This is a genomic window from Corynebacterium sp. LaCa54, from assembly GCF_046717495.1.
GTDB classification, from domain to species: Bacteria; Actinomycetota; Actinomycetes; order Mycobacteriales; family Mycobacteriaceae; genus Corynebacterium; species Corynebacterium kefirresidentii.
In genome coordinates this window covers 1,995,553-2,052,651 of the sequence record NZ_CP177115.1, presented here as the reverse complement: position 1 = coordinate 2,052,651, position 57,099 = coordinate 1,995,553, and the positions used below count along the sequence as shown (strand labels likewise).

At 57.5% G+C, this 57,099-nt stretch carries 50 protein-coding genes, 6 tRNA genes, 3 rRNA genes and 1 pseudogene (1 of these 60 only partly in view); 40 read left to right on the top strand and 20 right to left on the bottom strand.

Translation table 11 applies throughout. The annotated features are described in order from the left end of the window. Positions 1-33 precede the first annotated feature (33 nt). The gene (locus ACLI1M_RS09990; RefSeq protein ID WP_248100183.1) at positions 34-1,020 is read right to left on the bottom strand and encodes a tellurite resistance protein; all 987 of its coding nucleotides are present in this window, start codon (positions 1,018-1,020) and stop codon (positions 34-36) included. Between ACLI1M_RS09990 and ACLI1M_RS09985 the strand changes: the two genes are divergently transcribed. Continuing rightward, a complete protein-coding gene (locus ACLI1M_RS09985) occupies positions 1,019-2,110 on the top strand; it encodes a LysR family transcriptional regulator (protein WP_311201252.1) in 1,092 nt (363 codons plus the stop codon). The two genes, ACLI1M_RS09990 and ACLI1M_RS09985, sit on opposite strands and share 2 nt — an antisense overlap. A gap of 56 nt (positions 2,111-2,166) precedes the next feature. Here ACLI1M_RS09985 and ACLI1M_RS09980 read toward each other — a convergent pair whose 3' ends face one another. Together ACLI1M_RS09980 and ACLI1M_RS09975 are read right to left on the bottom strand one after the other, a co-directional pair. Beyond that, positions 2,167-3,327 (bottom strand): asparaginase, encoded by a 1,161-nt coding sequence (locus ACLI1M_RS09980; protein ID WP_248100185.1) that lies wholly within the window; start codon positions 3,325-3,327, stop codon positions 2,167-2,169. Positions 3,328-3,461: 134 nt separating this feature from the next. Continuing rightward, the gene (locus ACLI1M_RS09975; RefSeq protein WP_248100187.1) at positions 3,462-4,472 is read right to left on the bottom strand and encodes an acyl-CoA thioesterase; all 1,011 of its coding nucleotides are present in this window, start codon (positions 4,470-4,472) and stop codon (positions 3,462-3,464) included. Between the two features lie 33 nt (positions 4,473-4,505). Here ACLI1M_RS09975 and ACLI1M_RS09970 point away from each other — a divergent pair, with 33 nt between their 5' ends. The 3 genes from ACLI1M_RS09970 to purM are packed head-to-tail and all read left to right on the top strand — an operon-like array spanning position 4,506 to position 7,488. Continuing rightward, the gene (locus ACLI1M_RS09970; RefSeq protein WP_248100189.1) at positions 4,506-4,910 is read left to right on the top strand and encodes a sterol carrier family protein; all 405 of its coding nucleotides are present in this window, start codon (positions 4,506-4,508) and stop codon (positions 4,908-4,910) included. Positions 4,911-4,920: 10 nt separating this feature from the next. Beyond that, the gene (purF, locus tag ACLI1M_RS09965; protein ID WP_248100191.1) at positions 4,921-6,417 is read left to right on the top strand and encodes an amidophosphoribosyltransferase; all 1,497 of its coding nucleotides are present in this window, start codon (positions 4,921-4,923) and stop codon (positions 6,415-6,417) included. 18 nt (positions 6,418-6,435) lie between these two features. Further along, positions 6,436-7,488, top strand: coding sequence for a phosphoribosylformylglycinamidine cyclo-ligase (gene purM, locus ACLI1M_RS09960; protein WP_248100193.1), 1,053 nt, complete (start codon positions 6,436-6,438; stop codon positions 7,486-7,488). A gap of 86 nt (positions 7,489-7,574) precedes the next feature. On the opposite strand, the gene ACLI1M_RS09955 is transcribed toward purM, so the two are convergent. Then, the gene (locus tag ACLI1M_RS09955; protein ID WP_023019866.1) at positions 7,575-7,769 is read right to left on the bottom strand and encodes a DUF3073 domain-containing protein; all 195 of its coding nucleotides are present in this window, start codon (positions 7,767-7,769) and stop codon (positions 7,575-7,577) included. A 140-nt stretch (positions 7,770-7,909) separates the two neighbouring features. Continuing rightward, positions 7,910-8,974, bottom strand: a complete 1,065-nt coding sequence (locus ACLI1M_RS09950; RefSeq protein ID WP_248100195.1) for a YgfZ/GcvT domain-containing protein — start codon at positions 8,972-8,974, stop codon at positions 7,910-7,912. A gap of 30 nt (positions 8,975-9,004) precedes the next feature. Here ACLI1M_RS09950 and ACLI1M_RS09945 point away from each other — a divergent pair, with 30 nt between their 5' ends. Next, positions 9,005-9,868: an aminodeoxychorismate lyase gene (locus tag ACLI1M_RS09945; protein WP_248100197.1), complete on the top strand. Its 864-nt coding sequence runs from the start codon at positions 9,005-9,007 to the stop codon at positions 9,866-9,868. On the opposite strand, the gene ACLI1M_RS09940 is transcribed toward ACLI1M_RS09945, so the two are convergent. Further along, positions 9,865-10,560 (bottom strand): FABP family protein, encoded by a 696-nt coding sequence (locus ACLI1M_RS09940; RefSeq protein WP_248100198.1) that lies wholly within the window; start codon positions 10,558-10,560, stop codon positions 9,865-9,867. The genes ACLI1M_RS09945 and ACLI1M_RS09940 overlap by 4 nt on opposite strands. Positions 10,561-10,613: 53 nt before the next feature. Here ACLI1M_RS09940 and ACLI1M_RS09935 point away from each other — a divergent pair, with 53 nt between their 5' ends. Then, complete coding sequence (locus ACLI1M_RS09935) at positions 10,614-11,651, top strand: diacylglycerol/lipid kinase family protein (protein WP_248100200.1); 1,038 nt, start codon at positions 10,614-10,616, stop codon at positions 11,649-11,651. On the opposite strand, the gene ACLI1M_RS09930 is transcribed toward ACLI1M_RS09935, so the two are convergent. Beyond that, positions 11,635-12,462 (bottom strand): DUF2993 domain-containing protein, encoded by an 828-nt coding sequence (locus ACLI1M_RS09930; RefSeq protein WP_200288673.1) that lies wholly within the window; start codon positions 12,460-12,462, stop codon positions 11,635-11,637. The two genes, ACLI1M_RS09935 and ACLI1M_RS09930, sit on opposite strands and share 17 nt — an antisense overlap. 33 nt (positions 12,463-12,495) lie before the next feature. Between ACLI1M_RS09930 and mshD the strand changes: the two genes are divergently transcribed. The 5 genes from mshD to pstB all read left to right on the top strand — a co-directional run bounded on the left by mshD (position 12,496) and on the right by pstB (position 17,654). Beyond that, a complete protein-coding gene (gene mshD / locus ACLI1M_RS09925; protein WP_411706550.1) occupies positions 12,496-13,413 on the top strand; it encodes a mycothiol synthase in 918 nt (305 codons plus the stop codon). A gap of 214 nt (positions 13,414-13,627) precedes the next feature. Further along, positions 13,628-14,731, top strand: a complete 1,104-nt coding sequence (pstS, locus tag ACLI1M_RS09920; RefSeq protein WP_248100204.1) for a phosphate ABC transporter substrate-binding protein PstS — start codon at positions 13,628-13,630, stop codon at positions 14,729-14,731. A gap of 121 nt (positions 14,732-14,852) precedes the next feature. After that, positions 14,853-15,899, top strand: a complete 1,047-nt coding sequence (gene pstC / locus ACLI1M_RS09915) for a phosphate ABC transporter permease subunit PstC (protein ID WP_023019858.1) — start codon at positions 14,853-14,855, stop codon at positions 15,897-15,899. A gap of 14 nt (positions 15,900-15,913) precedes the next feature. Beyond that, complete coding sequence (gene pstA, locus ACLI1M_RS09910; protein ID WP_005325819.1) at positions 15,914-16,828, top strand: phosphate ABC transporter permease PstA; 915 nt, start codon at positions 15,914-15,916, stop codon at positions 16,826-16,828. Between the two features lie 52 nt (positions 16,829-16,880). Then, on the top strand, positions 16,881-17,654 hold the full coding sequence (gene pstB, locus ACLI1M_RS09905) for a phosphate ABC transporter ATP-binding protein PstB (protein ID WP_023019857.1): 774 nt from the start codon (positions 16,881-16,883) through the stop codon (positions 17,652-17,654). 69 nt (positions 17,655-17,723) lie between these two features. On the opposite strand, the gene phoU is transcribed toward pstB, so the two are convergent. Continuing rightward, complete coding sequence (phoU, locus tag ACLI1M_RS09900; RefSeq protein WP_248100205.1) at positions 17,724-18,452, bottom strand: phosphate signaling complex protein PhoU; 729 nt, start codon at positions 18,450-18,452, stop codon at positions 17,724-17,726. Between the two features lie 101 nt (positions 18,453-18,553). Continuing rightward, positions 18,554-19,700 (bottom strand): annotated as a pseudogene (gene dusB / locus ACLI1M_RS09895) (tRNA dihydrouridine synthase DusB). A gap of 191 nt (positions 19,701-19,891) precedes the next feature. Between dusB and ACLI1M_RS09890 the strand changes: the two are divergent. Together ACLI1M_RS09890 and ACLI1M_RS09885 are read left to right on the top strand one after the other, a co-directional pair. Further along, positions 19,892-21,394, top strand: a complete 1,503-nt coding sequence (locus tag ACLI1M_RS09890) for an acetyl-CoA hydrolase/transferase family protein (protein WP_248100209.1) — start codon at positions 19,892-19,894, stop codon at positions 21,392-21,394. Between the two features lie 108 nt (positions 21,395-21,502). Further along, positions 21,503-21,575, top strand: a tRNA-Lys gene (locus ACLI1M_RS09885). Positions 21,576-21,606: 31 nt separating this feature from the next. Here the strand turns inward: ACLI1M_RS09885 and ACLI1M_RS09880 are convergent. Next, a complete protein-coding gene (locus ACLI1M_RS09880) occupies positions 21,607-21,939 on the bottom strand; it encodes a metal-sensitive transcriptional regulator (protein ID WP_023019853.1) in 333 nt (110 codons plus the stop codon). An 82-nt stretch (positions 21,940-22,021) separates the two neighbouring features. Here ACLI1M_RS09880 and ACLI1M_RS09875 point away from each other — a divergent pair. From ACLI1M_RS09875 to ACLI1M_RS09850, 6 genes are all read left to right on the top strand, one after another. Next, positions 22,022-22,097, top strand: a tRNA-Glu gene (locus ACLI1M_RS09875). 35 nt (positions 22,098-22,132) lie between these two features. Then, positions 22,133-22,206 (top strand) — tRNA-Asp (locus ACLI1M_RS09870). An 85-nt stretch (positions 22,207-22,291) separates the two neighbouring features. Further along, positions 22,292-22,606 (top strand): DUF4288 domain-containing protein, encoded by a 315-nt coding sequence (locus ACLI1M_RS09865; protein ID WP_411706549.1) that lies wholly within the window; start codon positions 22,292-22,294, stop codon positions 22,604-22,606. A gap of 83 nt (positions 22,607-22,689) precedes the next feature. Further along, positions 22,690-22,763: transfer RNA gene (locus ACLI1M_RS09860), tRNA-Asp, on the top strand. Between the two features lie 19 nt (positions 22,764-22,782). Beyond that, positions 22,783-22,855 (top strand) — tRNA-Phe (locus ACLI1M_RS09855). A gap of 49 nt (positions 22,856-22,904) precedes the next feature. After that, a complete protein-coding gene (locus ACLI1M_RS09850; RefSeq protein WP_023019851.1) occupies positions 22,905-23,195 on the top strand; it encodes a GNAT family N-acetyltransferase in 291 nt (96 codons plus the stop codon). A gap of 40 nt (positions 23,196-23,235) precedes the next feature. Here the strand turns inward: ACLI1M_RS09850 and epsC are convergent, their stop codons facing one another. Both epsC and cysK read right to left on the bottom strand, forming a co-directional pair. Further along, positions 23,236-23,799, bottom strand: a complete 564-nt coding sequence (epsC, locus tag ACLI1M_RS09845; RefSeq protein WP_034655513.1) for a serine O-acetyltransferase EpsC — start codon at positions 23,797-23,799, stop codon at positions 23,236-23,238. A 70-nt stretch (positions 23,800-23,869) separates the two neighbouring features. Beyond that, complete coding sequence (gene cysK, locus ACLI1M_RS09840; RefSeq protein WP_023019849.1) at positions 23,870-24,805, bottom strand: cysteine synthase A; 936 nt, start codon at positions 24,803-24,805, stop codon at positions 23,870-23,872. A 265-nt stretch (positions 24,806-25,070) separates the two neighbouring features. On the opposite strand from cysK, the gene ramA reads away from it, so the two are divergent. The 8 genes from ramA (at position 25,071) to ACLI1M_RS09800 (ending at position 38,140) form a co-directional block, all read left to right on the top strand. Beyond that, positions 25,071-25,910 (top strand): acetate metabolism transcriptional regulator RamA, encoded by an 840-nt coding sequence (gene ramA, locus ACLI1M_RS09835; protein ID WP_005325834.1) that lies wholly within the window; start codon positions 25,071-25,073, stop codon positions 25,908-25,910. A gap of 21 nt (positions 25,911-25,931) precedes the next feature. After that, positions 25,932-27,200: a UDP-N-acetylglucosamine 1-carboxyvinyltransferase gene (gene murA, locus ACLI1M_RS09830; RefSeq protein ID WP_411706548.1), complete on the top strand. Its 1,269-nt coding sequence runs from the start codon at positions 25,932-25,934 to the stop codon at positions 27,198-27,200. Between the two features lie 603 nt (positions 27,201-27,803). Continuing rightward, a 16S ribosomal RNA gene (locus tag ACLI1M_RS09825) occupies positions 27,804-29,321 on the top strand. A 468-nt stretch (positions 29,322-29,789) separates the two neighbouring features. Then, positions 29,790-32,855: ribosomal RNA gene (locus tag ACLI1M_RS09820) — 23S ribosomal RNA — on the top strand. A gap of 137 nt (positions 32,856-32,992) precedes the next feature. Beyond that, a 5S ribosomal RNA gene (gene rrf, locus ACLI1M_RS09815) occupies positions 32,993-33,110 on the top strand. Together the 16S, 23S and 5S rRNA genes form the textbook arrangement of a ribosomal RNA operon. Positions 33,111-33,475: 365 nt before the next feature. Continuing rightward, positions 33,476-34,498: an HNH endonuclease signature motif containing protein gene (locus tag ACLI1M_RS09810; protein WP_411706547.1), complete on the top strand. Its 1,023-nt coding sequence runs from the start codon at positions 33,476-33,478 to the stop codon at positions 34,496-34,498. Between the two features lie 369 nt (positions 34,499-34,867). Next, complete coding sequence (locus ACLI1M_RS09805) at positions 34,868-35,596, top strand: ABC transporter ATP-binding protein (protein WP_200288678.1); 729 nt, start codon at positions 34,868-34,870, stop codon at positions 35,594-35,596. Then, complete coding sequence (locus ACLI1M_RS09800) at positions 35,597-38,140, top strand: ABC transporter permease (protein WP_316360573.1); 2,544 nt, start codon at positions 35,597-35,599, stop codon at positions 38,138-38,140. 54 nt (positions 38,141-38,194) lie between these two features. Here the strand turns inward: ACLI1M_RS09800 and ACLI1M_RS09795 are convergent, their stop codons facing one another. The 5 genes from ACLI1M_RS09795 to ACLI1M_RS09775 all read right to left on the bottom strand — a co-directional run bounded on the left by ACLI1M_RS09795 (position 38,195) and on the right by ACLI1M_RS09775 (position 43,845). After that, positions 38,195-40,504, bottom strand: coding sequence for a bifunctional lysylphosphatidylglycerol flippase/synthetase MprF (locus ACLI1M_RS09795; RefSeq protein WP_411706546.1), 2,310 nt, complete (start codon positions 40,502-40,504; stop codon positions 38,195-38,197). Then, positions 40,491-41,693 carry an alpha/beta hydrolase gene (locus tag ACLI1M_RS09790; RefSeq protein ID WP_411706545.1) on the bottom strand — a complete coding sequence of 401 codons (1,203 nt, stop codon included), beginning with the start codon at positions 41,691-41,693 and terminating at the stop codon, positions 40,491-40,493. Before ACLI1M_RS09790 ends, ACLI1M_RS09795 begins: the two co-directional genes overlap by 14 nt. Positions 41,694-41,754: 61 nt before the next feature. Then, the gene (locus ACLI1M_RS09785; RefSeq protein ID WP_239204891.1) at positions 41,755-42,114 is read right to left on the bottom strand and encodes a fluoride efflux transporter FluC; all 360 of its coding nucleotides are present in this window, start codon (positions 42,112-42,114) and stop codon (positions 41,755-41,757) included. Next, complete coding sequence (locus ACLI1M_RS09780; RefSeq protein ID WP_239207958.1) at positions 42,111-42,413, bottom strand: fluoride efflux transporter family protein; 303 nt, start codon at positions 42,411-42,413, stop codon at positions 42,111-42,113. Before ACLI1M_RS09780 ends, ACLI1M_RS09785 begins: the two co-directional genes overlap by 4 nt. Before the next feature lie 10 nt (positions 42,414-42,423). Beyond that, positions 42,424-43,845, bottom strand: coding sequence for an alanine/glycine:cation symporter family protein (locus ACLI1M_RS09775; RefSeq protein ID WP_248099384.1), 1,422 nt, complete (start codon positions 43,843-43,845; stop codon positions 42,424-42,426). 133 nt (positions 43,846-43,978) lie between these two features. Between ACLI1M_RS09775 and pgm the strand changes: the two genes are divergently transcribed. From pgm to ACLI1M_RS09755, 4 genes are all read left to right on the top strand, one after another. Beyond that, positions 43,979-45,595: a phosphoglucomutase (alpha-D-glucose-1,6-bisphosphate-dependent) gene (gene pgm / locus ACLI1M_RS09770; protein ID WP_248099387.1), complete on the top strand. Its 1,617-nt coding sequence runs from the start codon at positions 43,979-43,981 to the stop codon at positions 45,593-45,595. Between the two features lie 16 nt (positions 45,596-45,611). Beyond that, complete coding sequence (locus tag ACLI1M_RS09765; RefSeq protein WP_023020842.1) at positions 45,612-46,076, top strand: MauE/DoxX family redox-associated membrane protein; 465 nt, start codon at positions 45,612-45,614, stop codon at positions 46,074-46,076. A 54-nt stretch (positions 46,077-46,130) separates the two neighbouring features. Continuing rightward, a complete protein-coding gene (locus ACLI1M_RS09760; protein ID WP_248099389.1) occupies positions 46,131-46,862 on the top strand; it encodes a DsbA family protein in 732 nt (243 codons plus the stop codon). Positions 46,863-46,938: 76 nt separating this feature from the next. Further along, positions 46,939-47,011: transfer RNA gene (locus ACLI1M_RS09755), tRNA-Ala, on the top strand. A gap of 53 nt (positions 47,012-47,064) precedes the next feature. Here ACLI1M_RS09755 and ACLI1M_RS09750 read toward each other — a convergent pair. Then, positions 47,065-47,973 (bottom strand): NAD(P)/FAD-dependent oxidoreductase, encoded by a 909-nt coding sequence (locus ACLI1M_RS09750; protein ID WP_248099391.1) that lies wholly within the window; start codon positions 47,971-47,973, stop codon positions 47,065-47,067. 78 nt (positions 47,974-48,051) lie between these two features. Between ACLI1M_RS09750 and ACLI1M_RS09745 the strand changes: the two genes are divergently transcribed. Beyond that, positions 48,052-48,426, top strand: coding sequence for a DUF805 domain-containing protein (locus ACLI1M_RS09745; protein WP_239204903.1), 375 nt, complete (start codon positions 48,052-48,054; stop codon positions 48,424-48,426). A gap of 30 nt (positions 48,427-48,456) precedes the next feature. Continuing rightward, entirely contained in the window at positions 48,457-49,182 is a 726-nt protein-coding gene (locus ACLI1M_RS09740; protein WP_086588421.1) for a fructosamine kinase family protein, read from the top strand. On the opposite strand, the gene nadE is transcribed toward ACLI1M_RS09740, so the two are convergent. After that, positions 49,179-50,000 carry an ammonia-dependent NAD(+) synthetase gene (nadE, locus tag ACLI1M_RS09735; protein WP_248099393.1) on the bottom strand — a complete coding sequence of 274 codons (822 nt, stop codon included), beginning with the start codon at positions 49,998-50,000 and terminating at the stop codon, positions 49,179-49,181. The genes ACLI1M_RS09740 and nadE overlap by 4 nt on opposite strands. A 27-nt stretch (positions 50,001-50,027) precedes the next feature. Here nadE and ACLI1M_RS09730 point away from each other — a divergent pair, with 27 nt between their 5' ends. The 6 genes from ACLI1M_RS09730 (at position 50,028) to nrdE (ending at position 55,910) form a co-directional block, all read left to right on the top strand. Beyond that, entirely contained in the window at positions 50,028-51,383 is a 1,356-nt protein-coding gene (locus ACLI1M_RS09730; protein ID WP_248099395.1) for a sugar porter family MFS transporter, read from the top strand. Positions 51,384-51,503: 120 nt separating this feature from the next. After that, positions 51,504-51,626 carry a type B 50S ribosomal protein L36 gene (gene ykgO, locus ACLI1M_RS09725; RefSeq protein WP_003847162.1) on the top strand — a complete coding sequence of 41 codons (123 nt, stop codon included), beginning with the start codon at positions 51,504-51,506 and terminating at the stop codon, positions 51,624-51,626. 163 nt (positions 51,627-51,789) lie between these two features. Next, positions 51,790-52,695, top strand: a complete 906-nt coding sequence (locus tag ACLI1M_RS09720) for an esterase/lipase family protein (RefSeq protein WP_411706544.1) — start codon at positions 51,790-51,792, stop codon at positions 52,693-52,695. Between the two features lie 304 nt (positions 52,696-52,999). Then, positions 53,000-53,239, top strand: coding sequence for a glutaredoxin-like protein NrdH (gene nrdH / locus ACLI1M_RS09715; protein ID WP_023020850.1), 240 nt, complete (start codon positions 53,000-53,002; stop codon positions 53,237-53,239). Positions 53,240-53,261: 22 nt separating this feature from the next. Then, on the top strand, positions 53,262-53,693 hold the full coding sequence (gene nrdI, locus ACLI1M_RS09710) for a class Ib ribonucleoside-diphosphate reductase assembly flavoprotein NrdI (protein WP_023020851.1): 432 nt from the start codon (positions 53,262-53,264) through the stop codon (positions 53,691-53,693). A gap of 54 nt (positions 53,694-53,747) precedes the next feature. Continuing rightward, on the top strand, positions 53,748-55,910 hold the full coding sequence (gene nrdE / locus ACLI1M_RS09705; protein WP_086588426.1) for a class 1b ribonucleoside-diphosphate reductase subunit alpha: 2,163 nt from the start codon (positions 53,748-53,750) through the stop codon (positions 55,908-55,910). Positions 55,911-55,965: 55 nt separating this feature from the next. Here nrdE and ACLI1M_RS09700 read toward each other — a convergent pair whose 3' ends face one another. Beyond that, positions 55,966-56,661 (bottom strand): FadR/GntR family transcriptional regulator, encoded by a 696-nt coding sequence (locus tag ACLI1M_RS09700; RefSeq protein WP_284836077.1) that lies wholly within the window; start codon positions 56,659-56,661, stop codon positions 55,966-55,968. A gap of 142 nt (positions 56,662-56,803) precedes the next feature. On the opposite strand from ACLI1M_RS09700, the gene nrdF reads away from it, so the two are divergent. Continuing rightward, positions 56,804-57,099, top strand: partial view of a class 1b ribonucleoside-diphosphate reductase subunit beta gene (gene nrdF / locus ACLI1M_RS09695; protein WP_023020854.1) — the start only. Its footprint extends 694 nt past the window's final position; the window shows 296 of its 990 coding nt (coding positions 1-296); it begins with the start codon at positions 56,804-56,806; the stop codon falls past the right edge of the window.

The following is a 57,099-nucleotide window of genomic DNA, read 5'->3' as shown; positions in this document are numbered from 1 at the left end:
GGTATTCACCTAGAAGTCATGAGACTCGAAAACTCAGCGTGCTTTTGCCCAGCCGATCACGGCTGCGCCGATAGTAGCCCACATGACGTGGACAAGAAGCAGCACTAGAAGGGCGGCGCTGATGGTATCCATCCATCCCATGCCCAACGTCAGTGCCGCAGGTTGGGTGGACAAAGTATGACTACCAAGACAGCAGGTACCTACGGGAAATGTACTAGCCCACCACGTGGGGTTATAAGACATGGGGGTGCTTCCTAGGGCCGCTCCCCAGTGCTTGCTCATGGCGTAAATGGCCAGCGGGATGCCAAGCCCGAGCATCGCTACACCGTAGACCATTGCGCGGAAGTGCCATTGTTCACCTGCAAGCAATTGTGCTCCCGCGGTAGATTGGCCTACCAGCCCGAGCGGGATCCAAGCAGTGGCAGCGAAGCTGGTAGGAATTTTCGGAATGGTACGCAGGTAAACGAAGGCGAATGTAGGCAATCCTGTAAGCCAAGCCAATGCAAAACTGATTACGCCAATGCTGTGGACTATCGATCCCCACTCGCCGGCATGCGGTGCCAACTGAGCTGAGGAGGTAGCCGCAACCATGGGGGCAACCAGCGGTAGTCCCCAGGTGAAAGCGGGGGCTGACGGGCGATCGCAGATGAGAAACACGAGAAAACGGATGCACGTCACCGCGCCGAGAACCGTTCCTATTGCCCAGCACAAGGTATGAACCGACCAGGCATCATAAATGAGGGAGTAGGCGCTACCCAAAGAAAGTATGCCCATAGATACCATGCCCCAAGCAGGCATGTCGGCGGCGTAAAATCCCGGATTATGGTGCTTTAGAAACCCAAATACGAGTGATATAGCAAGAATTGTTACAACCCCAAGCATGGCTTTCGAGGGGGCCGAGCCTAATAGGGGAGTTACGTGTACGTCGATAAGAGTAGAAGAGATTCCGAGGCCCATAACGGCCCCGGCCCAGCCTGGGCCGAGCGGGGGAAGGTCTATCTCGTTCTGAATTTTTAACATGCGCTTGAGGCTAAGCTTTACGGCAGAATTGCGGGAGGGCGTTCATTCTGGACGGGGTTACAATGAAAATATGTACCCCTCGCGAATCGGTAGTAGTGATGACTTTTTACCAGTTCGGCGCGGATTTGTCCCCGATGCCCAGACAGTCGACGCCGTACTTGCTGTGGCACGGTATGGGGGTATGAATCAGGCCGCCATACACCTGAATGTCTCCCAACAGTCGGTGAGTAATCGCATTGCCAATTTTGAAAGGCATCTAAATCAACGCATTTTTTGGCGTGGAGCTGCGGGTAGTTTTACTACGGAAGTCGGCTCCCAGGTTGTCCGGGTACTCGAGGTGCTAGAGGGTGCCTTGAACGACTGCGCGCGTGGTCTTGAGAGAGCCATCGGTGAAGGCGTCACCGAGGAAATTAAATTGGTGGTCTCGCATACAGTCGCCGAGGTAGATTACCCGCGCTGGGCTGCGGCGTTTCAACGTGCTCACCCGAAAACTTTTCTGCGTATGCGCCAGCTCAATAGCCGGGAGGCCCAGCGCTACGTAGTACAGGGATTGGCGGAATTGGCCATTGTGGAAGGCAACTGGGTATCCCATGAATTGCAACAGCGTGTAGCCGGACACGATGAACTCGTTGTTGTCGTCCCCGCAGGCCATCACTGGGCTCGGGTGGATAACCGAAATGAAGCTGGGACTTCTACAGTTTCAGCACCATTGAAGGGGATGGCTGCAGTAACTAAGGAGGAGCTGCAGACTACTCCTTTGGTTCTGCGTGAGCAGGGAAGCGGCACGCGGGAGGTAGTAGAGGACATTCTGGGGTCACTCGCTCCTCCTGCAGGAGAATTTGGATCTCTGGGGGCGCAACGCGCTGCTATAGGTGCCTTAGGCGCTCCAGGGGTTATAGCCAGGCGAGCAGTGGAGTCGCAGTTGGCCACCGGTGAGTATATAGAGGTTCCGGTAGCTGAGATCAAGTTTGACCGGCCTCTACGTGTGGTGTGGAGCTCGCAGAACCGACTCCCAGAGCCGGCTCACCGGTTTCTTCGCTTCTTGGCGGACTATGCGGACGGGGACGAGGTCGAAACTAAGCGTGGCTGATGAAAACTCGTTCATTAATGTGGTGACTCCACCAGCCGGTGCTCCAAGGCGAGTGTTTATTCAGCGTGAGCGAAGAGATCCTCAGCATCGGTGCCGGTCGTAATCGCAGCGGCTAGCAGCATACGTGCTTGGGGCGCGCGCAGGGTGCCAGAGGAGATAACGCCGGCGTCGGCAAGCGTGGCACCGCCACCGGCTCCGCCGTAGATTCCCTCCACTGGGCCGTGGTCCACGCGGGTGGTGAGCACCACCGGAACCTTCTTGGCCGCGGCCTGAGCGGCCTGTGCTAGCTCGTCGCCGATATTGCCGGCGCCCATGCCCTCAATGACGATGCCTTCGGCGCCGCTGTCCAAGGAACGCTGGATGAGATCAGCCGGCGCACCGGGGTAGGCGGCGATAATATCGACGCGGGTATTGCCCAGTGGCTTAAACTTCAGAGCCTTCGGGCGCTGAGGCTGCTTCTCGCCATTGTTATTGGCAAAGCCATCGGCTTTGGACGTATCGGACTTGAAAGCGCCGCGGGCAGGAATGACCTGATCCGCAAAGGCGATAAACGTGCCGCGGCCCCTATTGGCGGGATCGGTGACGGTCTTCACCGCGAGCGCCAAGTTATCCGGGCCATCTGGATTCGGATCATCAAAGGGGCGCATTGCACCGGTTAAGGCCACCGGCTTCTCACTGTCTTGGAAGGTATCGACAGCGATGGCGGTCTCTTCCATGGAATCGGTGCCATGGGTTACCACAACACCATCGACGTCCTTGCGCTGCAGCTCCTTGTGTACGGCCGTGATAATGCTATCGGTATCGTCCAAGGTCATCGCGGAAGAATCCAGCTTAGCAATGTCTTTGACCTCTAACGTGAGTTTGTTGTTATCAAAGGTGCCAGAAAGCGGTTCCACCAACTTGGAGCCAGTAACGGTAGGCACCACCGCGCCAGTCTTATCGTGTGTGCTGGCGATAGTGCCGCCGGTAGAAAGGACCACCACGTGTCCCTCGGCGGTGGCGCGTGGGCCCTCGCTTTCCGTGGCGGAGGTTTCGGTTGCTTCTGTGGTCGCGGGCTCAGAACTGGTGGGGCTGTGCGAGGCGGAAGACTCGGGTGTGGTGGCCGAAGTTTCGTCCGCTGGGCGGTTATCCGGATTCTGGCAGGACGCCAAGAGGCAGGCCGAAGCTATCAGGGCAAGGCCGGTGCGTACCGACCGGCGCAAAGTTGGGGTGTGCATATTCCCTCGTTTCTGTGTGGATATAAGAGCAGACGGCAGGAAACCGTCGTCCGCGTATAAATCCATCTAAAGCATAAAGACGGGGTTGCCGCTGCCACTATGGACTTGCTAACACCGAAACGAGGGGAGAGCAGTTAATCGATGTGCTGATTTGTCGGCGCCACCACCAAAGGTTTTGGCGAGTACTTGGCGCGTAGCTCGCGCAGCACGGTGGCGTGCTCGGCCAAGCGCTTATCTTCCTCGGTACGCGGATGGAAGGGGCGGGCCACCTGTGGCTGACCATCATGATCGAGGGCGATATAGGCCACGGTGGCATGGATGGCGGTTTGCAAGTGCTCACGGCCGCCGCGGGGGTTGCCGGAGCGGACGTGGATGGACATCTGCATCGAGCGGGTATCGGTACGCATCATGCGGGCGTCGACCTCGATGAGGTCGCCGATGGAAATCGGGCGGTAGAAGCGGATGCCACCGGCATAGACAGCTACGGTGCGCTCGGCGGACCACTCCATGGTGCAGGCCGCACCGGCCTCATCGATCCATTGCATGGCGGTGCCGCCGTGGACCTTGCCGCCCCAGTTGACGTCGGTGGGCTTGGCTAGGAAGCGGTTGACCATGCGCGGGGCATCGGAAGGCCCGTCATAGGTTTGCTCTTCCATCTCCGCCTCGATGGCCTTGCGCAGCTCAATGCGGGACTTGGCTGCTTCTTCTACGCGGCACTGTTCATCGGTTTCCGGCACGAAGGGCGGCACCGGGGTGGACTTGCCAGTGGCAGGGTCCTTGGCTACGAAGATGACCAGGCAATCGCAGGCGCGAGTGAAGATGCCTTCGCGCGGGTCAGCCGAAAGCACCTCATTGACGATGTGCATGGAAGACCGGCCGGTCATGGCGATGCGCGAGCGTACCTCCACGATGTGCCCGGAGGGGATCGGCCGAGTGAAATGGATATGGCCCACGTATGCGGTCACGCAGTATTGGCCGGACCACTGCACGGCGCAGGCATAGGCGGCCTTATCAATCCATTCCAGGACGCGTCCGCCGCTGATGCCGGGGGCGCCGGCCATGGTGACGTCGGTTGGCGATGCCATAAAGCGCAGCGTCAGCGCCGGCGATTTCTGATTTTCCGCAACGGAAGGCGTAGGTGACATAAACAACAAGATAACAGTAGTTATGATGTAGCTATGAAAAAGCCCGTCGATCCCGCTGCCACCCGCGCGGCCGTCATGGCCATCAAAGACTGGATTGCCGCCCCGGCGGAGCATGATAAGCCAGGTAGGACCCTGCTTGCCGACGCCGTCCGGCGCACCGCTCGCACCCTCGAAGCCGACGCGCCGGGTCACTCCGTGGAGCTGCGCGTACCCCCATTTGTTGCGGTGCAATGCATTGAGGGACCCCGCCATACCCGCGGCACCCCACCCAATGTGGTGGAGACTGATCCGGAAACCTGGCTGCGCCTTGCCACCGGATTGGCGGACTGGGAGGAGGCCGTAAGTACTGGTCGCGTGGATGCTTCTGGCTCCCGCGCGGGCGAAATCGCGCAGTGGTTGCCGCTCATTCCGTTAGTTTCCGGCGGCGCGACAGGCTAAACTCAACGCCGTGGTAGAAGTACATACTCCTAGTATCACCAATCTTGACGATCACAATGAGCAGGAGCCCCGCGAAGAGTGCGGCGTCTACGGCGTTTGGGCTCCCGGGGAGGAAGTCTCCAAGCTAACCTACTTTGGGCTCTTCGCCCTGCAACACCGCGGCCAGGAGGCCGCCGGCATCGCGGTGGGCGATGATGACCGCATCGTCGTATTCAAAGACATGGGCCTGGTGGCCAATATCTTTGATGAATCCACCCTGTCTGCCCTGCAAGGAAACGTAGCGGTGGGGCACACGCGCTATTCCACCGCCGGCGGCAAGGAATGGTCCAACGTGCAGCCCATGTTTTCTACCTCCTCCACCGGGGTAGACATTGCCCTTGGGCACAACGGCAATCTGGTCAACTACCTGGAGCTGCGCGAGGAGGCCGTGCAACGCGGCCTCATCAAGCCGCACGAGGAATCCGTTTCTGACTCCATGTGCTTGTCCATGCTGCTTGCCGACGGCGTGGATGAAGACACCTCCGTCTTCGACTCCGCCCGCGATCTGCTCCCGCGCGTTAAGGGCGCTTTCTGCCTGACCTTTACCGATGGGCACACCATGTACGCCGCCCGCGACCCGCACGGCGTGCGCCCGCTTGTCCTTGGCCGCCTGGCCAAGGGCTGGGTCGTGGCCTCCGAAACCTGTGCGCTCGATATCTGCGGCGCCCAGTTCATCCGCGAGATTGAACCCGGTGAGCTCGTCGCCATCGATGAGGCTGGCATCCGATCCGTGAACTTCGCGCCGGCAAAGCGCCACGGTTGCGTCTTCGAATACGTCTACTTGGCCCGCCCGGATAGCGATATCAAGGGCCGTTCCGTCAACGCCTCCCGTGTGGATATTGGCCGCCGCTTGGCCCGCGAATACCCCGCGGAGGGCGCGGACCTCGTCATCCCAGTACCCGAATCCGGTAATCCAGCCGCCGTAGGCTATGCCCGCGAATCGGGAATCACCTTCGCCCACGGTTTGGTCAAAAACGCCTATGTAGGTCGCACCTTCATCCAGCCCACCCAGACCCTGCGCCAGCTGGGCATCCGCTTGAAGCTCAACCCGCTGCGCGAGGTCATCAACGGCAAGAAGCTCGTCGTGGTGGATGATTCCATCGTTCGCGGCAATACCCAGCGCGCTCTCATCCGCATGCTGCGCGAGGCCGGCGCCGCTGAGGTGCACGTGCGCATCGCCTCCCCGCCGGTGAAGTGGCCGTGCTTCTACGGCATTGACTTCGCCTCCCCAGGCGAGCTGATTGCCAATGCCAGCCCCTCCGACGATCCGGAAACCGTTTGCGCCACTATCTGCGACACCATCGGCGCCGATTCCCTGGGCTTTGTCTCCGTTGAGGAGATGGTGGCCGCCACCGAGCAGCCCCGGTCCGAGCTGTGCACCGCTTGCTTCACGGGCGAGTACCCGCTCGGCCTGCCCGCCGGAAACTCCAATGCAGACGCCGTGCGCACCTTGCTCGGCACCAAATAACAAAGGACTTTTGAAACCATGAGTGACAATACCTACGCCGCAGCCGGCGTCAGCATCGAAGAGGGCGACCGCGCCGTTGAGCTTTTCGCCCCGCACGCCAAGCGCGCCACCCGCCCCGAGGTCCTTGGCGGCCTCGGCGGCTTTGCCGGCCTGTTTAAGCTCGGCGATTATAAGGAGCCCATCTTGGCCGCGGGTTCCGATGGCGTTGGCACCAAGCTGGCCGTGGCCCAGGCCATGGACAAGCACGAGACCATCGGCATCGACTTGGTCGCCATGTGCGTCGATGATCTCGTCGTCTGCGGCGCGGAGCCGCTTTTCTTGCAGGACTATATTGCCGTGGGCAAGGTCGTGCCGGAAAAGGTGGCCGAGGTAGTCAAGGGCATCGCCGAGGGGTGTGTGCAGGCCGGTGCCGCGCTATTGGGCGGCGAGACCGCCGAACACCCCGGCATGATGGAAGAAAATGAATACGATGTCTCCGCCACCGCGGTGGGCGTCGTTGAGGCTGATGGCGTGCTCGGCCCCGATAAGGTCCGTGATGGCGACGTGCTCATCGCCATGGGGTCTTCCGGCTTGCACTCCAATGGCTACTCTTTGGCCCGCCACGTCCTTTTGGAGCAGGCTGGCATGCCTCTCGACGGCCACGTGGAGGAACTCGGCCGTCCCCTCGGAGAGGAACTGCTGGAGCCTACCCGCATCTACGCCAAGGACTGCCTGGCTTTGGCCAGTGAGTGCTCTGTATCCACCTTCTGCCACGTCACCGGCGGTGGGCTGGCCGGCAACCTCGAGCGCGTCATCCCGGAAGGCCTAGCCGCCGATATTAACCGCGCTTCGTGGACCCCGGGTCAGATTTTCAAGCTCATTTCCTCAGTGGGCAAGGTGGAGCTGGCTGAGATGGAGAAGACCTTCAATATGGGCGTGGGTATGATTGCCGTGGTCAACCCTGAAGACCGCGACCGCGCCCTAGCGATGCTTACTGCGCGCCACATCGATGCGTGGGAGCTGGGCACCGTTCGCTCCGCGTCTGGCGAAGAGCCGCGCGTGCTCATGCACGGCGAGCACCCAAATTTCTAAAAGTGTCTTGTCCCGCTAGGGGAGGGCATGAGGAAGGGCCCTAGGAAATCCTAGGGCCCTTGAACTATCCGGCGGCGAGCGGAAGATTAGCGTTCGTCGCGGTCGTCATCCCATTCATCGACGTAGTCGGCGTATGGGTCATCCTCTTCATAATCGCGGGAGTCACCCTCTTGCTGTGCGGCGAGTTCCCGTTGTAGGGACTCGATATCCATCTCGGGTGAGTTGTACTTGAGCTGGCGTGCAACTTTGGTCTGCTTTGCCTTTGCGCGTCCGCGTCCCATGTGCATGACCCCCTTGGGTTAGTAGGGCGCGCCAGGGATTCTTGGGCGCCCCATCGACTTGTCTATTGAGTATCTTCCTGTAAGACACAATAGCCTGTGTGACGAAAAAATTCCGCACCGCCCCCTAGCTAGTGGGAGATCTAACGTCCGCGCAGCCGGTTTACCGCCTCACGTCCGGCCTTGGGGCCCTCATCTTCGGGGATGGAAGAAGGATCGATAGAAGCCGCCGTATCGCCCACCTCTAGGGTGCCGGCGTCCAGCGCAGAGCGCTTCACGAGGCCTAGGGCAATGGGGCCAAAATCGCAGTCATCCACGATCGTGCCGATGCGGCCTACCTTACGTCCATTGAAAGTAATGTCATCGCCCACATTCGGCCGTTGCGGGGCTGAGCCGTCGAGGTGTAGCTGCACCAATAGGCGAGGAGAGCGGCCGAGGTTTTCCACGCGCGCTACCGTTTCCTGACCGCGGTAACAGCCCTTATTGAGGTGGACGTGGGCCGGATTATCTGCGCTACGGCTAATCCACTGCGGTACCTCGTGGGGGATGGATTTATTATCTAGATCCGCTGCCAGCTCCGGCTCACGGGCCCGCACACGCTCGGCGGTAAACGCCATAAGCCCGGCCAGTCGCGCGCCGGATTCCTCCAAGAGCTTCGTTGCCTCAACCAAGGATTCGCGCGGAACTCCCAGGTCAACGCGATTGATTCCGGTCCACTGAACCTGGCGGGAAAACTCCACCATGGGTGGTAGGGGAATATCGGTTTCACCCAGGAGGGTGAGGATGGCGATATCAGCCTCCTCTACGGTGACCTCGGACCAAAAGATCATCATGGTGAGGAACTTGAAAAGGGAGTCGAATTGGGCCGCGGGGACGTCGATAAGAAAGGCGTCTTCGGTGCGGACGATATCCATGTGGTGGAGGATATGTCCTTGGATGTCTAGGTCAAGGGCACCGGCGCTAAAGCCCACGGGGGCGGTATCCAGCTTTTGCGAAAGCAAATTATTAAGAAACTCGGCGGCGTCCTTGCCGCTGACACGGATGACGCGGCGTTGGGAACGGTCGATGACTATGGTGCCGCCATCGGCAGCTCGTTGCTCACCCAGCGGATTGCCATAGTGCCAGGCCACGCCTTGGGCATCGAGTACGGTTGCGTCCTGGTGCTCCGCGGCACCGGCGCGCTGCAAAAGAGGCGAAGAATAACTCACAACTACCGATGGTAGGGCATAATCAAAACTATGAAGTTCTCGCCGCGAAAAGAGCCGGTCATCTACGTTGTGGAGCCCTTTGGAGGGTCGGTACGCAGGCATATGCCCACGCTGCCTCTCGTCTACGCGGATGATGCCGCGGTCACCCGCGGCGATGGCATTTTTGAGTCCTTGCTCGTACGCGGAGGAAAAGCCGCTAACCTGCAGCGGCACGCGCAACGCTTCTGCGATTCGGCGCGCACCATGAATCTGCCGGAACCACCCATGGAGAAGTGGGAAGAAGCCACGCGCCTTGCAATTGCGGATTTCTGCGGGGATGAGACAGGGGATGCTAAATGCACCTGGACCTATACCCGCGGACGCGCCTCCACGGGGCGGCCGAGCGCTTGGGTCGTGGTGCAGCCCATCGAGGAGAAGGTCTTAGAACAGCGCGCGCACGGCGTAGCCGTCATGACCAGCCCGCGCCTGTGGCACGTAGCGGAGGAATTACCCGCCAAGACGCTCAACTATGCGGCCACGATGGCGATGCTGCGCATGGCGCGAGATAAGGGCTTTGAGGATCTCATCCTCACCGATCCGGACACCGGAGAAATCCTCGAGGGCGCAACCTCGACCGTGGTGGCCGTCAAGGGAGAGAAACTGCGCACCGCCGCCGGCCGCGGCATCCTTCCCGGAACCACGCAGGCGGCCCTTTTCGCCCACGCCACTAAAGAGGGCTATCGCTGCAAAGCCAAGCCGCTCACCGTGGAGTATCTGGAAAAGGCGGACTCAGTGTGGCTGGTGTCCTCGGTGCGCGTTGCCGCCCGAGTCACCCGGCTTAATGACAAAAAATTAAAGGCCCCGGATAACGTGGACGTTATCCGCGACCTTATTGATAAAGCGCTAGGGGACTAGCCAGCGATACGGGTGAGCTCCGCGGACATGTAGGGGCGCATTTCCCCATCAACCATGCGCTCGTCTACCCAGCCCAGGTTGTTATTGGGCATCAGGCCGTACATGCGCTTGCCCGGCCCCAGGTTTTTCGGTCCGGTTTCGGTGACCATGGTGGAGGCGGACTCCAGCTGCCATGCGCGGTCATTGAACGGCTCGCCGTAGAAGATTTCCACAATGCCGTTTGAAGAGGTGTAAGTGACCTCGATTTCATCCTTTTCAGAAATGCGCCAGAAGCCGGTCTCGCGCACGGAGGGGCCTTCCGGCTTGCCCTCGGTATCAATCTTCCAGGTACGGGAGCTAAACGTGAGGTAATTCTCGCCATCGTGGGCGATGACCAGCTGCTGGCCAAAGGTATATTCCTGGCCCTGCGTATCGTGTGCCTGGCCCTCGCCTTGCCAGACGCCCACGAGGGGGAGCAGTCCTAGCAGGCCGTCGTGCAGCGATGGGCCCTGGCGCAGGTTAGCGGTATCGTCCGGTACCGGGGTATCGCCCAGCTCGAGAGCGGGGATATTGCGGCTAGCGGCGTCTTTCCACTGCTCGGCGGCCTGGTTCACGGCATCGTTGCCGTTGAGCTTTCCCGGATCATTTTCCGGGTGGGAAGCCGCGGTGGTTTCGATGCTTTCGGGAGTGGTTTCATTTTTATTTTCGCTCATGGGCGTCCAGCCTAGTCGTGAACCCGCCTATTTAACTACTAGACTTGGGCCTCGTGCATGCATTGATGATCTCGAATCCCAACTCGACCTCACAAACCAACGCCCTTTTCCGCCAAATCGTTCCTTGCCTACAAGCGGTGGAGGGGCTGCGCCTGAAGGTGCAATTTACGCACCACCCCGGCCACGCCGAAGAGATGGTCAAGGGAATGACCAGGGATGACTATGACGTCATTATCGCTGTAGGCGGAGATGGGACCGTCAACGAGGTAGTCAACGGGCTCCTCGGCCCGGCCGATGGGCAGCGCCCCGACCCCCACTCCATCCCCGCGCTGGCCGTAATTCCTACCGGGTCTGCCAATGTTTTCGTGCGCGCTCTAGGTTTTCCCAATACTCCGGTGGAAGCCACTCACGTATTGGCGCGCATGCTGGAGCGCAACCTCCGTCGCACCATTTACCTGGGCACGTGGAACGATCGCTGGTTTGCCGTCAATGCCGGCTTCGGCTTGGATGCGGATGTTTTGGCGCGCGTGGACCGGGCGCGCGAGCAAGGATTTTCTGCCACTCCACTGCGCTATCTCAATGTTGCCATTCGGGCGTGGAGCCGCGCGCGGAAGAATCCACCGCATATTGCGGTTAAGGCCGAATCCAGCACCGGCGAGCAGCTGCGCAAAGACGATGTGCCGCTCATGTTTACCTCCAATACCAACCCGTGGACCTTCCTAGGCCCTCTGCCGGTTGTGACCAATCCGCGCAATTCTTTTGATGAGGGCCTTGCTCTTTTTGGCCTGGAGGAGTTTAGCGGACTTGGCGGCGTCGTCGGCCTGCTGCACCTCTTTGGTGCCGATAAACGTGGATGGCTCAATAAGCTGACCAGAGAAAAGACGGTGGCCTTCGATGATGCCATGCGCGTCGAACTGGTCTGCCGCGAACCGCAGCGCTTCCAGGCCGACGGGGAATCTGAGGGGCGCTTCGATGCCGTTACCTTAGCCTCCGTGAAGGAAGCCATCGAGGTATTCGCCCCGCAGGATAGGAGAGAAGTCCATAAGCGCACGATGAAGGAAGTGCTCCGGGACTTTATCCGCCTGCGCTAGCCTGCGGCGCAGGTCCCACCCGGTGCTTGGTGTCGGCGGCTTTCTTTTCTGCCTCTTCCACGGCCTTTTGCTCCGAGCCTTCAATCTCCAGAGGAGAGAGTTGGGCCAGCTGCACCTTGATATTGCGGCGCTGTATTTCGAAGGAGATGGTGCCGCCCTGCATTTTTACCGCGGTAGCCTGGGCCGGAAGCGGAAGCTGGCGAGTATCAAAGTTGAGGGAAAAGGCCTTTTGCAGGCGCTCGTCATCGGTGTCATAGACCTGCATGCGAAACTCCGGCCCGACTAAGCGGAGGGTGACTTTGGCGGTGGACTTGTGAGTATCGCCAGGCAGGGTGCCTGTCAGCTCAGCTTCCGCGGAGGTGCCACCGGAAGGGGAGATATCGTCTGGGTTGGCAATGGATAGATCGGTAATTCCCAGCAGGCGGCCCAACGCCACCCCGTCTAAGGAAATGCCGCGCGAGTAGGTAGAAACAGGCGCGCCCTCAATATCGCCGTTCATTACTTGTTCTGGGGTCACTGTAATATCGCGCAGTACGGTCGAAGCATTGACCATTCCCAGCTTGGGCACCTCCACGTCGAGCGCCTTGACCTCCAAATAGGGAATTTCCTTCGAGGCCGCAGCCCACACGTAGGGGGTGCCACCGATAAAGACATCTGGCGTATTTTCCAGCCGTGAATTGGCTTTTACGGCCTGTGCCACCTTGTGTTCCGTGTGCATAGCCACGCAGGCATCCGCCACCCAGGCCGCAATGAATACGCACACCACGAGGAGGATGTGTACGATGCGCCGGTCAATTCTTAGAACACTCACCCCTTCATTCTTACCTTACGTATTCTGGGGTCTATGACTAGCAATGCCTTTAGTATCACGGAAGAAAACCTGCCGGACTCCCCGGAGCTGGCGAGCCGCCTAGAAGAGCTTGCTGAGCAGGCCGAACGTGTGGATGGAATGGCGCCCCTTTCAGAGCAGTTCCTTAATGGCCTCACTGATTCCCGCCTGCAGCATCGCCACTTGGTGGCGTGGGTAGATAAGAAGCCGTGCGGCGTGGCTGGGCTGGATGGTTCCACCGCCGAGCTATTTATCGCCCCGGATTTCCGCGGACAGGGCTATGGGGCTTTGCTTTGCGACGCCGCCGCGGAAACCCCCAATCTCCAGGCCTGGGCCCACGGGAACCTGCCGGCCGCACAGGCCCTGGCACACTCCCGAGGTCTGCAGGTCACCCGTAAGCTAGTGGTTATGGGTATTGGGGGAGAAGAGCTCGCTGCTGTCGCCCGTCCCGAGGACGTGCCTTTGACGGCGCTCAATTACTCCGAGTCGGTAGCAAAATGGGGGCAGGAGTTTGTGGAGGAGCAGTGGCTCAAGGCAAATAATGAGGCTTTTTCCTGGCACCCTGAGCAAGGTGGCCGGGATATAGATCGCCTGCACCGCGGCATGGAGGCGGATTGGTTTGATCCCGCTGACCTGCTCTTCTTGTGGGATACGGCAGGAGATCCGGTCCTAGCCGGCTTCCACTGGACCAAATGGCATGCGGAGGAAGCCCCGGGATTCGGTGAGGTCTACGTGGTGGGCTTGGCTGCGGACTATCGCGGCAAGAAATTGGGTGGACCGCTGCTGCAGATTGGTCTGCGTCGCATGGTGGAAAAGGGCGCTCAGCGGGTAATTCTTTATGTGGAAGCGGACAATGATCCGGCGCTGAAAGCATATGAGCGCCTGGGCTTTAAAGTTGATGAAGAACACGTCGTATGGGGTGTATGTGATTAAAGTCATGGGGTGAGCCGTGTTTGTTCACTCAGCGTTCACCTATTGGCACCCTTTTGGTCAGATCCTGCGGATAGCTTTACACCTTGTGAGTTAACCGCACCTGCGCACCTGCATCTCGCCCCAGAAAGCGAAGCGGGATGCGGGAAATATCTCTCTAGGAGATGCGGTTTCCTCGGACAATCAATCTCTGATCTGCACCGGAAAGGGTTTTCCCGTGATTCGCAACTTCAAGCGCACCGCCGCAATCTTCGGCATCGTAGCCGCAACCTCTACCGCTCTCGTAGCTTGCTCTGAGGAGTCTGGCTCCTCCTCCGATTCCGCTGGCGGCGAGGACGTCTCCGGCGAGCTCGTCGGAGACGGCGCCTCCTCCCAGCAAAACGCAATGTCTTACTTCCAGACCGCGTTCTCTGAGGATCACCCAGACGCTTCCCTGTCCTACAACGCTTCCGGTTCCGGCGCCGGCGTTGAGGCCTTCACCAACGGCCAGGCTGACTTCGCTGGTTCTGACTCCGCCCTGAAGGAAGACGAGGGCGAGGTTGAGGCTGCCGCTAAGCGTTGCGACGGCAACGAGGCATGGCACCTGCCAACCACCATCGGCCCGGTTGCAATCGCCTACAACCTGGGTGACACCGAGATCAACCTTTCCACCAAGACCCTGGGCAAGATCTTCAAGGGCGAAATCAAGAAGTGGAACGACAAGGCTATCGCCGCTGACAACGAGGGCACCGACCTGCCGGACAAGGACATCACCGTCATCTTCCGTTCCGACGAGTCCGGTACCTCCGCAAACTTCCAGAAGTTCCTGAAGGCCGCTACGGGCGACTGGGACTCCGAGGGCAAGCAGTTCCCGGATACCGTTGGCGAGGGTGCGAACGGTTCCTCCGGCGTTGCTGACCAGGTTGCAAGCATCGACGGTGCTATCACCTACGTCGAGGCTGGCTTCGCAGACCAGAAGGAAGGCGAGGGCGTTAAGAAGGCCAAGATTGACTTCGGCCACGGCCCAGTTGAGCTCTCCACCGAGTCCGTCAACAAGGCTCTGGAAAACCTGGAGTTCAAGAAGACCGACTCCGAGCACAACATGGTTGTTGACTCTGAGGCACTGTTCTCCTCCGATAACGAGGGTGCATACCCGCTCATCCTGACCACCTACAACATCGTCTGCTCCAAGGGCTACGATGAGGAGACCTCCAAGCTGGTCAAGTCCTTCTTCACCACCGTCCTGGATCACCAGGACGACCAGCTGGCTGAGCAAGGCTTCATCCCGGTTGAGGGTGCTCACCTGGACAAGCTGAAGGCTGCTGTTGACGCTTTGCAGTAAGCGCTAAAGCTGTAAAAGCTTAATACCTCCCGCCCCCACTGCCGCACACGATTCGCGCTTTGGGGGCGCAGGTATGTAACGATATTTTCCATTTTCAACGCTGAAAAGGATTAACAGTCTCATGGCAGACAATAATCTCACCACGGCTCCAGAGCAGGCGGACGCGAATATCACCGCTGCCGAGCGAGTCTCCACCAGCGGACACGAAGAGGTAGCTACCACCAGCTCCAATAGCGGAGTAAAGCGCCCAGGCGATCGTGTCTTTGAGTTCCTGTCCACTGCTTCGGCAACACTTATTACCGTCATGATTGCGGCTATTGCCGCCTTCCTGCTGTGGCGTGCAGTTCCCGCCCTGGGAGTCAACGACGGCGGCATCTTGGGCTTCTTTACCTATGGTGGCCGTTGGGAGACCACCGATACTTCTGCGATGAAGTTCGGTATCCCGACCATGTTCGGTACCACCGTCCTTATCTCCGTCTTCGCCCTCCTGCTGGCTATGCCGGTGGCCCTGGCCATTGCCATCTTCCTGTCCAACTACGCGCCTGCCCGCTTGGTCAAACCTCTCGGCTTCCTGGTGGACATGCTCGCTGCGGTTCCTTCCATTGTTTATGGTCTGTGGGGCTGGCAGGTTCTCGGCCCAGCGCTATCCGGCTTCTATTCCTGGATGGAGTCTTGGGCCGGTGGCTTCTTCCTCTTCCATGTCTTCGATAACTCGCCCTCTTTTGCTACCGGCCGCAACTTGTTTACCGGTGGCATCGTGCTCGCCGTGATGATTCTGCCGATCATCGCGGCCACCGCCCGCGAGGTCTTCGTGCAGACCCCTCCAGGCCAGGTGGAATCCGCCCTGGCGCTGGGCGCTACCCGTTGGGAAGTTATCCGCATGACCGTGCTGCCATTCGGCATGTCCGGCTATATCGCAGGCTCCATGCTCGGCCTGGGCCGTGCGCTGGGTGAGACCATGGCGCTGTACATGGTCGTCTCCCCGCTGATTGACTTCCGCTTCTCGCTTTTCGATGGCGGCACGACCTTCGCCACGGCCATCGCCCTGGCATCCGCCGAGTTCGGTAACGAGATGCGCGCTGGTGCCTACATCGCCGCCGGCCTCATGCTGTTCTTGCTGACCTTCGTGGTCAACGCAATTGCCCGCGCCATCGTGAAGAAGAAGTAAGGAGGGGAGGATCAATGACTACGACAACTAATGCCAAGCCTGCCTCCCAAGGCGGCGCGACATTCCTGGACATCTCCGGCTCCCGCAAGATGACCAATAACATCGCCACTGCAGTGGTCTGGGGCGCAATGATTTTGGCTATGGTCCCGCTGGTGTGGGTTCTGTGGGAACTCATCGCCCGCGGTAGTGGGGTAATCCTCAACCCTGAGTGGTGGACCGCCTCCCAGCGCGGCATCATGAATAGCTCGGCTGGCGGCGGTGCTGCCCACGCAATCGTGGGTACTTTCGTGCAAACCATTTTGGCTTCCGTCATCTCCATTCCCATCGGCATCTTCACCGCTATTTACCTGGTGGAGTACTCCAAGGGTGGATGGCTTGGCCGCATCACTACCTTCATGGTGGACATCCTGTCCGGTGTGCCTTCCATCGTCGCAGCCCTGTTCATCTTCGCCATGTGGATTACCCTCTTCGGCTTCGGCCGCTCCGGCTTCGCCGTGGCGCTGTCCCTGGTACTGCTGATGATTCCGATTGTGGTGCGCAATACCGAAGAGATGCTGCGCGTGGTCCCAATGGACTTGCGTGAGGCGTCCTACGCGCTCGGTGTACCAAAATGGAAGACCATCGCCCGTATCGTTCTGCCTACCGCCCTGTCCGGCATTGTCACCGGCATCATGCTGGCGATTGCCCGCGTGATGGGTGAGTCCTCGCCGGTGCTGGTCTTGGTTGGTTCCTCCTCCGTCATCAATTGGGACGCTTTCAAGGGATCTCAGTCCTCGCTCCCGTTGATGATGCTGGATATGTACAAGGCCGGCGCTCAGCCAGCCGTGCTGGACAAGCTTTGGGGTGCAGCTTTGACGCTGGTTATCCTCATCGCCGTCCTCAATATTGCGGCCCGCATCGTGTCCGCAAAGTTCTCGGTTAAGAAGTAAAACGCCGTAACACTCGATTCCGCCATACACTTGCTAGAGGAGAAACTCCCAAATGTCTAAGCTCGCGCTCAATGACGTGAACATTTTCTACGGCGACTTCCACGCCGTGCAGAACGTGAATATGCAGATCCCGGCCCAGGCCGTGACCGCATTCATCGGCCCTTCCGGCTGCGGTAAGTCCACCGTGCTGCGCACCATCAACCGTATGCACGAGGTCATTCCCGGCGCCTCGGTAAAGGGTGAAATCCTGCTCGATGGCACCAATATCTACGGACCAAAGGTTGACCCAGTATCCGTACGCAACACCATCGGCATGGTCTTCCAGAAGGCTAACCCGTTCCCCACGATGTCCATTGAGGACAATGTCGTGGCTGGCCTCAAGCTTTCCGGTGAGAAGAACAAGAAGAAGCTCAAGGAAGTCGCGGAGAAGTCCCTGCGCGGCGCCAACCTGTGGGACGAGGTCAAGGACCGCCTGGACAAGCCGGGCGGCGGCCTTTCCGGTGGTCAGCAGCAGCGTCTGTGCATCGCCCGCGCCATCGCCGTGGAGCCAGAGGTGCTGCTCATGGACGAGCCTTGTTCCGCCCTAGACCCGATTTCCACCCTCGCCGTGGAGGACCTTATCCACGAGCTGAAGGAGAACTTCACCATCGTCATCGTGACCCACAATATGCAGCAGGCAGCCCGTGTGTCCGATAAGACCGGCTTCTTCTCCCTGGAAGCAACCGGCAAGCCGGGTCACCTGGTGGAGTTCGATGACACCACCAAGATCTTCGAGAATCCTTCCCAGAAGGAGACCGAGGATTATATCTCTGGCCGCTTTGGCTAAAGAGTAGAGAGATTGTCCGAGAAAACGGGCCGGTTCATTCGAACCGGCCCGTTTCTTAGTTTTTATTCCTTAGCGGCGGAACTGACGCTCCAGCTCGGCCATACGGGCCTCGAACTCCGCGTCCTTCTTGCTCTCTTCTAGCTTCTTGGCATAGTCGTGGGGCAGCAGCCCAGTGATCAAGTAGATAATGTGGCCGGCAACCGAAACGCAGTGGTCGGCATAGCGCTCGTAATAGCGCGTAATCTGCGAGGTCTCCACTGCCTCTCGGACGGATCCTTCCCACTCGCGCTGGGTCAGGAGGCGCAAAAGATGAGAGTTGATATCGTCCACGGCGTCGTCATCGGCGCGAAGGTTCACGGATAGATCCGCGTCGGGAGTAACGAGAATACTGTGCAGCACAGAACCCATCTCTTCAGTGAGACGGTACAGCTCCTCAAAGTAGCCCATGTAGTTCGCAGGCACCACGGGATCGGGGTGGCGGCGGCGTGCGGAATCCGCGATGTGTTGGGCAAGCTTTCCCATTCGGTAGAGGTCTTCCACGATATAGATGGAAGAGACAACTTGGCGGAGATCCTGCGCCATGGGGTTTTCTAATGCTAAAAGTTTTACGGCGCGCTCCGAGCATCGAGTGCGGATCTCATCGAGCTCCTCAGTCATAGTGAGAGCTTCTTCGGCAGATTCCAAAACGCCCTGGATTAGCGCCTGTGAGGCCTTATCCATGATGGTGCGCACGGTATCGCACATGACGATGAGGTCATGGGAGAAGTTGTCTAAGTGTTCCCTGTAGGCAGCACGCATGCCAGAAATAATAGCGAAAACTTTCCATTCCCGCGCAACTTAAGTGGAAGATAAATGCACGATACCTATATACCCCAGGGTGCTCTGATGCCCTAATAAGGTTAACCGCCGGAGTTCATAATATCTGCGGCGACGGGAACGCATTCATCCTCCGGATCGTCGAGCCAGCCATCTGGCAATGCCACCTTGGAAGGCGAACCTTGGCGGCCTCGGGCACCGTCGGCATCGGCAGCCAAGGCGTCGGAATCTGCCCATGGGCCAAGGAGCTTCTCGCAGTGCGTCGAGGGAATCCACCTTGGCCAAGCCCGCGCGTACTTGGCCGCCGACTGGGAAGCCGCGCAGGTACCAGCCAATGTGTTTGCGAATGTCGCGGGAAGCATTATCCTCGCCATCGTGCTCTGCGAGTAGCTCTGCGTGGCGGAGAATAACCTGGGTAACCTCACCCAGGGTGGGCTCAGCTGGGATGGACTCGCCGCGAAGGGCAGCGCCGAGCTCCGCAAAGAGCCACGGGCGGCCGAGGCAGCCGCGCCCGACCTGCACGCCGTCGCAACCGGTCTGTTCCATCATGCGGCGCGCATCCTCGGCGCGGAAGATATCGCCGTTGCCCAAAACCGGGACTCCAGTGTCTGCTAGGTGCTCTTTTAGTCGGGCGATCTCGTCCCACCGTGCTTCACCGGAATAGCGCTGGGCGGCGGTACGGCCATGCAAGGTAACGGCGGCGGCGCCGGATTCGACGGCGATGCGCCCCGCATCAAGATGCGTATGGTGTTCATCGTCAATGCCTACGCGCATCTTTACCGTTACTGGGATGTCGGTGCCCTCAGTAGCTTTGACGGCGGCGGAGACAATATTGCCAAAGAGGCGTCGCTTATAAGGCAAAGCGGATCCACCGCCGCGACGGGTCACCTTGGGAACCGGGCAGCCAAAGTTCATATCAATGTGGTCCGCCAAGTTCTCGTCCACGATCATCTTTGCTGCCTTGTAAGTATATTCCGGATCCACCGCATAAATCTGCAGTGATCGGGGATCCTCCTGCGGAGCAAAGGTTGTCATGTGCAGCGTCTTTTCATTGCGCTCTACTAGCGCGCGGGCGGTGACCATCTCACAGACGTAGAGGCCGGAAACCGTGCCAGTGCGCGCCAATTCCTGCTCGCGGCACAACGTGCGGAAAGCAACGTTGGTTACCCCCGCCATCGGGGCGAGGATGACGGGGGAGGAGAGATCGTAGTGTCCAATGCGCAAATTCACGCCCCAATTGTGCTAGTTGACGGGCCAAAATAGCAACTAGGGCCACAGTGGTGGCGTTCCTTATTTCCGTTTTATGGGGTGGGGGTCACACAAATGTGGTGGAAATCTTGCAAAGATTCGCTAATGTGGTCTGTGTAACTAATTAGGACGGCCGTTATTTTGGCTAGTCTCTCGATGAAGGAGGATTACCCTTGTCCGAAAGAATCGCGTATGCCCCGTTTCAGAAGCTCGTAGTTTCGGCAGAAGAGGCTGCTCAGCACGTAAACCACGGTGATCGCGTAGGCATTTCCGGCTTTACCGGCGCTGGCTACCCTAAGGGCCTGCCTACCGCCATTGCAGAAAAGGCCAAGGCCCTGCACGAAAAGGGCGAGGAATTTAAGATCGATGTCTTCTCTGGTGCCTCTACTGCTCCGGATTGCGATGGCGTCCTCGCGGAAGCTGAGGCGATTCGCTTCCGCTCTCCTTATAACTCCGATCCCACCTTGCGTAAGCAGTTCAATGACGGAACCGCGCTCTACCAGGACATTCACCTGTCTCACTCTGGCCAGCAAGTAGAGGAGGGGTTCTACGGTGATTTCCATGTAGCCATCATCGAGGCTGTGCGCATCACCGAGGAAGGCCACGTCGTCCCGTCCTCCGCCGTGGGCAATAACCTCGAATACATTGAGGCTGCGGATAAGATCATCATCGAGATTAATGAGTGGCAGTCCATCAACCTCGAGGGCATGCACGATATCTACCGCATCGAAAAGCTGCCGAACCGTCAGCCTATCCCTATCACCAAGCCGGGTGACCGCATCGGTACCACCTACATGGAGGTGCCGGAGGAGAAGGTGGTCGCAGTGGTCAAGACCGATGCCCCCGACCGCAACGCGCCGTTTAAGGAGCCGGACGAGATCTCGGAAAAGATCGCTGCAAACTTCATCGAGTTCCTTGAGGGTGAGGTGGCTGCCGGCCGCCTTGAGTATGACAAGTTCATCATGCAGTCCGGCGTGGGCAACGTGCCAAATGCCGTGATGGCTGGCCTCCTGGATTCCAAGTTTGAAAATATCCAGGCCTACACCGAGGTTATCCAGGATGGCATGCTTGATCTAATTGACGCCGGCAAGATGACCATGGCCTCTGCTACCTCCTTTGCCCTTTCCCCGGAGTATGCCGAGAAGATGAACGCGGAGGCAGAGCGCTACCGCAAGCACATCATTCTTCGCCCACAGCAGGTCTCCAATCACCCAGAGGTCATTCGCCGCGTTGGCCTGATTTCTTCCAATGGCATGATTGAGGCCGATATTTACGGCAATATCAACTCCACCAACGTCTCCGGCTCCCGAATCATGAACGGCACCGGTGGCTCGGGTGACTTCACCCGCAACGCCTATATCTCCACCTTCGTCTCGCCGTCCGTGGCCAAGGATGGCGCCATTTCCGCGCTGGTTCCTTTCGTGTCTCACACAGACCACACCGAGCACGACACCATGGTCATCATTACCGAGTATGGAGTAGCTGACCTGCGCGGACTGGCTCCGAAGGAGCGCGTGGAGAAGGTTATCTCTGTCGCTCACCCGGACTACCGTCCGCTGCTGGAGGACTACTTCAAGCGTGCCAAGGAAAACAAGTTCCAGCACACCCCGCACGATTTGAAGACCGCCTTCGACTTCCAGGTGAACTTCATGGAAAAGGGCGATATGCGCGGCTAATCTAACTGTGTCCTGGCGGGCGCTCAGCGGTGAGCTGGGCGCCTTTCGCTTGCCGACGCCCCCTAATTAGGACTTTGCAAATGTCGCAAGCTAAGATGTAACGACGTTGGGCCTTTAGCTCAGTTGGTAGAGCTACGGACTTTTAATCCGCAGGTCGTGGGTTCGATCCCCACAGGGCCCACAACGGGAGCCACCTTATCGGGTGGCTCCTTTTAGTTTTTCACCATCTTCTTGATAGCGCGCATAGCCTCTTCTAGCTTCTCCGTGGCCACTTCGCCGTCCTCGGCGGCAGCACCGGCCACGCAGTGCTCGATATGGTCTTCTAGGAGCGCGAGTGAGACATTTTCTAGCGCTGACTTCACGGCCGAAATCTGGGTAATAATGTCAATGCAATACTGGTCTTCCTCGATCATGCGATGGATGCCGCGTGTTTGGCCCTCAATACGTTTGAGCCGTGCGAGGTAGCGATCTTTACTTTGTGAATCTGCGTTATATCCGTGCACGTGCGGCTCGTGACAGGAGCACGTTTGATGCTGGTCAGACATGGTTCCTAATCTTTCTGGGGGAGCGATTTTGTAACTAGGTGAGGTCTCCAGTATATTTCTAGAAGTCGCCATAGCGCGACGGGCCCCCATCGTCTAGCGGCCTAGGACACTGCCCTTTCACGGCAGCGGCACGGGTTCGAATCCCGTTGGGGGTACCAACACGGAAGTGTTGGTACGAATTTAATATTCGATTGGCCTTGTGGCGCAGTTGGTTAGCGCGCCGCCCTGTCACGGCGGAGGTCGCGGGTTCAAGTCCCGTCAAGGTCGCAGAAAGAGCAGCAATCGTTTCTACGATTGCTGCTTTTTGTTTTGGTACGCTGGCGCTAACTAAGGAATTAGGAGAGTCAGCACTGTGGAACCATACGTAGGGATTGTCGTCTTTGAGCTCGTGTCGCAGGATTCGGAGCTTAGGAATTTCTACCGGGAAGACTTCTTCCTCGTCTACGCAGATTCTGAGGAGGAGGCGCACCGCAAGGTTGCTAACCGAGCTCACGAGCAAGAGTATGAAGAGCTGAAGTTGCGCCACATTGTAGATGTTGCTCCGGCCCTGTATGGCTATGTGGACCGAGATTGCGACCTTTACTCGCGACACTTTGCCGCACTGGAAGACTATGAGCGCTTTGAGATGAAATTAGGAGGAAGCGATCCCCTTCAGGCTCCCGAATAGTGTTATGACGTGCTGATTTGGTGAGTGTTGGGAGTCTTCTGTAAAGTAACTATCCGTGCCAGAGAGCACACATAATTTAAAATGGCCTTGTGGCGCAGTTGGTTAGCGCGCCGCCCTGTCACGGCGGAGGTCGCGGGTTCAAGTCCCGTCAAGGTCGCGGAAACCTTCGGGTTTCTGGCCAGATAGCTCAGTCGGTAGAGCACACGCCTGAAAAGTGTGGGGTCGCCAGTTCGATCCTGGCTCTGGCCACAATAATGGCTCCTCTTAAGAGGGGCCATTTTTGCTTTAGTATAGGTGCATGGAACACGCTATTGCACACCAGACCGATAAATCCCGTTACGTCCTCACCGTGGACGGTACTGAGGCGGGTGCTTGCTACTACGTAGACGCGGGCGATACCCGCGAGTTCAACCACACGGTCATCAAGGATGCTTTTCGCGGCCAAGGACTGTCTGCGCCGTTGATTAAGGCTGCGCTTGATGATGCCCGGGGCGTCGGCAAGCAAGTCATCGCTTCCTGCTCCGCCGTGGCGCACTTTATAGAAAAGAATCCCGAATACCGCGACCTGCTACGCCCAGAAGGCATATAAAAAGCGGCCCACAAGTGCCTGTGGGCCGCTGGGAGAGAATTTAGATGTAGTAGTCGGGGTCGACCAGTTTGATGCGCTCATTTGGATTGCGTGGGCGGTTCTTGGCCGGGATGCCCACCGCGATATGTTCGGCGGGCACGTCCTTCGTCACTACGGCATTGGCGCCAATGGCCGATCCCTCACCGATCGTGATGGGGCCGAGTACCTTAGCGCCTGCGCCGATGACTACATTGTCCTCGATGGTGGGGTGGCGCTTAGTCTGAGTGAGTACCTGGCCACCGAGGGTGACACCGTGGTAAAGCATGACGCCATCGCCAATCTCGGCGGTTTCACCGATGACGATGCCCATGCCGTGGTCAATAAAGAAGCGGCGACCGATAGTGGCGCCCGGGTGGATTTCCACGCCGGTAAAGAAGCGGTTAATTTGCGCTAATATGCGCGCGGGCCCGCGTAGGCCGCGCTTCCACATCCAGTGCGAAATGCGATGAGACCACACCGCGTGGAGGCCGGAGTACACTATTGCATTTTCGACGTCGCCGCGAGCGGCTGGATCGTGATCTCTTGCATTCGCTAAGTCTTCACGGATGTAGCTCATAATGTTCATGCTCACATAGTACTGGCATAAAAAAGGCACCCGCCAAGGTTGGCGGGTGCTTTTATTCATTCGAAGTGATTTAAGCCTCGCGGATGTCCTCGAAGAGGATGGTGGAGACGTAGCGCTCACCGAAGTCCGGCAGGACAACCACGATGGTCTTGCCCTCGAACTCTGGGCGCTCTGCCAGCTTCAAAGCTGCAGAGACGTTAGCGCCGGCGGAGATGCCCACCAGTAGGCCTTCCTGGGTGGCCAGGTCACGGGAGGCCTTGATGGACTCTTCGGTGGTGGCGGTAAAGACTTCGTCGAGAAGCTCGCGGTCAAGTACCTCAGGAACGAAGTTGGCGCCGATGCCCTGGATCTTGTGCGGGCCAGCGTGGCCTTCAGATAGGACAGGGGAGTCGGACGGCTCGACGGCGGCCAAGTGCAGGTCCGGATTCTTGGACTTGAGGAAGCGACCCACACCGGTAACGGTGCCGCCGGTGCCTACACCAGCAACGAAGGCATCAACCTTGCCCTCGGCGTCTTCCCAGATCTCCGGGCCGGTGGTCTCCTCGTGCATCTTCGGGTTTGCCTCGTTGGCGAACTGTGCAGCCAGGATAGCGTTGTCGTTCTCGGCGACGATTTCATTCGCCTTGTCGACGGCGCCCTGCATGCCCGCCGCGCCTGGGGTCAGTACAATCTCTGCGCCATAGGCGCGCAGCAGCACCTTGCGCTCGTTGGACATGGTCTCCGGCATGGTCAAGATGACCTTGTAGCCCAAAGTGGCGCCGGCCAGAGCTAGGGCAATGCCGGTATTGCCGGACGTGGCTTCCACGATGGTGCCGCCCGGCTTGAGCTGACCAGACTTCTCAGCGGCCTCAACGATGGCCTTGCCGATGCGGTCTTTCACGGAGTTAGCGGGGTTAAAAGATTCAACCTTGGCAAGCACGGTTGCACCCTTGCCCTCGGTAAGACGGTTTAGGCGGACCAGCGGGGTGCCGCCGATGGTTTCCATAATGTTGTTGTAGACAGCCATTGTATTGACTCCTTTGGGAATCGGATTTGGATTCAAATCGTGTACAACGCAAGGGTACACTACACAAGTAGACCGGTCAGTATATAAATTCTAGACCGGGCATTCGGGCATTCCATGTGGGATTACAACACCGGATAAGCCAGGGGCGATTTCGAATTACCCCCACATGCTGTCTATACTTCCACTCAGTTGCCCGCTGGCCCCCAAATTCCCGGGGGGAAGACGGGTACACCTGCTTGGTTACCCCCGACGAGGAAAGAGTCTCATGGAGTCGCATCGCCTCAAAGATGATGAAGAATCCGTACGCGCGGCGTTATCGTCCCTGAAAACCGCTACAGGTATTCCGGTGACGATGTATGCCACGCTGCTGCCAGACAATCGCTTGCAGATTACGCAGTGGGTGGGCCTACGTACCCCAGCGCTGCAGAATCTGATCATTGACTCAGGCGTTGGTGTGGGTGGGCGAGTGGTGAGCACTCGCCGCGCGGTAGGCGTCTCCGATTACACCCGTGCTACTACCATTTCGCACGAGAATGATCGCGTAATCCAAGACGAGGGCCTGCACTCCATCGTGGCTGTGCCCGTTACGGTCCAGCGCGAAATCCGCGGCGTCCTCTACGTGGGAGTGCATTCACCAGTTCGCCTGGGCGACAAGGTCATTGAAGAAGTGACGATGACCGCGCGCACTCTTGAGCAGGACCTAGCTGTAAATTCCGCGATGCGCCGCGCCGATGGGTCTAAAGGCGGAGCCGCCCGCGGCCACGTTATGAACGGTGCTGAGTGGGAACAGGTACGCTCCACCCACTCCAAGCTGCGCATGCTGGCTAACCGCGTGGAAGACGAGGAGCTGCGCAAGGAACTGGAGACGCTATGTGACCAGATGGTTTCTCCGGTGCGCGTGAAGCAATCCACCAAGCTCTCCGCCCGCGAGCTCGACGTTCTCTCTTGTGTGGCCCTGGGTCACACCAACGTGGAAGCGGCTGAGGAAATGGGAATCGGCGCAGAAACCGTGAAGTCTTATCTGCGCTCGGTAATGCGTAAACTCGGTGCGCACACCCGCTACGAGGCGGTCAATGCCGCCCGTCGCATCGGCGCGTTGCCTTAAGAACCGGTAGCGTAGGCAGTTGTGAAAGATCAGTTTATTGTTTCCGGCGGTGCCCGCTTAGAGGGCACCGTCAAAGTAGATGGCGCAAAAAATAGCGTCTTAAAGCTCATGGCCGCATCCTTGCTGGCGGAGGGTACTACGACGCTGACCAACTGCCCAGAAATTCTGGACGTCCCCCTCATGAAAAAGGTTCTCGAGGGGCTCGGCTGCGAGGTAGTAATCGAGGGCTCTGAAGTCCGGATTACTACTCCCGCGCAGCCCCAATCTAATGCGGATTTTGATGCGGTCCGCCAGTTCCGTGCTTCCGTTTGCGTGCTCGGGCCCCTGACCTCCCGCTGTGGTCACGCCAAGGTAGCGCTGCCCGGTGGTGACGCGATTGGTTCCCGTCCGCTCGATATGCACCAGACGGGCTTGGAAAAGCTGGGCGCGACCACCCGTATTGAGCACGGTGCCGTCGTGGCAGAAGCCACCCACCTACGTGGTGCGAATATTCGCCTTGATTTCCCGTCAGTGGGTGCAACCGAAAACATCCTCACCGCCGCGGTTCTCGCTGAGGGGGAAACCGTTCTGCATAATGCGGCCCGTGAGCCCGAAATCGTCGATCTGTGCACCATGCTTAAGTCCATGGGTGCCGATATCGAAGGTGAAGGAAGCTCGGTGGTGACTATCCGGGGCGTCGATAAGCTGCAGCCCACCCAGCACGAGGTTATCGGTGACCGCATCGTGGCAGGTACATGGGCATATGCCGCCGCCATGACTCAGGGGGACATCACGGTGGGCGGTATCTCGCCGCGCCACCTGCACCTGCCACTAGAAAAGCTGAAGTCCGCCGGCGTCGAACTGGAAACCTATGAGAACGGCTTCCGCGTACGCATGGATCAGCGCCCGCAAGCGGTGGACTACCAGACCCTGCCATTTCCAGGGTTCCCTACTGATTTGCAGCCTATGGCCATTGGCATCTCCGCCATTGCGGACGGAACGACGGTCATTACAGAGAATGTCTTTGAATCCCGCTTCCGCTTTGTAGATGAAATGCTGCGCCTGGGTGCCGACGCCCAGGTTGACGGACACCATGTAGTAGTCCGTGGCAAAGAGCGGCTGTCTTCTACTCACGTATGGAGCTCCGATATCCGCGCAGGTGCGGGCTTGGTGCTTTCTGCGTTGTGTGCGGATGAGACCACTACGGTTCACGATGTTTTCCATATCGACCGCGGATATCCCAACTTCGTAGAAAACCTGCAGCGCCTCGGCGCCACAATTGAAAGAACTCATGAAGAAGAGCTCTTTTAACGACGCCCCCGGCACACCGTTTTCCGTGATGTGCTGGGGATTTGTCATTGTGGGAGGGGTTGGACTACATTAATCCAAGTCGCCGGGAAGTAGCCGGGAGGTTACTTGATGGTGACATTTTGTACGGACTTGGTTCGATGATTTGATTTTGTTCTTTGAGTTGAGTAGGTTTGTACGGGCTGCCGATGAGAGGTTAACGGGAAGTTAATTTTCTGTTGGTTGGTGGTGATGTTTGAGAACTCAATAGTGTGCCAATGTACTTTTTATTTTTTGTGTGCATGGTTGTGTGTTGATTGGTTTGTCTGCCAGCAGGCTTAGTGGTTTGTTGGTTGGTGTGTGCCGGTTGGGTATGTGGAACACGTACCTTTTTGAATGCTGTTTGGTGTTTCGGCTGCATTGAGATGGATTGGTTGGCATGTGATTGTGTTTACCTTTTTGGTTTCCTCTTTTTGACCCCGTCGGGTTGAGGGGACTGTTTATTTTTTCTTTGTAGTAATTTTTTGGACGCCAGCATGAGCTGCATTTTGTGTGGTTTGTGGTGGTTTGTTCTTTTGTTGGGTTTCGGGCTTTTCACGGCCTGTTTCGGATTTGTTCTGAAATTTTTTTGTGGAGAGTTTGATCCTGGCTCAGGACGAACGCTGGCGGCGTGCTTAACACATGCAAGTCGAACGGAAAGGCCCTGCTTGCAGGGTACTCGAGTGGCGAACGGGTGAGTAACACGTGGGTGATCTGCCCTGCACTTCGGGATAAGCCTGGGAAACTGGGTCTAATACCGGATAGGAGCCATTTTTAGTGTGATGGTTGGAAAGTTTTTTCGGTGTAGGATGAGCTCGCGGCCTATCAGCTTGTTGGTGGGGTAATGGCCTACCAAGGCGGCGACGGGTAGCCGGCCTGAGAGGGTGGACGGCCACATTGGGACTGAGATACGGCCCAGACTCCTACGGGAGGCAGCAGTGGGGAATATTGCACAATGGGCGCAAGCCTGATGCAGCGACGCCGCGTGGGGGATGACGGCCTTCGGGTTGTAAACTCCTTTCGCTAGGGACGAAGCTTTTTGTGACGGTACCTAGATAAGAAGCACCGGCTAACTACGTGCCAGCAGCCGCGGTAATACGTAGGGTGCGAGCGTTGTCCGGAATTACTGGGCGTAAAGGGCTCGTAGGTGGTTTGTCGCGTCGTCTGTGAAATTCCGGGGCTTAACTCCGGGCGTGCAGGCGATACGGGCATAACTTGAGTACTGTAGGGGTAACTGGAATTCCTGGTGTAGCGGTGAAATGCGCAGATATCAGGAGGAACACCGATGGCGAAGGCAGGTTACTGGGCAGTTACTGACGCTGAGGAGCGAAAGCATGGGTAGCGAACAGGATTAGATACCCTGGTAGTCCATGCCGTAAACGGTGGGCGCTAGGTGTGAGGGTCTTTTCACGACTTTCGTGCCGTAGCTAACGCATTAAGCGCCCCGCCTGGGGAGTACGGCCGCAAGGCTAAAACTCAAAGGAATTGACGGGGGCCCGCACAAGCGGCGGAGCATGTGGATTAATTCGATGCAACGCGAAGAACCTTACCTGGGCTTGACATACACCGGATCGGGCTAGAGATAGTCTTTCCCTTTGTGGCTGGTGTACAGGTGGTGCATGGTTGTCGTCAGCTCGTGTCGTGAGATGTTGGGTTAAGTCCCGCAACGAGCGCAACCCTTGTCTTATGTTGCCAGCATTTGGTTGGGGACTCATGAGAGACTGCCGGGGTCAACTCGGAGGAAGGTGGGGATGACGTCAAATCATCATGCCCCTTATGTCCAGGGCTTCACACATGCTACAATGGTCGGTACAACGCGCAGCGACACTGTGAGGTGGAGCGAATCGCTGAAAGCCGGCCTTAGTTCGGATTGGGGTCTGCAACTCGACCCCATGAAGTCGGAGTCGCTAGTAATCGCAGATCAGCAACGCTGCGGTGAATACGTTCCCGGGCCTTGTACACACCGCCCGTCACGTCATGAAAGTTGGTAACACCCGAAGCCGGTGGCCCAAACTTGTTAGGGAGCCGTCGAAGGTGGGATCGGCGATTGGGACGAAGTCGTAACAAGGTACCCGTACCGGAAGGTGCGGGTGGATCACCTCCTTTCTAAGGAGCTTTATTATTCGGGCACAGTTGTGCCTTGTCCTGCCACTTTGTGGTGGGTGTTGGTTGAGTGTGCGAGTGTCATGCTGCCAACGTTGTTTGTTTGAAAATTTCCGGGTGGAAGATACACCTTTAAGACAAAGACCGAGTGTTTGAATGGCGCTTTGTGACACACAGTGTCGTGCACAGTTTGAAAAAAGTATTTGTTTGTATGTTGGTGCATTGTTGGGTGTCTGGGGCATTATCCCCTTTTTTGGTGCCTGACCATTTTGCTGGTGTGCATGGTTTGTGTGTGCTGGTTTGTGGTTGGGGTGTTGTGTGAGAACTGTATAGTGGACGCGAGCATTAAACACGTATGACGTGCTGCGCTTTGTGTGGTGTGTTGTGTGTGTTTGTGTGATTTCTTTTTTGTGTTTATTTTGTCAAGTTCACTTGTGTGGCCGCCCGCGCTTTTTGTGTGTGGTGGTTTGTGTGTTCGTTATTAAGGGCGCATGGTGGATGCCTTGGCATGCTGAGCCGATGAAGGACGTGAAAGGCTGCGTTAAGCCTCGGGGAGTTGTCAATTAAGCGTTGATCCGAGGATGTCCGAATGGGGAAACCTGGCCCTGGTTATGTGGGGTTACCCTTCAGTGAATTCATAGCTGTTGTGGGGGTTTACGCGGGGAAGTGAAACATCTCAGTACCCGTAGGAGAAGAAAATAATAATGATTCTGCTAGTAGTGGCGAACGAACGTGGATGAGGCTAAACCGTGTGCATGTGATACCTGGTAGGGGTTGTGTGTGCGGTGTTGTGGGCCCTGATGTGCGGTGACTACCATTGCCGCGCCCTCGCATTGTTGTTAGGTGAAGTGGTTTGGAATGGCCTGCCGGAGTAGGTGAGAGTCCTGTAGCTGAAGATGATGATGTGTGGGTTGTTGGGTTGCCCGAGTAGCAGCGGGCTCGTGGAATCTGCTGTGAATCTGCCGGGACCACCCGGTAAGCCTAAATACTCAGTGTGACCGATAGTGTATGAGTACCGTGAGGGAATGGTGAAAAGTACCCCGGGAGGGGAGTGAAATAGTTCCTGAAACCATGTGCTTACAATCCGTCAGAGCACCGTGTGTGTGATGGCGTGCCTTTTGAAGAATGAGCCTGCGAGTCAGCGGCATGTCGCGAGGTTAACCCGTGTGGGGTAGCCGTAGGGAAACCGAATCCTAATGGGGTGCAAAGTGGCATGTCCTGGACCCGAAGCGGGGTGATCTACCCATGGCCAGTGTGAAGCAGCTGTAAGAGGTTGTGGAGGCGCGAACCCACGTAGGTTGAAAACTGCGGGGATGAGCTGTGGGTAGGGGTGAAAGGCCAATCAAACTCCGTGATAGCTGGTTCTCCCCGAAATGCATTTAGGTGCAGCGTCGTATTATAGCTTGGTGGAGGTAGAGCGACTGGTTGGTTGAGCGGGACTACAATCTTAGCAATGTCAGCCAAACTCCGAATGCCACTAATTGTGTTGTACGGCAGTGAGACTGTGGGGGATAAGCTTCATAGTCGAGAGGGAAACAGCCCAGATCGCCGGTTAAGGCCCCTAAGGGTGTACTAAGTGGAAAAGGATGTGGGATCGCGAAGACAGCCAGGAGGTTGGCTTAGAAGCAGCCATCCTTGAAAGAGTGCGTAATAGCTCACTGGTCGAGTGGTTCTGCGCCGACAATGTAGTGGGGCTCAAGTACACCGCCGAAGCCGCGGCAACAATTTTTTGTTGGGTAGGGGAGCGTCGTGCATGGGTTGAAGCGTTACCGTAAGGAGGCGTGGACTGTGTGCGAGTGAGAATGCAGGCATGAGTAACGAATTGATAGGTGAGAATCCTATCCGCCGGATGACTAAGGGTTCCTGGGTCAAGTTCGTCTTCCCAGGGTGAGTCGGGACCTAAGGCGAGGCCGACAGGCGTAGTCGATGGATAACCAGTTGATATTCTGGTACCCGTACATGCGCGCCCATGATAAAGCACTGATACTAACCACCGCGGATGCATTGCTGGTCTTCTTTGAAGTCTGGTGGTGTTGATGTCGTGGGGCCTGATGTGTGGTTCAAGTGATGGGGTGACGCAGTGAGGTAGCCACGCCACTTATTGGATTGGTGGTGTAAGCGTGCAGACCGTGTGGTAGGTAAATCCGCCGCACATTTTGGTTGAGGCGTGATGCGTAGACCCATTGGGGTTGATGGTGGTGATCCTGTACTGTCGAGAAAAGCCTCTAGCGATGTGTGTGTATGGCCCGTACCCTAAACCGACACAGGTGGTCAGGTTGAAAATACTAAGGCGTTCGGGTGAACTGTGGTTAAGGAATTCGGCAAAATGCCCCCGTAACTTCGGGAGAAGGGGGGCCCTACGATGTGAGCACTCTTGCGGTGTTAAGCGTTGTGGGGTCGCAGAGAATAGAGGGAAGCGACTGTTTATCAAAAACACAGGTCCATGCGAAGACGTTAAGTTGATGTATATGGACTGACGCCTGCCCGGTGCTGGAAGGTTAAGAGGACCGGTTAGTCAACGTTGTTGGCGAAGCTGAGAATTTAAGCCCCAGTAAACGGCGGTGGTAACTATAACCATCCTAAGGTAGCGAAATTCCTTGTCGGGTAAGTTCCGACCTGCACGAATGGCGTAACGACTTCTCTGCTGTCTCAACCACAGGCCCGGTGAAATTGCACTACGAGTAAAGATGCTCGTTACGCGCGGCAGGACGAAAAGACCCCGGGACCTTCACTATAGCTTGGTATTGGTGTTTGGTTCGGTTTGTGTAGGATAGGTGGGAGACTTGGAAGCTATCACGCTAGTGGTGGTGGAGTCGTTGTTGAAATACCACTCTGATCGGATTGAGCATCTAACCTTGGCCCATGATCTGGGTTGGGGACAGTGCCTGGTGGGTAGTTTAACTGGGGCGGTTGCCTCCCAAAATGTAACGGAGGCGCCCAAAGGTTCCCTCAGCCTGGTTGGCAATCAGGTGGTGAGTGTAAGTGCACAAGGGAGCTTGACTGTGAGACAGACATGTCGAGCAGGGACGAAAGTCGGGACTAGTGATCCGGCACCTACTTGTGGATGTGGTGTCGCTCAACGGATAAAAGGTACCCCGGGGATAACAGGCTGATCTTCCCCAAGAGTCCATATCGACGGGATGGTTTGGCACCTCGATGTCGGCTCGTCGCATCCTGGGGCTGGAGTAGGTCCCAAGGGTTGGGCTGTTCGCCCATTAAAGCGGCACGCGAGCTGGGTTCAGAACGTCGTGAGACAGTTCGGTCTCTATCCGCCGCGCGCGTTGAAACTTGAAGAAAGCTGTCCCTAGTACGAGAGGACCGGGACGGACGTACCTCTAGTGTGCCAGTTATCCCGCCAGGGGTATCGCTGGTTGGCTACGTACGGAAGGGATAACCGCTGAAAGCATCTAAGCGGGAAGCCTGTTTTAAGATGAGGTTTCGTTAAGGTCCCCTAAAGACGATAGGGTAGATAGGCCAGACCTGGACGCACTGTAAGGTGTGAAGGCTACTGGTACTAATTGACCACAACAAACACCAACACACACTATGTGTGCTGGCAAAACAACAAAAACAAGAAACAACAAATTTGTCACTGTCGTGACCGCGTCCACTATGCAGTATCTGACACAACACCCGAACACCCATTAAAAAGAGGGTAGATGTTCTGAAGGTTTGTCGGTGGTCAATAGCTGCAGGGAAACGCCCGGTCCCATTCCGAACCCGGAAGCTAAGCCTGCACACGCTGATGGTACTGCAACCGGGAGGTTGTGGGAGAGTAAGTCACCGCCGACACCAAACAACAAACACAACAAAATACAACAAAGAAGAGGACGGTATACCACCGCCCTCTTCTTTTCTGCGTTTAGCGGTAGTAAACGTCGTCACGCGACGGTACTTCGCTACATACGTTCATTGACTTAAGACCTCGTCGAACTGCAAAAACCTGCCGGGGAAGTAGTAGGCAACGAACTCTAAACCTTTGCTTTTACCCCCGCTGGCGGGTGTGGCGCGACTCTGGGGATCCCTGCGGTTTTAGGCCACCCTATTCGAACACAAACACCCCCACTAAGGCCACTTGTCCGGCACTCGGGATACTATAAACGCAGCCGTTAGAAAACACATACGAACCCTGTCATCTCTGCTGGAGTGCCCCATCCATGACTGCCACACTTTCCCCACCCGAACCTGATATTGCCCTCGACTACCCACACACCCTCCTCATCACCGACCAGTCCGACTCTGATCACCTGGTCGATGGTGATGTGCCGGAAGCGTTTTACACCACCAATGCACCCGGAAACCACATCGGTAAAGCCGGCACCTATACCCGTAAAACCTCCTGGTTTCTTTTCCGCGCCATCCTCCCCCAACTAGCCGAGGATGTTGACCTAAGCCTCACCAGCCTCGCCAAAGACCTTGGTATTTCCTACTCCAAACTCCTAGGCTTCCTGCGCGCCCACTTCCGCATGCGCCAACTACCCCTGGTCACCGAAGTCCAAGGCCATCACTGGATCCTAGACCTGACCAAACTACGCATCATCGACCGCGAACTCAACCGGCTTGAAGCTAACCCAGAGCATCTTGAAGCCATCGACGCCGCACTCGCAGACTTCCTCACCCCCACCACACCGAACCAAACAGTGCCCACCGACGCAGACCTACGCCGCTTTATCCGCACCTTCATCGACACTCACCTGCGTCCCGAAGACAAAGAAGAACAACCCCAACCCACACTCCGCATCAACTACAATCCGGATAACACCACCACACTATCGCTTACCTGCGATAGTGCCACCGCCACGATTATCGCCCGCCACATCGACGCCTACACCAATAAAGCTCACACCACCGCTGCACAAGGCCTCATCGACCTCATCCTGGAAGATACCCACACTAGCGTTGCGATCAACACGTTCACCACCAACGACAAGGCCAACCTCGTCTTTCACCCCGGTGCCGGATGGATAAACCTCGACCATGCCCCCACAGACAACACATTCATACGCCGACTCTTAGCCGACGAGGTAGACTCCTACACCCCCAGCACCGACATCCGCGCCTTCACCCAAGGACGCGACGCCACGTGCCGCTGGCCCGGCTGCACCGTCCCCGCCACCAAATGCCAACTCGACCACCGCATCGAATACCACCAAGGCGGGCCCACCAGTCCCGAAATTTAGTAAATCTCTGCCAGCATCACCACAACATCAAAACCGACCGCAGAATCCACTACATCCTCGACCCCATCACCGGCACCATCGCCTGGCTCTACCGAGACGGCACCTACCAACTAGACCACGCCACCGGACCACTCGCCACACACCAAGCCCACTGGAACCACACCTGGGCACAATACCTCGCACTACAACAAAAGAGAACACAGAGAAGGGAGGGCTAGCGGAGTAGACCGGAGCCTGCGGTGTGTGATCAGGAGAACGGTCGTGCCGGCTTCTCGCATGCCGTTTTCCTCCTCAGGGATGATGTTGGCCGGAGACGACGGTCGCTAGACTTAAATAGGTAATTTCCCATTTACAAGGAGAATTTGTTTCATGACTGATGCTGCGGCTCGCGCCGTTGACTTGTTCAAGCAATACGGAAGCGATGACACAGCCGTTGTGGCCCTGGATCATGTTTCCATTGAGTTCGGCAAGAACGAATTCACTGCGATCATGGGCCCATCGGGCTCCGGTAAGTCGACGCTAATGCACACTATGGCTGGTTTGGATTCCGCGACTTCCGGTTCGGCGTTTATCGGCGATACCGATATGTCGGCGCTCAACGACAAGGACATTACGGCGCTGCGCCGTGATCGGCTGGGCTTTATTTTCCAGTCCTTTAACCTTGTTCCTACGCTGACTGCCGCGGAAAACATCACGTTGCCGACCGACATTGCGGGTAAGGACGTCGATAAGCAGTGGTTCGAAGAGGTAACTCGCCGTCTAGGCTTGGCAGAGCGCTTGGAGCACCGACCGGCTGAGCTATCAGGCGGTCAGCAGCAGCGCGTGGCCTGTGCCCGCGCGCTGGTTTCCCGTCCGGAAATTATCTTCGGCGATGAGCCAACCGGCAACCTGGACTCCAATTCTTCGGCCGAGGTGCTCGATATTTTGCGCACGGCAGTGGACAAGGATGACCAAACCGTGGTCATCGTGACGCACGATGCGAAGGCAGCGTCGTACGCGGACCGAGTGGTTTTCCTTGCTGACGGCAAGCTTGTCAACGAGTTGCACAATCCGACGATGGAGGCCATTCACCAGGTAATGGCGGAGATTGAGGGCTAAATGGCACGCGGAAATGCAATGCGCAGGGTGTCCCTGCGCAATATCGTGGCGCATAAGTTGCGCCTTGGGCTGACAATTCTCGCGGTGGTCTTGGGCACAGCGTTTATTGCCGGCTCGTTTATGTTCACCAATTCGCTGAAGTCTACTTTTGACTCCGCCGTGGATAATGAATTTCGTGGCGTGGATGCGGTGGTGAGCCAGAAGGACGACAATGGCGCGAAGCTGGATGAAAAGCTTCGCCAGAAGTTGGCCGATGATGAAGATGTCAAGAACATCAATATTGCGGATTCGGAGACTGTCGTCGCAGCCAATGAGAACTCGGAGGCCTATCAGACTCAGGGCGGTACGGCCAGCGTTGTCCCGTTTTATCCAGAGGATAAGGTCGTTGGCGGTGCCGATAAGCTAAAGGAGGGCGAGGAGCCGAGCGGTAAGGACGAAGTCCTTGTCAATTCCTCCGCGGCGGATAAATACGGAATCTCCGTGGGACAAAAGCTCATTGTGGTTCACCCCGATGAGCAGGATACGGTTACCGTTTCTGGTATCTCGGAGCCCGCCGTCGACCAGGGCGATAGCATCGTGCTGAGCATGGCCGAGAAGGACTACCTGGAGCGCTACGGCGATCCGAGCCAGCTCAAGGTTTCTGCGGCCGAAGGCGTGGATGCGAACGCCTTGGTGGATCACCTAAATGACAAATATGACGTCAAGGCGGAGTCGGGCGAGCGCCTGGCGGAGGAAACCTCTGAGATGATGTCCTCCGCCTTGAAGTTCATTAACTACTTCCTCATTGCGTTCGGCCTGATTGCACTGCTGGTGGGCACGTTTATCATCGCTAATACCTTCTCTATGATTGTCGCGCAGCGCACCAAGGAATTCGCTCTCCTGCGCGCGCTGGGCGCTTCCCGCCGCCAGATTACGAACTCGGTGGTGGTGGAATCTGCCATCGTGGGACTTCTGGGTTCCATTGTCGGCGTTGTTGCCGGCATGGGCTTGGTGGCCATCATTAAGGCAGTAATGAGCGCGAAAGGAATGCCGTTCGACGGTGGCTTGGGCCTGAGCGTTTCGGCCATCGTGGTCCCGATTATTTTGGGCACCATCGTGACGGTCGTGTCCGCGTGGGCCCCGGCACGGCGCGCAGGTCGCGTGCAACCGGTTGAAGCGATGCGCACCACCGAGTCTGCTTCTGCGTCTTCCCTGAAGGTCCGCACAATTTTCGGTGCCATTATTTTGCTGGTTGGCATTGTTGCGGCGTTGGCAGGCGTGCTTTCCGACGGCGAGACGAACGTCCGCGCCGTCCTCGTCGGTGTGGGCGCGTTCGGGATCATTGTCGGATTCTTCTTGGCTGGCCCAGCCCTGTCGCTCCCTTTGGTGCCGACGGTAGGCAAGGTAATCGGTGCGCCTTTCGGTGCTATCGGTTCTTTGGCGGCGACGAACTCGCGTCGCAATCCACGCCGCACGGCTGCTACTGCATTTGCCCTGACCCTAGGCGTGGCCTTGGTGACGGCTATTGGCATGCTTGGCGCGACGATGAAGTCCTCCGTGGCCGATACCGTGGAGCAGAACATCACCTCCGATTACCTCCTTTCTGGCCCTAGCTCCGGTGAATTCCCAACACCGAAGGACACTGGTAAGCGTGCGGCTGAGGCTGAGGGCGTAGATAAGGCCATCACCATCGGTATGGCTCCGGTGACCGTTGATGGTCAGGCATCGATGGATTATGGTCCGCAATTCCAGCAGACCACGACTGCGGATGGAGATCCGTCGTCGATGATTGCGCTCGATATGGTCGAGGGCGATGCCAACTTGGATAAGGGATTCATTGCTACCGAAGACTTTGCCAAGGAACACGGCTGGAAGGTAGGAGAGACCTATAAGGTAGCTTCTGCGGAAAAGGACAAGAAGGCCGAGGCCAAATTGGTCGGCATCTTTAAGTCCACCGATGTGGTGCAGAATATGGTGCTCTCGCAGGAGGTAGCTGAAAAGGTTGCACCGGAGAAGTCCTTTACCGTCCAGATGGTGGGCGTCTTGGGTCAAGAAGGCTATGACAAGGAAGAACTGCGCCATAACCTGGAGGATGCGGTCAAGGATCTGGTTGTGGTTCAGGTCAATTCCGGTGAGGAGTATGCGGGCCAAGCTGCAGGCTTTATTGACCAGATGCTCTCCATCCTTTATGGTCTGCTCGCCCTTGCCGTCATTATTGCGGTGTTGGGCATTGTCAATACCTTGACCTTGGGTGTAATCGAGCGCCGCCAGGAGATCGGTATGTTGCGGGCCGTGGGCACGCAACGCCGCCAGATCCGCACGATGATTACCCTGGAGTCCGTGCAGATCGCGCTCTTTGGCGCGGTGATGGGCATCCTCATTGGGCTCGGCTTGGGCTGGTCCTTCATCAAGATCCTCGGCGATGAGGGACTAGACTCTGCGCAGATTCCGTGGGCGATGGTGCTCATTATGCTTGTGGGCTCGGCCCTCGTCGGCATTATCGCGGCAGTATGGCCGTCGCACCGCGCGGCGAAGACGCCGCCATTGGAAGCAATCGCCGACTAGCTGCCTAGTCTAAGGCCTCCCCTCAACGTGTGATGAGGGGAGGCCTTAATGCTTTTACGCGGCCATCCATGCCTTGACTGCCGATACCGCATCCTTGGTCTTCATATCGGGCAGGTAGGCGTGCATGGTGGCCAGCGCGATGGAAGGAAGCTTCAATTCATCGTGATAGCACAGGTACCACGGGTGCTCCTCGGGTTGGAATTTGCGCTTGCTGGCCGCGAGGGTGCGGAAGCCGTAGAGCGGTTCGACTTCTTCCCCAATGCGATTGAGGGCGACGTCGAGCCAGTTAGGCTCGTCAGGCTGTCCAGCCAATGGCGCACCGGACAAGGAGATCCAGGCAAGGCCTTCGGACTGGGCAATGAGCATTGCCTCTGAGATGAGGAGCTCAATTACTCCCTTAAAGCCGTGCTCGTTGCGGCGCATGACGTCGAGAACGTAGCCGGTAATAGCACCGTTTTCGTATACCGGCATCCAACTGGTCACACCGTGCAAAGTGCCGTCGGCAGATTCAGCAAGCAAAAGCCGGGTGCCGGTCACCGTCATTTCTTCTAAGCCGCCGAGGGTAAAGCCCATCTCGGGTAGGGCCTTGTCGGAAACCCAGTCCTCGCTGAGTGCGCTAATGCGGGCGATAGAGGCTATATCTAGCTCCTCCCACGTGGTCCACCGAGTACTAACTCCTTCCTTCTCGGCTTTGTTTCGGGCCGTGCGCACATTTTGGAATTTCTTTCCTTTGAATTCCACGGATTCGCAGTTGAGGACTGCTTCTTCTGCAACTTGAAGGCGCTTGAGCTGCGGGTGAGCATCCGCGAACTGCGCATTGACGGAATACCACGCCACGGCCCAGCCTTGCTCGGCGGCAAAGCGCTCGAATTCGGCGCTGATATCGTGGCCGACGGGGGCGCCCAGCGTGAGCGCGATGCCATTGGAGACACGGTAGGCCACATAGGAGTCACCGTGGAAGAAATACCGGTTGGATTTCCACAGCGTCATAAAGGAAAGATGATCGCCGGTGCCGGATTCGAGCAGGCGGCGGGCCGAGTCGCGGTCGGATTCTTGTGCAGGATCAACGGGCCGAGAAAAGCCAAGGTAGAGCCGGACTGCCAGCAGGATCCAGAAGGCGTTTCCAACCCATAGGTAGATGAACCAGGAAAACATCGTTGCCGGTGCGACGTGGTGGGGAAGGATAAGCGCAACGACGGCCGGAACGAAGCGCAAGGGAGTCTCTGCGAGGATGTCGGCAAGATTTGCTGGGGGAACGGTGTTGTGCAACGAGGCCGTAAGGATCCACAAGCCCGCGCCGAGGGCAGAGGCAAGGATAGCGAAGACAATAGTGCGGGTGAAATATGCGCGGTTTTCGCGGATCCGGAAGAGCGAATAATTGATAAGCAGCATGAACAGCGCCAAGAGCCAGGGCAGGATGACGAGCACGAGGTTGGGCAGGAGGTAGCTCAGGCGGGAATCATCCCAAAGCTGGTAGGTCAGCAACGCGATGGCCAGTACTTGGGTGATAACCGCCATCCACCAAGCGAGCACGCGGCCCCGCATGAGACCAAAGCACACCACCAGCTGGATGATAAACGGCATGATATTGGCTACCAAGGCGCCGATGCCTTGGGCACGGGCGAGATCGACTGCGGCGGTGCAACTGGTAGAAGTTAGCGAATCTGCGCAGACTTGAGTGGCCTCCAGAGCCGAAAGGTGTGGTGCCCACAGGAGCTGTGTGATTTGGGAGAACGGACCTTCGGCCATGGGGTCGAGTGCCACGAAGGCGGGGCCAATGGCTACGCAGGCGATACCGACGGCGAGGAGCACGCGACGCTCCCTGATGGAAGGCGGCGCGGATTCGGGTTTAAAGAGCAATTGGCCAGCCGTAATAGAAAGCGTGGCGGCGACGATGCCGAGAACATCTGACATGGTGCCGGAATAGAGCACAAAGGTGGCGGTAAGCACGATAAGCGAAACGCGCAGTCGCCGGCGCCATAGGCGAGGGAGTAAAGCGGAAGCAAATCCAGCAGCACCGGCGATAAAGCCGATAGGGGTGAGGAAGGTATCGCTCAATAAGTCATTGCCCCATCGGTTTAGGCCTACGGTCTCAATGCCGCGGGCGAGCACGATGGACAGCGGGACGCTGATGAGCTGGGAGACAACTCCTACCGCCAATGTGCGCAATGAACCTAAGCGCCATTCAGCGGGAACGAGCCAGAGCACGATGAGCACGGACAAGATAATGGCGCCGCCGGGGTGCGCGGTAGTCAGCGCCAGCCAGTGGGAGGTGGGGAAGTCCACTAGGTGAAGCGCCCACATAATGACTAAGACGGCTAGGGAAACGGGAAATCTGGTCAGGATGGTTTTAAGAACGGACATCGTGGGCTCCAATTCCATCGAAGGGATCCTTGATAGCGGTCATTCCACCGCGGCTAGCGGCCCAAGCGAAGGATTCGCGCAGGGCTGGGCGCCACACCTGGAAGGAGTGGCCGCCGGGCCGGGTGCCAAAGTAGGTTTTCATGCCGGCGGCGCGGGCGGCATCGGAAAGCGAGCGCAAAGCATTGACCGAAGCAGTGTCCTTATCGCCAGCGATGAAGATGGCCTGGGTGGAGAAGTGCTTGTGGGCGAGCAGGTGGGCGGGGTCTTGGTCATTGAAGGCGGATTCGTCCCCGGCGAAGAATTTCTTCACCGTCGCCGCGTGGTTGCCAATGGTGGGCTCAGCCTCGCCGGAAATGTCGATGATGGAACCATAGGCTTCGGGGCGGTTGGTGGCGATCTGTAGGGAGCAGGTGCCGCCGTAGCTTAATCCGCCCACCGTCCAGGTGCGCTGATCCGGGTTGACTTTGAATTTTTGTTTAATGGCCTGTGGTACGTCCTGGCTGAGGTAGGTCATTACCTTAGCCTGGGAGCTATCGGCGCAAATAGGGTTGGCGGTTTCAGAGCCGGTGGCGTCCACGGCTATGACGATGGGGCTGCGGCCCCCGTTAGCCGCCTGGAATTGGTCTGCAGTTTCGGCCGCCTCGCCCGAACCGAACCACTGATCTGGGCCGCCCGGGTTGCCGTGCAGGAGCACGATGACAGGCAAGGCGTGGTCCGTCCAGTATGCCGGCGGAATATACGCCGTGGCTTGCCGAGCGGCGAAATGGGAGGTGGTGCCGGGAAGATCCACATGGACGATGGCTGCACCAGACTTGGTGTGGGAAAACTCTTCGTAGCTCATTTCCTTTGCCACAGGGCGCGGGTCAAGGGACGCAATATCTGGATAGGTTTGATATTCCATGTTGACGATGCCGACCGTGGCCAAAAGGGAAAAGATTCCGGCGGTGACCGTGACAATCTTGGGCTTGCGTATCAGCGCCGCCACGGGGACGAAGGCGGCGAGGAAGATGTACCACGGTACTTGCCAGTGACGGAGTAGGAACCAAGCAATGATGCACAGCAGGGCGGCGATGACCAGTGGCCACACCTTGCGCTGGAGGAGAATGATGATGGCCGCAATCGCGAGGATGGCGTAAAAGATCACGCCATTGATGGGATCCGCCAAAGGCAGATTCAAAAGGAAACTCACGCGAAAAATATTAGGCCTGAGCGGGCCAAAAGTAACTGCTAGTTAGCTGGGAGTTTACCCCTTAAATCCCGTGATAAATGCGGGCCGCCCAGATGGTGCCGCGCCAAGCTAATACGATGCCGAGCCCGATGGTCCAGAAGAGATACTTGCTAAGCCGCCACCATTGCCTGCGTTTGATCATTTCTCCTAGTTCCTTGGCCAGCGTGGACCAGGTGGACAGGCCACCTGCAAGGCCGAGGGCGAGGAAGGGGTGGATGAGGGGGACGTCGGCAAGCTGGGCGAAACCATAAGCCAGGCCGAGGGCGAGGGAACCCAAAATATTCGCCACGAAGGTGCAATAGGGGGCGGGCAAAAGTCGGGTAAAGCTATAGCGCAGGCTGCCGCCTATGAAGCCGCCGAGAAGGACGCAAAGAAGATTCATCGCAGCTTGTCACCCGCCAGGTAGCCGCCCACGCAGCCAACGATGGTGGCTAGAACATAAGCCAGAGCGATGGTCCAGTGCGCCTCGGAGGTCAGGAAAGCGAAGGTAGCGAAGCTAGTGAAACCGCCCAGCACGCCCGTGCCCCAGAATGGGCTGGGGCGGAAATAACCCATGAGCGCGCTGCCGAGAATATTGATGATAAGCAGCGGGATCATCCCGCCGCCGAGCGCTGCGGAGAGTAGGTATCTAGCAGCCGCGCCGAGCGCGGCGCCAGCACCCACGACGAGGAATTGAGGCATGCGGCCTATGTTACTTCCAGTCCATTCCCTGGGACTCTACGAACGCGCGTACCTCATCTACCGGTTTAGTGAGTTTGGGATCAAAGGCTAGGTACGCCTTAGTCTCGCGTGCCACGAGGCCGGAAAGGAGGAGTAGCCCAACGAGGTTCGGGATGGCGATGAGACCATTGGCCAGATCGGAGAAGGTCCAGGCAAGCTCGAGCTCCGAGACGGAACCGACAAAAAGCAGGCAGGCAAAGAACATGCGGTAGGGGATGGAAGCTTTGCGGCCGCACAGGGATTCCAAAGAACGCTCGCCATAATAAGCCCAGGCCATGATGGTGGAAAAGGCGAAGAAAATAATGGAGAGCGAAACGATGGTGCCGCCCCAGTCTCCGGGCAGTACACGAGAGAAGGCCTCAGCCGTCATGATTCCGGCTTCGTCGCGGCCCATGTCCCAGGTGCCACCCACCACAATGACCAAGCCGGTAATGGTGACCACAATGATGGTGTCAATGAAGGTTTGCGTCATGGAGACTAGCCCCTGGCGCGCCGGGTGCGGGGTTTTGGCGGCCGCCGCGGCGATGGCGGCGGAGCCCATGCCGGACTCATTGGAGAAGATGCCGCGGGCGACGCCGTATTGAATAGCCATCATGAAGGTAGAACCCACGAAGCCGCCACCGGCGGCCGTTCCGGTGAAGGCATCGCTGAAAATCATGGCGAAGGCGGCGGGGATCTCGCTAGCGTGCGAGAAAATCACGTACAGCCCGCCAAGAACATAAACGATGATCATTAAAGGCACGAAGGCCGCGGTGATGCGGCCGATGGCCTGGATGCCACCGAGGAGTACGGAGCCTACCAAGACGAACAGGATTGCACCGGTGGCCGCTGGGGCGATGCCGAAAGTGGACTCCATATTGGTGGCCACGGCATTGGCTTGGGCGAGGTTGCCAATGCCAAAAGAGGCACAGATTGCAAAGATGGCAAAGAAGACAGCTAGCACGGAGCCGAGCGGTCCGGGGATACCGCGCTTGAGATATTGCTGGGGGCCGCCGGACATCTCGCCCTTGGAATCGGTGGTGCGAAAACGCACTCCGAGGTACGCCTCGGTGTATTTGGAGGCCATGCCCACTAGGCCCGTAATCCAGATCCATACCAGCGCGCCGGGGCCACCAATAGACAGCGCGGTGGCCACACCCACGATATTTCCCACGCCTACGGTGGCGGCAAGGGCGGTGGTCAGCGCCTGATAATTGGAAATATCTCCTTCGGTGGACTCATCATCAGAGTCTGTGGCAAAGACGTGGCGCGTCGCACGCCCTAGCGTCCGGAACTGGAGGCCACCCAAACGGATTGTCAGCCACAGGCCCGTGCCCAACAGGAGTGGAATGAGGATGAATGGTCCCCAGACCACGGTGCTGATGGCGGAGAGAATGGAATTAAGCGAGTCCATTCTGCAAATCTAGCGAACTATAGAAATGGAGTAAATTTGGCCATACCCCCAGCCGGGGGATTATCCGTCCTGCGCAATCACTGGGGAGAAGGCAAGCTATAGCTATACGGACCCCAACCCCAAGGAGTACGCCATGGCCCACGAGCGCGCCGGCACGCTTGCACAACCATCGGACCTCATTGACATCGCAGAATTGGTCACCGCCTACTACACCCGCACCCCGGATGCGGAGAACCCAGACCAGCAGGTCTCCTTTGGTACCTCTGGGCATCGCGGTTCCGCACTCGACTGCGCTTTCAATGAGGCCCATATCCTGGCGATCACCCAAGCCATTGTGGACTATCGCGCAGAGCAAGGCGTTACCGGGGCAATTTTTATCGGCCGCGATACCCATGCGCTATCCGAGCCCGCCATGGTCTCCGCCCTCGAGGTGCTGCTGGCCAATGAGCTGGAGGTTCGCGTCGACGATCGCGGCCGCTATACCCCGACTCCGGCGGTATCCCACGCGATTTTGACCCACCCCGGTACCGACGGCATTGTGATTACTCCTTCGCATAACCCTCCGCGCGATGGTGGTTTCAAGTACAACCCGCCAACCGGCGGCCCGGCCGATGCGCAGGCAACCGATTGGATTGCAGGGCGCGCCAACGACTACTTGCGCGCCGGGCTGGAGGGCGTGAAGCGGACGTCTGTCGCGGGCGTGCTGGACGAGCGCTGCATCAAGCATGACTACGTACACAACTACGTGGCTGACCTTAAGAATGTGGTGGATATGCAGGCTATTAAAGATTCCGGCCTGCGCATCGGCGCTGATCCCATGGGTGGTGCCTCGGTGGACTATTGGCAGGCCATTGCGGATTACTACGGGCTGAATATGACCGTGGTCAACCCTGAGGTGGACTCCACGTTCCGCTTTATGACCTTGGATACAGACGGCAAGATCCGCATGGATTGTTCCTCGCCGGCTGCCATGGCCTCGCTTATCGACGCCCGCTCAAGCTTCGACCTTGCCACCGGCAACGACGCCGATGCGGATCGCCATGGCATTGTCACTCCCGATGCGGGCTTGATGAACCCCAATCATTACCTTGCCGTGGCTATTGAGTATCTCTTCAGTCACCGTCCGCAGTGGGGGAATGCCGGTGTGGGCAAGACTTTGGTGTCCTCCTCCATGATTGACCGCGTGGTGAAAAGCTTGGGACGCGAATTGGTGGAGGTTCCCGTCGGCTTCAAGTGGTTTGTGCCGGGATTGGTCGAAGGCACCATTGGTTTCGGTGGCGAAGAATCGGCCGGTGCTTCCTTCCTACGCTTCGATGGCTCCGTATGGTCTACCGATAAGGACGGCATCATTATGGATCTACTTGCCGCGGAGATCACCGCAGTAACGGGCAAGAGCCCGTCCCAGCGCTATGCAGAGCTGGCGGAAAAATTCGGTGCCCCAGCCTATGCCCGTACCGACGCCCCAGCTAACCGCGAGCAAAAGGCCATCCTGAAGAAGCTATCTCCCGAAAAGGTCAGCGCTACGGAGCTGGCAGGGGAGGAGATCGTGGCCAAATTAACTGAGGCTCCCGGCAACGGTGCCGCCATCGGCGGTCTGAAGGTGGCGACTAAGAATGCGTGGTTCGCTGCCCGCCCTTCTGGTACGGAAGATAAGTACAAAATCTATGCGGAGTCTTTCCTGGGTGAGGAGCATCTCAGAAAGGTACAAGCAGAAGCACAGGCAGTTGTTACCCATGTATTAGAGGTTTAACGCTAAACTCATCCTCGTGAGTAGCAAGAATAAAGGGAAGCTGGTGCTCGATATCATCAGCTTCATCGCCCGCTTTGGCATGGCCTGGGTGTGGATTGAAGCCGGCGTGCACAAGCTCGGCAAAACTCTGGACATGACCCAAGCCATCAAAGGCTATGACATTTTTACGCCTGATTGGGCTCTTTACCTAGCAACGGTCATTGGCCCATTAGAAGTTATCGGTGGCGTGCTCTTGCTTCTCGGGCTGTTTTTGCGGAGATCCTCCATCGTGGCAACCATCGTGTTGCTGCTGTTTATGGTGGGCATCGCGCAGGCCTGGGCCCGCGGGCTAGATATTGACTGCGGCTGCTTTGGCTATGACGCCCAAAATCCTGACCGCGGAATGGATTATGCGAAGACGCTGTTGCGCGATGCCGCGTATCTATTCTTCACTGTTTGGACTATTAAACGCCCTTTCACCAAGTTTGCCCTTCACCCCTAATAGGTGGGCAAGGTAGGCTGTATTGGTCCGAGAATTTTCAAAGGCAAGGTTCAAATGAGCAAAGTAACTGACCCGAACGCTAAGGGTGGCAACGGTTTTATCTGGGGAGTCGGTGTACTTCTCGTCATCATTGCCGTTGTTATCGGCTATATCGTGTGGAACGGTAAGCAATCTGATGATGGCGTCGAAGACGTCAATATGACTATGGAGTTCAATGATGGTGCTATCACGTTGAAGGGCGAGAGCGCTACGGACGATACCCCTAAGGTAGATCTGTACGAAGATTACTCTTGCCCGCACTGTGCTGAATTGGCTCAGGCTACCGACGGTGACATGAAGAAGGCTATTGAAGAGGGCAAGCTGATCGTTCATGTGCGCACCCTCAACTTCCTGGATGGCAAGGATATTGAAGGCCAGGAAGGCTACTCCACAAAGGCGGCAGCCGCTATGTCGGAGTTGGCAAAGTCCGGCGACATCAAAACCTATTGGAATTTGCGTGACTTCCTCATGCAAAACCAGCAAAGTGTTGCTAATAAGTGGGGCATCGAAGACATTGCTAACCAAGCCAAGGAGCTTGGCGCCGAAGATGATGTTGTTGAGTCCATGAAGGACGTAGACATCAAGCAGGGCAATAAGGTGGCGAAGACCAACTACGACAAGCTGGATAAAGAAACCGGCTCTGTCTCCTCGCCGCGTATTGTTCAAAATGGCAAGGATGTTCCATCCGAAAAGGACCAAAAGGCCGGCAAGAACCTGGGCGATTGGGTAGAGATCGTCACCCAGTAGCAGGCGATTTGGAGAGTTAAATACCCTCCATGTATATTTAAGCGAGTTGCAGCCCACAAGGTTGCACCTCGTTTGAGGGGCTATGGCGCAGCTGGTAGCGCACCACACTGGCAGTGTGGGGGTCACGGGTTCGAATCCCGTTAGCTCCACAATATAAAGGAGAGGAACATTAGTTCCTCTCCTTTTTATTTGTCTCGGGTGCCTATAGTTTTGCTAAGTCCTCATCAAGCATGCACTGGTCGATAGCAATGCCTACGGCGGCGCCGCTACCCATTGCCTGAGAGACCTGGTCCGGCGAGCTGACTACATTGCCGGCTGCCCATAGTCGCGATATTGAAGTTTGGCCACGTTCTGCACTGACCCAGCCATGGGCCGATTCGCAACCAGCGTCCCGCAATAGTGCATCGTTGGGCAGAAAATCGGGCCCAGTAAAGCATGCTTCGTAGATGTCTACTCCATCGGCGCTGTGTACCTCTACGCCGGTGGACGATGCCTGATCCGGCTGAACTTGTGTCACTTTCGCATCGTTTATCTCTACGCCCAATCCGGCGAGCTGGGTGCGGTCAAGCCCGGTGAGCTCAAGGCCGTTGGGGTAGAAGGTCAGAGCACTCGTCCACTTAGAAAGCAGTTTGCTAATGCGGATAGTAAAAGGCGGATTCGCGCCGCCAATGAGCACAACCTTCTTCCCCTTGACCTCATGGCCGTGGCAATAAGGGCAGTGAAAGATGCGCGTTCCCCATAAATCACTAAGACCAGGGACCTCAGGGAGCTTGTCTGTGAGACCAGTAGCAACGAGGACATGGCGGGATTCTAGAAGCGTGCCATCGGTGAGACTTACTTGCCACGGGGCCTGCTCGGAAGGCCGGGAGAGGCTTTCCACCGTGGCGTGGGTAATGGCGCCGCCGAATTTATTAACCTCCGCGTGGCCGCGTTCGAGCAGCTCGGTGGGAGCCACGCCATCGAGACCGAGGATGCCGTGGGAATATTCGCTGAAGCGATTGCGGGGAGTGCCGGAATCGATAACCTGAACATTCCGGTTAGCGCGGGCCAAAGTGATGGCAGCGGCGGTGCCGGCAAAACCTCCGCCGATGATGATGACGTCTGATTGCATTGCTCATCCTTTATGGGAAGTGGGTAGCATGGTTCGCAGCCGAGTATATGCAGCCAACGTCGAAGGGGCCCGCGCGTTATGACTTACGAATCCACGGGGTTCTTTACACGCGATGCGCTCTACGGGGCGTCTCCTGCACAGGCAGTGGGCAGGTTCTTTATTCGATACTTCAACTTCCTTGGTCGAGCGTCTGTGAGTGAGTTCTGGTGGGTATTTGGCTTTCTAGTGTTGATTTCAGTGCCCATTAACGCCGTCGATCAGCATTATGGCGTGAATATCAAGCCTGTTGTAAAAGGATTTCTTGCTATGCCGGTCGTTTCCTTAATTTTCCGGCGGTTGCACGATTCTGGGAGAACGGGGTTCTTATGCTTGATCGGGTTTATCCCCGTGTTCGGTGGGTTAGCGCTTCTATTCATGATGTGTTTGCCCACGCGGGAGCGCGCGGCGCTTTAAAAATTTCCCTGCCGGATTAGGCTGGGCGTCATGCAGACTTTTTCAAAGCGAGTACGCGACACAGATCAAGCTGGCGCCGAGGCGGCAGGATTGCGGTGGCTTGGAGAAGCTACCGACGCGGTGGTCAACGTAGTAAGCGCCGACGGGCTAGAGATCGTTACCGAACGCGTGGACGAGGTCATGCCCACACCGGAGGCGGCGAGGAAGTTTGGTGCGGAGTTGGCTCGCATGCACCGCGCGGGAGCCGAAGCGTTTGGCGCACCTCCTGCCGGATGGGAGGGAAAGAACTTCATCGGCAGCATCGAGCAAGACTGCATCCCGACGGATAACTGGGGTGAGTTCTACGTCGAACAGCGCGTGCTGCCTTTTGCGGAACTGGCTGGGATTAGTTCGGCGCAGTTGGATTTGGTAAGGCGAGCTTGCGATGCCATCGCCGCGCGCAGTTGGGATGTGGCGCCGGCTCGCATCCACGGTGACCTGTGGGCGGGAAACCTGCTCTTTGGTTCCGATGGCGGCATCATGATTGACCCCGCTGCCCACGGCGGGCATCCGCATACGGATTTGGGAATGCTGGCCCTTTTCGGGGCACCATACCTAGAAGAAATTTTCCAGGGCTATGGTGCGCCGAAAGATATCGAGAAGTGGATTCCTATGCATCAGCTGCATCCACTAGCGGTGCATGCGCTCACGCACGGCGCAAGCTATAACCGGCCGCTGGAGCGTGCGGCTGCCGCAACCTTGGAGGCACTGGCCTAAAGGTTTGGCCCCTGCGGCATGATGCGTTTATGAGCGCCGCGGCGCCATAGGGTTTCGATGCGTTCACGGGCGGCGTCGGGAACCGCCTTGCCCTCCAAGTAGTCATCGATGTGGGCGTAGGTGACGCCGAGGGCTTCTTCGTCGGGAAGCTGGGGCTTATCGTCTTCCAAGTCCGCGGTGGGGACCTTCTCCCAGGTAGAGCGCGGGGCGCCGAGGTGCTCTAGAAGGGCGGCGCCCTGGCGTTTATTGAGCCCGGCCAAGGGGAGGAGGTCTGCCGCGCCATCGCCCCACTTAGTGAAGAAAGCGGTGACGTTTTCCGCCGCATGATCGGTGCCGATGACGAGGGCGCCGACCTCACCGGCGATGGCGTACTGGGCGGTCATGCGCAGGCGGGCCTTAGTATTGCCGCGGTTGAAATCGGTGACGTCGGCAAGCTGCACAGCATCCGCCACCTGCTCGTCGAGGGCGAGGGTGGCCGGCTTGATATTGACGGTGGGGCGGTGATCGGGCTGGATGAAATCCAGGGCAATCTGGGCATCGTCCTCATCGGCCTGCACACCGTGAGGCAGACGCACGGCCCAAAACTCTGCGCCGTCGACGCGGTCCACCGCCAGTTGCGCGAGCTTTCCTGCCAAGGTGGAATCCTGGCCGCCCGAAATCCCCAGCACGTAGCCCTTAGCGCAGGTGGTGCGCAGGTAGTCAACCAAGAAATCCACGCGGCGCTGGACTTCCGCTTCTGGATCGATAAAGGGGCGTACACCCAGGGCTTTTATGATGGTTTGCTGCAGGTTTTCGGCATCGTTCGACATGACGTTCATGGTAGCCGCCTGACACAATATTGTGCTGTGAATAAGGATGTTTATGTCAAGGTAGTAGCTGGCATAGCGGCCCTCGGCGGGCTGCTTTTTGGATACGACACCGGAGTGATGTCCGGTGCCTTGCTTTTTATTAGCCCCGCATTCGACATGAGCGCCCACCAAGAGGGGTGGGTGACCTCGATGCTGCTTGTGGGGGCGGCTGTTGGTGCGCTGACAGCCGGGCGCATCGCCGATAGGTTTGGCCGCCGCTTCACACTGATTGCGGGTGGCATCATTTTCGTGTTGGGCTCCATCTGGTGCGCCCTGTCCGGATCGGTGGGCATGCTGGCTACGGCACGCACGTTCTTGGGCTTTGCTGTGGGTGCGGTATCCATCGTTTCGCCCATGTACATCGCGGAGATCGTGCCTGCCAAGGTGCGCGGGCGCATGGTCTCTCTCAATACCCTGGCGATTGTGGTGGGCCAGTTGATGGCCTACCTGGTCAACTCCGCGCTGGCCTCTACTGGCAGTTGGGAGTGGATGCTGGGCTTGGCCGCCGTGCCAGGACTAGCGTTGGCGCTCGGAATGGTGTTTCTGCCAGAGACGCCGGTATGGCTAGCGACGAACGGCAAGATGGCTCGTGCCCAAGAAATTGCCGGGCGCGCCGGAATGGATATTTCGGAGCTGACTTCGCAGGAGACCGCGCGCAAGTCCAGCGGGTCTGAGTGGAAGGCGCTTGCCGCCAACCGGTGGATGCAGATTACGGTGCTGCTGGCCATGCTGATGGGGCTCACACAGCAGATTACCGGTGTCAACGCCATTGTGTATTTCGCACCGACCATGATGAATCAGGTGGGGATTTCTACGGCCAATTCGGTCTACACGTCCATCGTTATCGGCACGGTATCTGTGCTCGCCTGCTGGGTTGGCCTAAAGGTAGTAGACCGCATTGGGCGCAAGCGCCTATTGCTTATCGGCCTGACCGGCAACGTGGTCTCGCTATTCATTCTTTCCTTCGCCTATTCCCACGCCGAGGATTCCACCGCTATGGCCATGGTGTCTTTGGTATTTATGGCGCTGTTTATTGCTTTCCAACAGGCGGCGGTCTCACCCACGACGTGGCTGCTTATCTCCGAGCTAGTACCGCTGCAGGTACGTGGTCTAGGCATGGGCATTGCGGGGCTATCGTTGTGGGCCACCAACTGGGCCGTGGCGCAGTACTTCTTGCCGCTAGTGGAGTGGCTGACTGGCCCGGTGGCGTTTATGGTCTTTGGAGTCTTTGGTCTCATCGCCATTGCCTATACCCGCATTTTGGTTCCAGAGACAATGGGACGTAGCCTGGATGAGGTAGGCGAGGAGATGAAGTCGCGCTACGAGCGCGAGTCCGCAGTCGTCAAGCCTTAGTGTTTTGGTATTGACGGCCGCGTGAGGTAAAATTTTTCCTCGTGTCATGGCTGGGGATTCCCAGGCCGTGCTTTACTTATTCAACCGCATGTAGATTGCGCATAACGAAAGGAGCGCCCGATGAAGGTCCGTAAGTCCCTTCGGTCGCTGAAGAAGAAGCCGGGCGCCCAGGTTATTCGCCGCCACGGTAAGGTCTTCGTGATCAACAAGAAGGATCCCCGTTTCAAGGCTCGTCAGGGCTAATTGATTCGCGATTCCATCCGCTCCCTCCGGCTATCCGGAGTGGGGCGGATTTTTTATGGGTGAATTATGGCACAAGGGATAATTTTCTCCAGGGCCACGGGGAATAAAGAGACATGTATGAATATAATCAAATCGCCGTTATGTGTCGTGAGAAAGAAGAATAATGTCCCGGCGAATTGTTGCTGTGCTTGCTGCTGCAGCCCTTGGGCTATCCGCCCCTATTGCTAATGCCTCTCAGTCGGAGTGGGAATCCTCTGTTCCAGAGTCCTTTGGGATCAATGACCCTTCCTGTGTGCCTTCTGGCCAGATTGTTGAGCCGGTGGTGCTACTGCATGGCACCTATAACAATGCGGGTGTGTGGAAAAGCTTGATTCCGATGTTGAAGGATCAGGGTGCGTGCGTATGGGCCTTTGATTATGGAGCGGATGATGTTTCTTTGCAGAATGCTTCTCCCTCAACGAAGGCCATTTCAGATTTGGATGATGCGGCCGAGGAAATAGCGCGGCACGTGGACTATGTCCGAGCGGTAACCGGCGCAGAGAAAGTGGACTTGGTAGGCCATTCCCAGGGCGGTACCCATATTAAGACCTATACCCAAATGTACGGCGGGGCTGAGCACGTCGCTCGGGCTGTGGCTCTAGGCGGCAACTTCCACGGCACCACGCTGGGTGGGCAGGGCGAAGGTCTGGCCAAATTCATCGCCTTCGCACCCCGCCTCGCCGCCTTCTTGGCCAGCACGGCCGGCATCCAACAGGTGGTGGGTTCGGAATTTATGCAAAGGCTCAATGCGCTGCCGGACACCGCGCCGGGCGTGCTCTACACCTCCATCTACTCGCCGGCGGATACGACGGTAACCCCGAATAGCTCCTCGCTGCTGGTAGCTGTCGACGGCGCCGATGTGGTGAACCTCGACCTTGGTGAGGTCTGCGGCGTGGCTCCTCGGCACGATAAGCTGCTGACTGACCGCACGGCGCTGAGCCAGGTCATTTTTGGCCTGAAGCGCGCCCCAGGGGAGGGGCCGCGGCCGTCGACCTGTGTCTCCGGGGAGTCATCGACGGTCGGTTCCTGAAGCGAAGCGCCACACCACAAATGTGAACTTTGACACACAAAACGGTGAATTCCAGGTAAACCCGCAGGAATCTCATTGATGTAGTTTCATGGCTGTCCTTGGGTGTGGTCAACATGTGGGGCCTGGGGGTGTGTCATCCTGGGAATACCATGCTTGTAACTACTATATATTGTGTTGGTTGCGGGTCTTTTCCCCAAAGTATAGTGTCGTTGATGTTGTTCAGAGCGGCGCAGGAAGCGCCCGAATAAGCGGGAAACGCTCCCCGTTCTGACGAGTTTTCAATGCAGGAGCTTTAAGGATCTATATGTCTATCACCGTTTACACCAAGCCAGCGTGCGTCCAGTGCAACGCCACCAAGAAGGCCCTCGATCGTGCCGGCCTCGAGTACGACCTCGTCGATATCTCGGCCGATGACGAGGCTCGCGACTACGTAATGGCATTGGGTTACGTTCAGGCCCCAGTAGTTGAGGCCAACGGTGAGCACTGGTCTGGTTTCCGCCCAGACCGTATCAAGGGCCTGGCTTCCCTAGCGGCATCCGCCTAAGGGGTAGGGGAGGCCAGTAGCGATGTTGGTCGTGTATTTTTCCTCCGCAACGGAAAATACGCACCGGTTCGTGCAGAAACTGGGCTTTCCCAGCGCGCGCATTCCGCTGCGCCGCACGGAGGAGCCCCTCAAGGTCAACGAACCTTATGTCTTGGTGTGTCCCACCTATGGCGGGGGCGCGTCCATTAGCCACCAAAATTCCCGTCCCGTGCCCTCACAGGTAATTAAGTTCCTTAATGATGAGCACAACCGCAGTTTCATTCGCGCGGTAATCGCGGGTGGTAATAGCAATTTTGGCGCCGACTTTGGCAAGGCTGGTGACGTCATCAGTGCCAAATGTAAAGTGCCCTATGTATATCGTTTCGAGTTGCTGGGAAACGATGACGATATAAAAATTTGTCGTGAAGGCTTAATGGCTAACGCCGCCGAGCTTGGGCTCGAGGCCGCGGCCTAGCACCCACCACGACTTAAATAAAGATCCTGATTTTTAAGAAAGGCCTTGTCAGCTGTGAGTACGCAATTGGGGAAGACCGTCGCCGAGCCAGTAAAGCCGGAAGAGCAGTTGGACTACCACGCTCTCAACGCGATGCTGAATCTCTACGATGCAAACGGCAAGATTCAGTTTGATAAAGACCGCGAGGCCGCAAACCAATTCTTCCTGCAGCACGTTAATCAAAACACGGTCTACTTCCATGATCTGGAAGAAAAGATCGATTACCTGATTAATAACAAGTACTACGACCCACGAGTCATCGAGCAGTATGACTTCTCCTTTATTAAGGAGCTTTTTAAGCGCGCTTATTCCTATAAATTCCGCTTCAAGTCTTTCCTGGGCGCGTATAAGTACTACACCAGCTACACGCTGAAGACCTTTGATGGTCGCCGCTACCTCGAGCGCTTTGAGGATCGTGTCTCCATGACCGCCCTATTCTTGGCAGATGGTGATACTGGCTTGGCAGAGCGCCTTGTGGACGAGATTATGAACGGCCGTTTCCAGCCGGCCACCCCAACCTTCCTCAACGCCGGCAAGGCCCAGCGTGGCGAGCTCGTGTCCTGCTTCCTGCTGCGCATCGAGGACAATATGGAGTCCATTGGACGCTCCATCAACTCCGCGCTGCAGCTTTCCAAGCGCGGCGGCGGCGTGGCCCTGCTGCTGTCTAATATTCGTGAATCCGGCGCGCCCATTAAGCACATTGAGAACCAGTCTTCCGGTGTTATCCCAGTAATGAAACTGCTGGAGGATTCCTTCTCTTATGCCAACCAGCTTGGTGCCCGCCAGGGCGCTGGTGCGGTCTATCTCAATGCGCACCACCCAGACATCATGGACTTCCTGGATACCAAGCGTGAGAACGCGGACGAGAAAATCCGCATTAAAACCCTCTCGCTGGGCATCGTCGTGCCGGATATCACCTTCGAGCTGGCCAAGCGCAATGACGATATGTACCTCTTCTCGCCGTATGACGTAGAGCGCGTCTACGGCAAGGCCTTCGGTGACATCTCCGTTACTGAGCACTATGAGGAGATGGTGGAAGACCCACGCATCCGTAAGAAGAAGATCAACGCCCGTCACTTCTTCCAGACCGTGGCAGAGCTGCAATTCGAATCCGGCTACCCGTACATCATGTTCGAGGACACCGTGAACCGCGCTAACCCGGTAAAGACTTCGTGGATCAACATGTCCAACCTGTGCTCGGAGATCCTGCAGGTTAACTCCGCTTCCGAATTCAATGCGGATCTGACCTACCAGGAGCTGGGCAGCGATATCTCTTGTAACCTGGGCTCGCTGAATATCGCGATGACCATGGATTCGCCGGACTTCGCCACTACGGTGGAGACTGCCATCCGTGGCCTGACCGCTGTGGCGGATAAGACGTCCATCGATTCCGTGCCGTCTGTGCGCCGCGGAAACGACGAGTCCCATGCTATCGGCTTGGGCCAGATGAACCTCCACGGTTACTTGGGCCGCGAGCACATCGAGTATGGCTCCGAAGAAGGCTTGGATTTCACTAATGCCTACTTCGCGGCCGTGCTGTATGCGGCATTGCGTGCTTCTAATAAGATTGCCCGCGAGCGCGGCGAGTACTTTAAGGAGTTCCCGCAGTCCGAGTACGCCTCCGGCGAATTCTTCGACCGCTATGATCCGGAAGAGTTTAAGCCGAAGACCAAGAAGGTCCAGGAGCTTTTCGAGTCCTCATCGATCCACACTCCGTCCGCCCAGGACTGGGAGGAGTTGAAGCAGGACGTGGCCAAGTACGGACTGTATAACCGCAACCTGCAGGCAGTGCCACCGACGGGCTCGATTTCCTATATCAATAACTCCACCTCATCCATCCACCCGATTGCCTCCAAGATTGAGATCCGCAAGGAAGGCAAGATCGGTCGCGTCTACTACCCGGCGCCGCACATGGATAATGACAACTTGGAGTACTTCAAGGACTCTTATGAGATCGGCTTCGAGAAGATCGTCGATACCTATGCCGTAGCCACCAAGTACGTGGACCAAGGTCTATCGCTCACCCTCTTCTTCAAGGACACCGCAACCACCCGCGATGTCAACCGTGCGCAGATTTATGCGTGGCGCAAGGGGATTAAGACCTTGTATTACATCCGCTTGCGCCAGATGGCGCTGGAGGGCACCGAGGTCGAGGGCTGCGTATCCTGCATGCTCTAAACCGTAGGTTGAACGCCTCGATGCACGTCGTGGGGAAGGACGTGCATCGAGGCGTTTAACCGTTTTCTGCCCTGGTGCGGTCGAGGATGGTGCGGGAAGTGCTTTCGGCGGCGTCGGCAAGCCCAGCATCAATGGCGCGGGCCAGCTCCATGTGCAGTTGTGTGGTCCCGCCTATGGGATCGCGCTTGCGGGAACCAAAGACGGACTTGCCCTTGAGCATGGCTACTAGCGAAGGGGCGAGCGCGGCCAGCATCTCATTGCCGGAAGCCCGCAAAATTAAAGTGTGGAAACGCAGATCGGTTTCCAGTTCCTCGCCCACGCGCGGGGAAGGAGTGGATTCTAGCTCGGCTAAACGCGCGGCGAGGCGAAGGAGTTCCGCCCGCTGCTGGGCGCTGGCATTGCCGGCTGCGAGTCGGGCCGCCACCGGTTCAATTCCCAGCCGCAACTCGTTGAGGCGTGCCACTTGCTGCCCGCGGGTTTTGTCATTATTTAACCGCCAACCAATGATCGCCGGGTCATATACTGCCCAACTATCCATCGGCAGCACCGTGATTCCCACGCGACGCCCAGAGCGGACCATGCCGAGGTGTTCGAGCGTGCGCATGGCTTCACGGGCCACTGTGCGGGAGATGCCAAAGCGCTTTTCGACGTCCCCCAGACGGAACCGCTCGCCCTCGGCGATGTCTCCGCTTACGATCTCGGCGCCGAGCCTATCCACCACGGAACCCAGCAGGGGAGGGGTGGCACTCATGCGGAAATCCTTTCTTTGCATGCTCCGAAGTAACTGGAATCAGTATAGGTAAGTGGTATCCAGCACAATGGCTTAGAGGGCGGGCGAATTGGGTATGCTGGAGACCTGAATTTGTCCGTTTTTAGTATTGGAGTGACGCCGCGTGTCGCACGAGTACGATGACTACGTTTCTAGTCATGAAAAGCCAGTTAAGGCCATTAACTGGAATAGCATCCCGGATGAAAAGGACCTCGAGGTATGGGAGCGCCTCACCGGTAATTTCTGGCTGCCAGAAAAGGTCCCAGTCTCCAATGACCTTCCCAGCTGGAAGACGCTGACGGAGAAGGAAAAGGAAACCACCATGCGGGTTTTCACCGGCCTGACGCTGCTGGATACCATCCAGGGCACCGTCGGTGCGATTTCCCTCCTCCCGGATTCCCAGACCCTGCACGAAGAGGC

Coding starts and splice junctions, on each gene's coding strand:
- ACLI1M_RS09985 (WP_311201252.1), top strand. CDS start 1,019: ATGCGCTTGAGGCTAAGCTTTACGGCAGAATTGCGGGAGGGCGTTCAT.
- ACLI1M_RS09990 (WP_248100183.1), bottom strand. CDS start 1,020: ATGTTAAAAATTCAGAACGAGATAGACCTTCCCCCGCTCGGCCCAGGC.
- ACLI1M_RS09980 (WP_248100185.1), bottom strand. CDS start 3,327: ATGCACACCCCAACTTTGCGCCGGTCGGTACGCACCGGCCTTGCCCTG.
- ACLI1M_RS09975 (WP_248100187.1), bottom strand. CDS start 4,472: ATGTCACCTACGCCTTCCGTTGCGGAAAATCAGAAATCGCCGGCGCTG.
- ACLI1M_RS09970 (WP_248100189.1), top strand. CDS start 4,506: ATGAAAAAGCCCGTCGATCCCGCTGCCACCCGCGCGGCCGTCATGGCC.
- purM (WP_248100193.1), top strand. CDS start 6,436: ATGAGTGACAATACCTACGCCGCAGCCGGCGTCAGCATCGAAGAGGGC.
- ACLI1M_RS09955 (WP_023019866.1), bottom strand. CDS start 7,769: ATGGGACGCGGACGCGCAAAGGCAAAGCAGACCAAAGTTGCACGCCAG.
- ACLI1M_RS09945 (WP_248100197.1), top strand. CDS start 9,005: ATGAAGTTCTCGCCGCGAAAAGAGCCGGTCATCTACGTTGTGGAGCCC.
- ACLI1M_RS09940 (WP_248100198.1), bottom strand. CDS start 10,560: ATGAGCGAAAATAAAAATGAAACCACTCCCGAAAGCATCGAAACCACC.
- mshD (WP_411706550.1), top strand. CDS start 12,496: ATGACTAGCAATGCCTTTAGTATCACGGAAGAAAACCTGCCGGACTCC.
- pstC (WP_023019858.1), top strand. CDS start 14,853: ATGGCAGACAATAATCTCACCACGGCTCCAGAGCAGGCGGACGCGAAT.
- pstA (WP_005325819.1), top strand. CDS start 15,914: ATGACTACGACAACTAATGCCAAGCCTGCCTCCCAAGGCGGCGCGACA.
- pstB (WP_023019857.1), top strand. CDS start 16,881: ATGTCTAAGCTCGCGCTCAATGACGTGAACATTTTCTACGGCGACTTC.
- phoU (WP_248100205.1), bottom strand. CDS start 18,452: ATGCGTGCTGCCTACAGGGAACACTTAGACAACTTCTCCCATGACCTC.
- ACLI1M_RS09880 (WP_023019853.1), bottom strand. CDS start 21,939: ATGTCTGACCAGCATCAAACGTGCTCCTGTCACGAGCCGCACGTGCAC.
- ACLI1M_RS09850 (WP_023019851.1), top strand. CDS start 22,905: ATGGAACACGCTATTGCACACCAGACCGATAAATCCCGTTACGTCCTC.
- epsC (WP_034655513.1), bottom strand. CDS start 23,799: ATGAACATTATGAGCTACATCCGTGAAGACTTAGCGAATGCAAGAGAT.
- cysK (WP_023019849.1), bottom strand. CDS start 24,805: ATGGCTGTCTACAACAACATTATGGAAACCATCGGCGGCACCCCGCTG.
- ramA (WP_005325834.1), top strand. CDS start 25,071: ATGGAGTCGCATCGCCTCAAAGATGATGAAGAATCCGTACGCGCGGCG.
- ACLI1M_RS09810 (WP_411706547.1), top strand. CDS start 33,476: ATGACTGCCACACTTTCCCCACCCGAACCTGATATTGCCCTCGACTAC.
- ACLI1M_RS09805 (WP_200288678.1), top strand. CDS start 34,868: ATGACTGATGCTGCGGCTCGCGCCGTTGACTTGTTCAAGCAATACGGA.
- ACLI1M_RS09800 (WP_316360573.1), top strand. CDS start 35,597: ATGGCACGCGGAAATGCAATGCGCAGGGTGTCCCTGCGCAATATCGTG.
- ACLI1M_RS09795 (WP_411706546.1), bottom strand. CDS start 40,504: ATGTCCGTTCTTAAAACCATCCTGACCAGATTTCCCGTTTCCCTAGCC.
- ACLI1M_RS09785 (WP_239204891.1), bottom strand. CDS start 42,114: ATGAATCTTCTTTGCGTCCTTCTCGGCGGCTTCATAGGCGGCAGCCTG.
- ACLI1M_RS09780 (WP_239207958.1), bottom strand. CDS start 42,413: ATGCCTCAATTCCTCGTCGTGGGTGCTGGCGCCGCGCTCGGCGCGGCT.
- ACLI1M_RS09775 (WP_248099384.1), bottom strand. CDS start 43,845: ATGGACTCGCTTAATTCCATTCTCTCCGCCATCAGCACCGTGGTCTGG.
- pgm (WP_248099387.1), top strand. CDS start 43,979: ATGGCCCACGAGCGCGCCGGCACGCTTGCACAACCATCGGACCTCATT.
- ACLI1M_RS09760 (WP_248099389.1), top strand. CDS start 46,131: ATGAGCAAAGTAACTGACCCGAACGCTAAGGGTGGCAACGGTTTTATC.
- ACLI1M_RS09750 (WP_248099391.1), bottom strand. CDS start 47,973: ATGCAATCAGACGTCATCATCATCGGCGGAGGTTTTGCCGGCACCGCC.
- ACLI1M_RS09745 (WP_239204903.1), top strand. CDS start 48,052: ATGACTTACGAATCCACGGGGTTCTTTACACGCGATGCGCTCTACGGG.
- ACLI1M_RS09740 (WP_086588421.1), top strand. CDS start 48,457: ATGCAGACTTTTTCAAAGCGAGTACGCGACACAGATCAAGCTGGCGCC.
- nadE (WP_248099393.1), bottom strand. CDS start 50,000: ATGAACGTCATGTCGAACGATGCCGAAAACCTGCAGCAAACCATCATA.
- ykgO (WP_003847162.1), top strand. CDS start 51,504: ATGAAGGTCCGTAAGTCCCTTCGGTCGCTGAAGAAGAAGCCGGGCGCC.
- ACLI1M_RS09720 (WP_411706544.1), top strand. CDS start 51,790: ATGTCCCGGCGAATTGTTGCTGTGCTTGCTGCTGCAGCCCTTGGGCTA.
- nrdH (WP_023020850.1), top strand. CDS start 53,000: ATGTCTATCACCGTTTACACCAAGCCAGCGTGCGTCCAGTGCAACGCC.
- nrdI (WP_023020851.1), top strand. CDS start 53,262: ATGTTGGTCGTGTATTTTTCCTCCGCAACGGAAAATACGCACCGGTTC.
- ACLI1M_RS09700 (WP_284836077.1), bottom strand. CDS start 56,661: ATGAGTGCCACCCCTCCCCTGCTGGGTTCCGTGGTGGATAGGCTCGGC.